The organism is Peribacillus sp. Bi96 (genome assembly GCF_918698115.1).
In the GTDB taxonomy this organism is placed as follows: domain Bacteria; phylum Bacillota; class Bacilli; order Bacillales; family DSM-1321; genus Peribacillus.
In genome coordinates this window covers 1-57,671 of record NZ_CAKKLV010000012.1, presented here as the reverse complement: position 1 = coordinate 57,671, position 57,671 = coordinate 1, and the positions used below count along the sequence as shown (strand labels likewise).

The 57,671-nt window shown below is 41.2% G+C and carries 55 protein-coding genes, 1 rRNA gene and 1 riboswitch (1 of these 57 running past the window's edge); of the genes, 34 read left to right on the top strand and 22 right to left on the bottom strand.

Features of this window, described 5'->3' with window-relative positions; genetic code table 11:
- On the top strand, positions 1 to 4,242 hold the 3' portion of the coding sequence (locus tag LQ203_RS15615; protein WP_230159294.1) for a hypothetical protein. 93 nt of this gene lie to the left of the window's left edge; only the last 4,242 of its 4,335 coding nucleotides appear in the window; its start codon lies off the left edge, out of view; it ends in the stop codon at positions 4,240 to 4,242.
- Between the two features lie 436 nt (positions 4,243 to 4,678).
- Here LQ203_RS15615 and LQ203_RS15610 read toward each other — a convergent pair whose 3' ends face one another.
- The gene (locus LQ203_RS15610; RefSeq protein ID WP_230159293.1) at positions 4,679 to 5,605 is read right to left on the bottom strand and encodes a hypothetical protein; all 927 of its coding nucleotides are present in this window, start codon (positions 5,603 to 5,605) and stop codon (positions 4,679 to 4,681) included.
- A gap of 768 nt (positions 5,606 to 6,373) precedes the next feature.
- On the opposite strand from LQ203_RS15610, the gene LQ203_RS15605 reads away from it, so the two are divergent.
- The 7 genes from LQ203_RS15605 (at position 6,374) to LQ203_RS15575 (ending at position 13,631) form a co-directional block, all read left to right on the top strand.
- The gene (locus LQ203_RS15605; protein ID WP_230159292.1) at positions 6,374 to 7,057 is read left to right on the top strand and encodes a PA14 domain-containing protein; all 684 of its coding nucleotides are present in this window, start codon (positions 6,374 to 6,376) and stop codon (positions 7,055 to 7,057) included.
- A 20-nt stretch (positions 7,058 to 7,077) separates the two neighbouring features.
- The gene (locus tag LQ203_RS15600; RefSeq protein WP_230159291.1) at positions 7,078 to 9,321 is read left to right on the top strand and encodes a family 43 glycosylhydrolase; all 2,244 of its coding nucleotides are present in this window, start codon (positions 7,078 to 7,080) and stop codon (positions 9,319 to 9,321) included.
- Between the two features lie 220 nt (positions 9,322 to 9,541).
- Entirely contained in the window at positions 9,542 to 9,772 is a 231-nt protein-coding gene (locus LQ203_RS15595) for an excisionase family DNA-binding protein (protein WP_230159290.1), read from the top strand.
- Between the two features lie 208 nt (positions 9,773 to 9,980).
- The gene (locus LQ203_RS15590; protein ID WP_230159289.1) at positions 9,981 to 11,000 is read left to right on the top strand and encodes an AI-2E family transporter; all 1,020 of its coding nucleotides are present in this window, start codon (positions 9,981 to 9,983) and stop codon (positions 10,998 to 11,000) included.
- Positions 11,001 to 11,341: 341 nt separating this feature from the next.
- On the top strand, positions 11,342 to 12,172 hold the full coding sequence (locus LQ203_RS15585; protein ID WP_230159288.1) for a basic amino acid ABC transporter substrate-binding protein: 831 nt from the start codon (positions 11,342 to 11,344) through the stop codon (positions 12,170 to 12,172).
- Between the two features lie 83 nt (positions 12,173 to 12,255).
- Positions 12,256 to 12,912, top strand: a complete 657-nt coding sequence (locus LQ203_RS15580) for an amino acid ABC transporter permease (protein ID WP_230159287.1) — start codon at positions 12,256 to 12,258, stop codon at positions 12,910 to 12,912.
- A complete protein-coding gene (locus LQ203_RS15575; RefSeq protein WP_230159286.1) occupies positions 12,909 to 13,631 on the top strand; it encodes an amino acid ABC transporter ATP-binding protein in 723 nt (240 codons plus the stop codon). Before LQ203_RS15580 ends, LQ203_RS15575 begins: the two co-directional genes overlap by 4 nt.
- A 62-nt stretch (positions 13,632 to 13,693) precedes the next feature.
- On the opposite strand, the gene LQ203_RS15570 is transcribed toward LQ203_RS15575, so the two are convergent.
- From LQ203_RS15570 to LQ203_RS15560, 3 genes are all read right to left on the bottom strand, one after another.
- A complete protein-coding gene (locus tag LQ203_RS15570; protein ID WP_230159285.1) occupies positions 13,694 to 14,065 on the bottom strand; it encodes a hypothetical protein in 372 nt (123 codons plus the stop codon).
- 153 nt (positions 14,066 to 14,218) lie between these two features.
- Positions 14,219 to 15,103: a LysR family transcriptional regulator gene (locus LQ203_RS15565; protein ID WP_230159377.1), complete on the bottom strand. Its 885-nt coding sequence runs from the start codon at positions 15,101 to 15,103 to the stop codon at positions 14,219 to 14,221.
- 181 nt (positions 15,104 to 15,284) lie between these two features.
- Positions 15,285 to 15,710, bottom strand: coding sequence for a universal stress protein (locus tag LQ203_RS15560; protein WP_230159284.1), 426 nt, complete (start codon positions 15,708 to 15,710; stop codon positions 15,285 to 15,287).
- 164 nt (positions 15,711 to 15,874) lie between these two features.
- On the opposite strand from LQ203_RS15560, the gene LQ203_RS15555 reads away from it, so the two are divergent.
- From LQ203_RS15555 to LQ203_RS15535, 5 genes are all read left to right on the top strand, one after another.
- On the top strand, positions 15,875 to 16,294 hold the full coding sequence (locus LQ203_RS15555; RefSeq protein WP_230159283.1) for a MerR family DNA-binding transcriptional regulator: 420 nt from the start codon (positions 15,875 to 15,877) through the stop codon (positions 16,292 to 16,294).
- Between the two features lie 51 nt (positions 16,295 to 16,345).
- Positions 16,346 to 17,113: a 3-hydroxyacyl-CoA dehydrogenase gene (locus LQ203_RS15550; RefSeq protein WP_230159282.1), complete on the top strand. Its 768-nt coding sequence runs from the start codon at positions 16,346 to 16,348 to the stop codon at positions 17,111 to 17,113.
- A gap of 108 nt (positions 17,114 to 17,221) precedes the next feature.
- Positions 17,222 to 18,367: an acyl-CoA dehydrogenase family protein gene (locus LQ203_RS15545; RefSeq protein ID WP_230159281.1), complete on the top strand. Its 1,146-nt coding sequence runs from the start codon at positions 17,222 to 17,224 to the stop codon at positions 18,365 to 18,367.
- Between the two features lie 30 nt (positions 18,368 to 18,397).
- Positions 18,398 to 19,549: a thiolase family protein gene (locus LQ203_RS15540; RefSeq protein ID WP_230159280.1), complete on the top strand. Its 1,152-nt coding sequence runs from the start codon at positions 18,398 to 18,400 to the stop codon at positions 19,547 to 19,549.
- Positions 19,550 to 19,683: 134 nt separating this feature from the next.
- The gene (locus LQ203_RS15535) at positions 19,684 to 21,264 is read left to right on the top strand and encodes a fatty acid--CoA ligase (RefSeq protein WP_230159279.1); all 1,581 of its coding nucleotides are present in this window, start codon (positions 19,684 to 19,686) and stop codon (positions 21,262 to 21,264) included.
- Positions 21,265 to 21,705: 441 nt separating this feature from the next.
- Here LQ203_RS15535 and LQ203_RS15530 read toward each other — a convergent pair whose 3' ends face one another.
- The 3 genes from LQ203_RS15530 to LQ203_RS15520 all read right to left on the bottom strand — a co-directional run bounded on the left by LQ203_RS15530 (position 21,706) and on the right by LQ203_RS15520 (position 23,099).
- Positions 21,706 to 21,891, bottom strand: a complete 186-nt coding sequence (locus tag LQ203_RS15530; protein ID WP_230159278.1) for a YfhD family protein — start codon at positions 21,889 to 21,891, stop codon at positions 21,706 to 21,708.
- A gap of 111 nt (positions 21,892 to 22,002) precedes the next feature.
- Positions 22,003 to 22,125 (bottom strand): YfhE family protein, encoded by a 123-nt coding sequence (locus tag LQ203_RS15525; protein WP_230159277.1) that lies wholly within the window; start codon positions 22,123 to 22,125, stop codon positions 22,003 to 22,005.
- Positions 22,126 to 22,178: 53 nt separating this feature from the next.
- Entirely contained in the window at positions 22,179 to 23,099 is a 921-nt protein-coding gene (locus LQ203_RS15520; RefSeq protein WP_230159276.1) for a TIGR01777 family oxidoreductase, read from the bottom strand.
- 126 nt (positions 23,100 to 23,225) lie between these two features.
- Here LQ203_RS15520 and recX point away from each other — a divergent pair, with 126 nt between their 5' ends.
- Complete coding sequence (gene recX, locus LQ203_RS15515; RefSeq protein WP_230159275.1) at positions 23,226 to 24,023, top strand: recombination regulator RecX; 798 nt, start codon at positions 23,226 to 23,228, stop codon at positions 24,021 to 24,023.
- Positions 24,024 to 24,096: 73 nt separating this feature from the next.
- A complete protein-coding gene (locus LQ203_RS15510) occupies positions 24,097 to 24,408 on the top strand; it encodes a YfhH family protein (RefSeq protein WP_207439844.1) in 312 nt (103 codons plus the stop codon).
- A 35-nt stretch (positions 24,409 to 24,443) separates the two neighbouring features.
- Here the strand turns inward: LQ203_RS15510 and LQ203_RS15505 are convergent, their stop codons facing one another.
- Positions 24,444 to 24,599: a small, acid-soluble spore protein K gene (locus tag LQ203_RS15505; protein ID WP_098370608.1), complete on the bottom strand. Its 156-nt coding sequence runs from the start codon at positions 24,597 to 24,599 to the stop codon at positions 24,444 to 24,446.
- Positions 24,600 to 24,712: 113 nt separating this feature from the next.
- Between LQ203_RS15505 and LQ203_RS15500 the strand changes: the two genes are divergently transcribed.
- Complete coding sequence (locus tag LQ203_RS15500; RefSeq protein WP_230159274.1) at positions 24,713 to 24,979, top strand: YfhJ family protein; 267 nt, start codon at positions 24,713 to 24,715, stop codon at positions 24,977 to 24,979.
- Positions 24,980 to 25,044: 65 nt separating this feature from the next.
- On the opposite strand, the gene LQ203_RS15495 is transcribed toward LQ203_RS15500, so the two are convergent.
- On the bottom strand, positions 25,045 to 26,022 hold the full coding sequence (locus LQ203_RS15495) for a metal-dependent hydrolase (protein ID WP_230159273.1): 978 nt from the start codon (positions 26,020 to 26,022) through the stop codon (positions 25,045 to 25,047).
- A gap of 206 nt (positions 26,023 to 26,228) precedes the next feature.
- On the opposite strand from LQ203_RS15495, the gene mutY reads away from it, so the two are divergent.
- The gene (gene mutY, locus LQ203_RS15490; RefSeq protein ID WP_230159272.1) at positions 26,229 to 27,347 is read left to right on the top strand and encodes an A/G-specific adenine glycosylase; all 1,119 of its coding nucleotides are present in this window, start codon (positions 26,229 to 26,231) and stop codon (positions 27,345 to 27,347) included.
- A 72-nt stretch (positions 27,348 to 27,419) separates the two neighbouring features.
- Positions 27,420 to 27,689: a hypothetical protein gene (locus tag LQ203_RS15485; protein ID WP_230159271.1), complete on the top strand. Its 270-nt coding sequence runs from the start codon at positions 27,420 to 27,422 to the stop codon at positions 27,687 to 27,689.
- Positions 27,690 to 27,846: 157 nt separating this feature from the next.
- On the opposite strand, the gene LQ203_RS15480 is transcribed toward LQ203_RS15485, so the two are convergent.
- Positions 27,847 to 28,071, bottom strand: a complete 225-nt coding sequence (locus LQ203_RS15480) for a hypothetical protein (protein WP_230159270.1) — start codon at positions 28,069 to 28,071, stop codon at positions 27,847 to 27,849.
- A gap of 68 nt (positions 28,072 to 28,139) precedes the next feature.
- Between LQ203_RS15480 and fabL the strand changes: the two genes are divergently transcribed.
- The 5 genes from fabL to LQ203_RS15455 all read left to right on the top strand — a co-directional run bounded on the left by fabL (position 28,140) and on the right by LQ203_RS15455 (position 32,359).
- The gene (gene fabL, locus LQ203_RS15475) at positions 28,140 to 28,889 is read left to right on the top strand and encodes an enoyl-[acyl-carrier-protein] reductase FabL (RefSeq protein ID WP_230159269.1); all 750 of its coding nucleotides are present in this window, start codon (positions 28,140 to 28,142) and stop codon (positions 28,887 to 28,889) included.
- A gap of 81 nt (positions 28,890 to 28,970) precedes the next feature.
- Positions 28,971 to 29,234, top strand: a complete 264-nt coding sequence (locus tag LQ203_RS15470; RefSeq protein ID WP_230159268.1) for a gamma-type small acid-soluble spore protein — start codon at positions 28,971 to 28,973, stop codon at positions 29,232 to 29,234.
- A gap of 171 nt (positions 29,235 to 29,405) precedes the next feature.
- Complete coding sequence (locus LQ203_RS15465; RefSeq protein WP_230159267.1) at positions 29,406 to 29,660, top strand: YgaB family protein; 255 nt, start codon at positions 29,406 to 29,408, stop codon at positions 29,658 to 29,660.
- A gap of 235 nt (positions 29,661 to 29,895) precedes the next feature.
- Complete coding sequence (locus tag LQ203_RS15460; protein ID WP_230159266.1) at positions 29,896 to 30,429, top strand: DUF402 domain-containing protein; 534 nt, start codon at positions 29,896 to 29,898, stop codon at positions 30,427 to 30,429.
- Between the two features lie 181 nt (positions 30,430 to 30,610).
- Positions 30,611 to 32,359 (top strand): ABC transporter ATP-binding protein, encoded by a 1,749-nt coding sequence (locus tag LQ203_RS15455; protein WP_230159265.1) that lies wholly within the window; start codon positions 30,611 to 30,613, stop codon positions 32,357 to 32,359.
- A 91-nt stretch (positions 32,360 to 32,450) separates the two neighbouring features.
- Here LQ203_RS15455 and LQ203_RS15450 read toward each other — a convergent pair whose 3' ends face one another.
- The 5 genes from LQ203_RS15450 to LQ203_RS15430 form a co-directional block, all read right to left on the bottom strand.
- A complete protein-coding gene (locus tag LQ203_RS15450; RefSeq protein ID WP_230159264.1) occupies positions 32,451 to 33,371 on the bottom strand; it encodes a DMT family transporter in 921 nt (306 codons plus the stop codon).
- Positions 33,372 to 33,653: 282 nt separating this feature from the next.
- Positions 33,654 to 34,001, bottom strand: a complete 348-nt coding sequence (locus tag LQ203_RS15445) for a hypothetical protein (protein WP_230159263.1) — start codon at positions 33,999 to 34,001, stop codon at positions 33,654 to 33,656.
- Between the two features lie 13 nt (positions 34,002 to 34,014).
- Positions 34,015 to 34,545 carry an NAD(P)H-dependent oxidoreductase gene (locus tag LQ203_RS15440; RefSeq protein ID WP_230159262.1) on the bottom strand — a complete coding sequence of 177 codons (531 nt, stop codon included), beginning with the start codon at positions 34,543 to 34,545 and terminating at the stop codon, positions 34,015 to 34,017.
- Positions 34,546 to 34,563: 18 nt separating this feature from the next.
- Positions 34,564 to 36,183: a DHA2 family efflux MFS transporter permease subunit gene (locus LQ203_RS15435; RefSeq protein ID WP_230159261.1), complete on the bottom strand. Its 1,620-nt coding sequence runs from the start codon at positions 36,181 to 36,183 to the stop codon at positions 34,564 to 34,566.
- A gap of 39 nt (positions 36,184 to 36,222) precedes the next feature.
- Positions 36,223 to 36,861: an HlyD family efflux transporter periplasmic adaptor subunit gene (locus LQ203_RS15430; protein WP_230159260.1), complete on the bottom strand. Its 639-nt coding sequence runs from the start codon at positions 36,859 to 36,861 to the stop codon at positions 36,223 to 36,225.
- Positions 36,862 to 37,193: 332 nt separating this feature from the next.
- Between LQ203_RS15430 and LQ203_RS15425 the strand changes: the two genes are divergently transcribed.
- Positions 37,194 to 37,652, top strand: coding sequence for a MarR family transcriptional regulator (locus LQ203_RS15425; RefSeq protein WP_230159259.1), 459 nt, complete (start codon positions 37,194 to 37,196; stop codon positions 37,650 to 37,652).
- A 58-nt stretch (positions 37,653 to 37,710) separates the two neighbouring features.
- Here the strand turns inward: LQ203_RS15425 and LQ203_RS15420 are convergent, their stop codons facing one another.
- From LQ203_RS15420 to LQ203_RS15405, 4 genes are all read right to left on the bottom strand, one after another.
- A complete protein-coding gene (locus tag LQ203_RS15420) occupies positions 37,711 to 38,802 on the bottom strand; it encodes an aromatic acid exporter family protein (protein ID WP_230159258.1) in 1,092 nt (363 codons plus the stop codon).
- 332 nt (positions 38,803 to 39,134) lie between these two features.
- A complete protein-coding gene (locus tag LQ203_RS15415; protein WP_230159257.1) occupies positions 39,135 to 43,607 on the bottom strand; it encodes a glutamate synthase-related protein in 4,473 nt (1,490 codons plus the stop codon).
- A gap of 344 nt (positions 43,608 to 43,951) precedes the next feature.
- Positions 43,952 to 45,241 carry a glutamate-1-semialdehyde 2,1-aminomutase gene (locus LQ203_RS15410; RefSeq protein ID WP_230159256.1) on the bottom strand — a complete coding sequence of 430 codons (1,290 nt, stop codon included), beginning with the start codon at positions 45,239 to 45,241 and terminating at the stop codon, positions 43,952 to 43,954.
- 143 nt (positions 45,242 to 45,384) lie between these two features.
- A complete protein-coding gene (locus tag LQ203_RS15405) occupies positions 45,385 to 45,705 on the bottom strand; it encodes a hypothetical protein (RefSeq protein ID WP_230159255.1) in 321 nt (106 codons plus the stop codon).
- Between the two features lie 150 nt (positions 45,706 to 45,855).
- On the opposite strand from LQ203_RS15405, the gene LQ203_RS15400 reads away from it, so the two are divergent.
- From LQ203_RS15400 to LQ203_RS15390, 3 genes are read left to right on the top strand one after another with little or no spacing between them, the layout of a single operon-like run.
- Complete coding sequence (locus tag LQ203_RS15400; RefSeq protein WP_230159254.1) at positions 45,856 to 46,863, top strand: ATP-binding cassette domain-containing protein; 1,008 nt, start codon at positions 45,856 to 45,858, stop codon at positions 46,861 to 46,863.
- Positions 46,864 to 46,911: 48 nt separating this feature from the next.
- Positions 46,912 to 47,703: an ABC-2 family transporter protein gene (locus LQ203_RS15395; RefSeq protein WP_230159253.1), complete on the top strand. Its 792-nt coding sequence runs from the start codon at positions 46,912 to 46,914 to the stop codon at positions 47,701 to 47,703.
- Positions 47,704 to 47,707: 4 nt separating this feature from the next.
- Entirely contained in the window at positions 47,708 to 48,493 is a 786-nt protein-coding gene (locus LQ203_RS15390) for an ABC-2 family transporter protein (RefSeq protein WP_230159252.1), read from the top strand.
- Between the two features lie 42 nt (positions 48,494 to 48,535).
- On the opposite strand, the gene LQ203_RS15385 is transcribed toward LQ203_RS15390, so the two are convergent.
- Together LQ203_RS15385 and metE are read right to left on the bottom strand one after the other, a co-directional pair.
- Positions 48,536 to 49,012 (bottom strand): acyl-CoA thioesterase, encoded by a 477-nt coding sequence (locus LQ203_RS15385; protein WP_230159251.1) that lies wholly within the window; start codon positions 49,010 to 49,012, stop codon positions 48,536 to 48,538.
- Positions 49,009 to 51,315: a 5-methyltetrahydropteroyltriglutamate--homocysteine S-methyltransferase gene (gene metE / locus LQ203_RS15380; protein ID WP_230159250.1), complete on the bottom strand. Its 2,307-nt coding sequence runs from the start codon at positions 51,313 to 51,315 to the stop codon at positions 49,009 to 49,011. Before metE ends, LQ203_RS15385 begins: the two co-directional genes overlap by 4 nt.
- Before the next feature lie 153 nt (positions 51,316 to 51,468).
- Positions 51,469 to 51,660: riboswitch (cobalamin riboswitch) on the bottom strand.
- Between the two features lie 247 nt (positions 51,661 to 51,907).
- On the opposite strand from metE, the gene LQ203_RS15375 reads away from it, so the two are divergent.
- The 5 genes from LQ203_RS15375 to perR all read left to right on the top strand — a co-directional run bounded on the left by LQ203_RS15375 (position 51,908) and on the right by perR (position 55,690).
- Positions 51,908 to 52,327 (top strand): potassium channel family protein, encoded by a 420-nt coding sequence (locus tag LQ203_RS15375; protein WP_230159249.1) that lies wholly within the window; start codon positions 51,908 to 51,910, stop codon positions 52,325 to 52,327.
- A 62-nt stretch (positions 52,328 to 52,389) separates the two neighbouring features.
- Positions 52,390 to 52,860 carry a thioredoxin-dependent thiol peroxidase gene (bcp, locus tag LQ203_RS15370; protein WP_230159248.1) on the top strand — a complete coding sequence of 157 codons (471 nt, stop codon included), beginning with the start codon at positions 52,390 to 52,392 and terminating at the stop codon, positions 52,858 to 52,860.
- A gap of 11 nt (positions 52,861 to 52,871) precedes the next feature.
- Positions 52,872 to 53,981 carry an aminopeptidase gene (locus LQ203_RS15365; protein WP_230159247.1) on the top strand — a complete coding sequence of 370 codons (1,110 nt, stop codon included), beginning with the start codon at positions 52,872 to 52,874 and terminating at the stop codon, positions 53,979 to 53,981.
- A 148-nt stretch (positions 53,982 to 54,129) separates the two neighbouring features.
- On the top strand, positions 54,130 to 55,092 hold the full coding sequence (locus tag LQ203_RS15360) for a D-2-hydroxyacid dehydrogenase (RefSeq protein ID WP_230159246.1): 963 nt from the start codon (positions 54,130 to 54,132) through the stop codon (positions 55,090 to 55,092).
- Between the two features lie 160 nt (positions 55,093 to 55,252).
- Entirely contained in the window at positions 55,253 to 55,690 is a 438-nt protein-coding gene (gene perR, locus LQ203_RS15355) for a peroxide-responsive transcriptional repressor PerR (RefSeq protein ID WP_290370594.1), read from the top strand.
- Positions 55,691 to 55,786: 96 nt separating this feature from the next.
- Here perR and LQ203_RS15350 read toward each other — a convergent pair whose 3' ends face one another.
- The gene (locus LQ203_RS15350; RefSeq protein WP_230159244.1) at positions 55,787 to 56,140 is read right to left on the bottom strand and encodes a YgzB family protein; all 354 of its coding nucleotides are present in this window, start codon (positions 56,138 to 56,140) and stop codon (positions 55,787 to 55,789) included.
- Positions 56,141 to 56,315: 175 nt separating this feature from the next.
- On the opposite strand from LQ203_RS15350, the gene LQ203_RS15345 reads away from it, so the two are divergent.
- Together LQ203_RS15345 and LQ203_RS15340 are read left to right on the top strand one after the other, a co-directional pair.
- Positions 56,316 to 57,179, top strand: a complete 864-nt coding sequence (locus tag LQ203_RS15345) for a nucleotidyltransferase-like protein (RefSeq protein WP_230159376.1) — start codon at positions 56,316 to 56,318, stop codon at positions 57,177 to 57,179.
- Between the two features lie 290 nt (positions 57,180 to 57,469).
- A 16S ribosomal RNA gene (locus LQ203_RS15340) occupies positions 57,470 to 57,671 on the top strand; the annotation flags it as partial.

The window sequence follows — 57,671 nt, the reverse complement described above, 5'->3', positions numbered from 1 at the left end:
CATAAATCAGAATATATCCGGATTAGCAGGGCATACGATCGGCATTTCCTATTAGTGATCTATAAACAAAAGCGCTTGGAGCATGAAAAAAAGAAATCCAATCAAAGACCTGACCCCATCATGGGTGAAAGTTTCGTGAAGAGGGATCAAGATAGCCTGATTGAAGAAGAAGGCTCATTAGAATTACAGGAATCTGCTGGATTGAACCAATCAAAAATGAAAGATGAGAAGATCGGTTATGACCTTAAGGAATTGGTTTCGGAGGAAAGTCCTGAACCAGTCATGGCGAATGGCACAGAAAGGAAAAAGGTTATTCAACAGCAACAGCAGGTAATCAAGCGGGAGCAACCGGTAAAACCGGCAAAGCCGAAGAAAACACCTGAGCAAATCAGGGAACGGAATATCTCTGTCGTCCTGCTCACCGGGGTCATATTACTTCTGTTCGGTGGGTTGATTTTGGCTACCACTTCATGGGGGGATTTGAATGCAATCCTGAAAGTTATCTTCATTGGAATGGTATCCGTCATTTTCACGGGAATGGCCTTCATCGCTTCGAAGCTGAAAATTCAACAGACGGCTTTTGCGTTCCTGACATTAGCGGGATTATTTATTCCGATAACGATTTTATCAGCATCATATTATCAGATCTTTGGAGAGTATCTTTCACTTCATGGTGGGGGGCGGGGGCTGCTGGGGTTCCTTGGAGGATTACTCTGCTTAGCCATATATGTTAAGATTGCTGACTACTTTAAGTCGAAAATATTCATTTTCATTTCCATATTTACGTTTGGCATTACCTGCTATTTCGGCTTAGCCTTTTTGACGCCGACTATCGAGTGGATGTTTTTGGCGATTGGCGCCCTTAACATCATCTTATTATGGAATGTTGAGCAATTGAAAAATCAAAAAGCATTAACACTATTCAAACCAATCATTTTTCAATTCATCCAGTTTAAGATCATTGTGGAAGCCTTTGTGATTTTGACGTTATTTGCAAGTAACCTTGCTTATTCACTAACGTTGATTGTCTTTGCTGCTTTGTTTTTGATTTTTGCCGTTAAATTCCAAAAGAAATATTATGAAATGGCTTTTAGCGCCATTTTTACGTATGGTTATATACATTTTGTTTTTAATTCTATTTTAAGCGAGTACTCGGTCATTGCTTTTGCACTTGTACCCATCATTTTTACGGCTCTATCGAAATATTTGGCTAAAGTGAAAATGACTAAGCTTTCCAAGAACTTCATGTTTACCAGTTTGATTGAGAGTGGAATTGTCTTCTTATATATAAACGCGATGGTGTATCAGGAAAACTATGCGCAACTATTCATTGCGCTCATGATCGTTTCCGCACAGCTTGTTTATGCTTCCCTTCAATCGAGAAATCAAAGCTTCACCTACCCGGCCGTTGGTGTTTTCAATTTAGCGTTCGTCTATCTTTTCTTTGCCTTAGCATTCTCTTTGTCTACCGTTTTGAATCTGATTTTTATTATTCAGGTCATTCAATATCTTGGATTGTATTTATATAATCGTCATCCAAGGTACAGCTTGTTCAAGAGTAGTATCTTACTTATCTCCCCAATGATCATGCTCGTAATCCTAGCAAGTAAATTTAGCGAAATGGATTGGCTTGCAGTTAGTGTTGCCCTCGTCATGATCTCTGGGCTTTTCTTTATCACATATTTAAAAGACGATACAAAGCACATGAAGGAAAACGCCGTTTATGGATTTCCCATCACTTTTGTCTTGGCTTTGGTTGCATTCTATCCATATTTGATGGAGAGTGCCGGCTGGGTCCGTTCAAATATCCCAGTCAGTATCTATTTAATGGCGGTTTCACTGATTTCCATCATTGCGGCTTACACCGTAAAAAAGGGATTTCATACATTCTTTCCTGTTTTTTGTTATAGTGGACAGATTCTTTCTCTCCTTTCCTTTATATGGATTCCGTTCGATTCGCTGAATCCATTGGGGGCAAGCGGGGTTTTGGCCCTAGTTTCTGCAATAAACGGTTGGTCCGTCCATGTGCATCGGAAGCACATATTTTGGGTGCCTGTCGTGATTACAAGTGCTGGCCTATATGCTTCACTCTATGATGTTTTTGATTTTGGTTCAATGGTGATGAAAATTACGTTCGTGTTGTTCGGCCCTTTTATCTTTTTCCTTTTAGGAGAAGTGCTAGGGAAATATTCGAAAAATGGGAAACTGTACTTCCTTTACGCCAGCCATCTAGCCAATTTACTGGCGATCCCTATTGGGTATTTGCTTATTGTCCAAACGAAAAGTTCGCCGTTTTTATATGTTGCACAGCTGATGATTTATATGTTCAGTGCTATAAGTTCACGTGCGAAGTGGGAAAAATACGTATTTACCTATCTAGGTTTTTCCGTGCTTTTCCTACAGGTCCATTTATTTTTGGCAAACATGGAGCAAATAGTATTCATCACATCATTATGCATGATGATAACAGCAGGAATCATCACATTTTTGTGGGCTGCATCCAATAAGAATTGGAAAGGCATCATGGAGTATTACCTTATTCCATTCATTCATTTGGCGATTACTATATCCATATTGGAAACGGCAATCCGGGATTTTCCGCTAAACCGGGAAGCGGTCTGGGTAGGGCTGCTGACAGTACAGTTCTTGTTTGCTTGGTATCTGCTCATGAAAAGGAATTGGCGGAACTACGCTGTGGTTCCTTTAAGCCTGGCGTTCATTTTCTACAATATGTATGTAAATACATTACCTCTGGTTATGGCGTTTATCGTATTGTTTGTATGCACGGCTGTGATGGTGTTCGCTAGCCGTCGCTATTTCAAGGGTTTGGTCAAACAAGAGGGAACAATGAGATTCATTGATTATTATCGGATATACGGCCTGTTATATATATGTACCATGAATCTGGAAGTGTTTATGAGGGATAGGGGTTTTGGGATATTGGGGATTTTAGTTTCCCTACTGTTACCGAGCTACTTCATCCTGATGAGACGCTTCACGATTCAGGAGAAAGAAAGAAACATTTACTCAGGAATAGCGGTTATCATCGGCCTTTTCCCGTTTATGAATATCAAAGACTATGCCCATACGCTTCCGATCTTCACGAGTTTGGCTGTTCTTTTTGTCTGTATGGCAGGAATGTTGTTGCTAAGTATGGTTTATTCCAACGGGTCGTTCAAGAAAAACGAAGAAGGGAGAAGCTTCGATCCGTTTAGAATCTATGGTTTATTCTTTTTGATCGACATGAATGTGGAGATTTTTAATGATACCAAGCATCAGTTACTTCAGGTTTTTGTATCGCTCTTGTTAACGGCTTATTTCATATTACTGAGAACCTTAACAAAGGAGCGGCAAGCAAGGAGAATCTATGCTAATATTGCTGCTCTAGTCAGTTTGTATCCTTTCTTAAGCATCGTGGTCTATGCCGGGAACCTATCGGTTGTAATGGGGGTGATGGTTCTTTTCATTTGCATGCTAGTGATGCTGCTTTTAAGCCGTCGTTATTTCGATGGACTATTTAAAAAGGAAGATCAGGGTATAACGGTCGATTCCTACAGGATATATGGTCTGCTACTTTTACTGGCCATGAATATGAATGTTTTGACGGTGGAGCCTGCACATTTCATTCTGGAAATCATCGCAGCCCTTCTAATACCAACATATTTCATCCTGATGAGAAGCATGACATCAGGAATGGTAGAAAGAAAAATCCATTTGGCTGCAGCGATATTGTTCAGTCTATATCCGTATTGGGTCATCATCAACCAAATCACGATACCTGCTGTCCTTGAGGAGGAGGCTGATATTCTGCCGCTGTTCATCGTCAGCACCATTCTGCTGAAGAAAGTCTATGTTAAAGGTAAAATCACGCAATATATTGAGATTGGCATCGTCTTTCTCTTGTTTTTGGTCTTGATCATTGATGCAATGGCAAGCAATACCTTATATGATGCGCTCATTATCGGCACAGTGTCTTTGGCGGCCATGCTCTTTGGATTCATGCTGAAATATAAATCCTATTTCATCGCTGGAACTGGCACCATTTTGTTCAATGTTTATAGTAACACCAATTCGATGTGGAGCGAGATGCCATGGTGGCTGTATTTAATCATCGGCGGAGGGCTGCTTATCGGAATTGCCTCTTTCTTTGAATGGAAAAAACAAAAAGATAACCGGACATCGAAGGAGGTTCTTGAGAAAAATAAACAAAGAATCAAGGATTGGTTCAATCGCTGGAATTAATGAAGCAGGAAAATTGGGCAAAATAAAAACGCTTGGGTATCCAAGCGTTTCAGACTGTAGGCAAACTCGTTAATAATCGGGCTTGAATACAGTTTTTTTTTGTTGCGTCCCACTCCAGGTACTCGCTTTTCTTGGGCGGTCAGCCCTCGGCGACCATGGCTCCTGCGGGGTCTCCCATGGACGCGCTCTTCCCGCAGGAGTCTCGCACACCCATTCCATTCTTGTTTTGAAATTTAGATGGAACTCCTTTTGTCTACAAACTTAGAGCACTTAAAAGCTCTCTTTCTCTTCTTCTATTTTTTTATTTCCTCTGGCCAATCATGAATTTCTATTTCCCAATTTGCATATACAAAAACTGGTCTGAATTTTCGTAACTCATTATCATCCATCGCATCAAATTGAAACGCTTGGGCATTCCAAGCGTTTCTTGTGGAGCTCAAGACGAGCAAGAACTGCATGAAGAACAGCTAGATGAGGAATCAGAACTGCTGTCATGGGAACTGCTATGGTCACCATGACCGACATGGCCGGATCCAGAGGAAACTGTGTTCGATTCATTTCCGAAAATATCTTTAAATTCGCTGTCAAAATCATCGGTGCTTGCATAAGTGAAATAGGCAGGAGCTGCGTAGTCCGTCTGATCGTACGTTTTCCGCCAATTCAATTCTGTCATGGGGCGATTTTCTTTAAATTGGGAAGTGAAAGATTCAAAGGTCCGTTCCGCTTGTATACTTGTCGGTTTCCGCATATATTTCTCTTTTAACTGCTCAAGCTCCAACGTTTCAAAATCGCGGAGAAGCGTTTGCCCTTTATCATGTTTGAAAAACTTGCCCCATTTTTGAAGGGAAGGGGAGTCCACCGTAAATAGCTGAACATAGTAAAAGTCAAAAAGAGTGCGCTCTTCGGGTTTGAAAGCGGGTTCTGAATGAGGATGGTGCTGAATGGTCCTGCCAATGAAAGCCTGGCAAAACTCATCATATTCCTGTCTATAATTCAGCATGATATGCCACAGCTCATCAATGCCTGAATTAAACATTTCAACTTTTCCAAACACGGCAGCCATAATCAAGTAGCGTTTCAATTCACGCCAAGTCTGATTGACCTTTATCTGCGATTCCCTGGGATGCTTCTGCCGGAATTCAGTATTGACCTTTTCCATATAATCGAAATCCAGTGCTTTGTTAAGCTTTTCAATCAATTCTTCTGAAACGATTTCCGTTGCTTGCAAATCTAAAGTTTCCGCATGAAATTTACGGAATTCATGTTGATAGCGTTCTAATTTAGCCGGCTCACTTTGCCGCTTCACTAAAGTGACCAGAAAGATAGCAAAAATTGCTGCAAGAATGACATAAAAGAAGGTCATTTTGTCCACTCCTCTTAATCTATGGATAGATTACTTTAACATTATCTTACATGTTATTGGGAGGGATTGTAAGATATTACTGTGATTTATCAGCCATATGGTGTGTAGGCAGAACATGCTCTTTGCTTGAAGGCAGCTTAAAATCTTCGTTTGAAATGTTGGGCATATAAAGTATTTGTAAACTGATTGTCCTGTCTCCTTATCCTTTAAGAATCGCATAGGAAACAGTAAGTCCCCTAAAAAAGATGCCTTATATTAGGATAGAATTTGTAAGATGATCTTGGGGAAAAGTTGCTAAAAAGGACAATACATTAAAATAAAACTGAAAATTACAAAAAGACATGTTTTATTATAAATACATTTTTTATTAAAATCTGTATGATGAAGAAAGTCAGATACTTTAACAGGTTTTTAGCATGGGTAAATGACCGGAAGTGAGTTTGTAAATGGTGCATTTCGTTTTTCTATGGTCATTAAAATTATGGGAGGGGTAGTAAATTGGACGAAAAAAATCTAATGGGTTCATTGTTAAAGAACTTGTTTGCCTAGTTTTTTCAATTGCAAATATTACACCAGGGTCATCATGATCATCTCTATTGAACGGATGACAACAAGATATACAGGTTTGCCTAGGAAAATGTGGCACCAAGAAATGAAAGTATCTTCAGTGTATCCCTGTCAATAGATAACAAGAAAAGCGTGAAATCAAGTATCCACTTCCCTAATTGGGGATAAAAAAAGCTGAATTGGCATATAGGAGGAATCATTATGAACAGGGTGTTAGGAATACTCTTGGCAATCATCCTTTTTGCAAGCATCATTAACCTACCCATGAACGTTCGGGCTGCAGATCCGACTATGGATGGTCACGGATTGCTGGGTGAATTCTTTAAAGTTGAAAAAAACCCTGATAATCGAAATGATATTAGTGTATTTAAGTTCGATGATAAACGAGGTGAAAGAGCCGTTGCAAATTTAAATGGTGATTCTTTTATCGACATTTTTAATGAATTTTCAGGAACACCCGATTTTAATACTGCTCGTTTTACAGGTACAATAGTACCGGAATTTACAGAAGACTATACCTTCTCCATGGAGGGCGATGATGGATTCAGACTCTGGATTAACGGTGAATTGATTATAGATTTTTGGAAGCAAGAGTGGGAAAAAGAACAAGTAAGTACTCCCGTTTCTTTGGAAGCAGGAAAACATTATGATATTAAAGTTGAATATTTACAAGGATGGGGCGGTTCTTGGCTTCGTATGAAATGGGAAAGTGCAAGTCAGGTTAAAGAAGTCGTTCCAGAATCTGCACTTTTCCTGCCGATAGAGAAACTTATTACTATGAAAAAAGCTGAATTGACAGCAGAAATTCAAAAGATAGATTATTTATTGAAAAACTTTACGGACAAAGTAACAATAAAGTTTATGTATCCAAATCGCGTACCCTGACAGACCAGGGGGAAAAGGTAATGGTATTTGATTCCCAAGGAACACAAACTCGTATTTTTGCTCCAGAAATCTTCTTCTTTGATGGCAAATGGTATATTTATTACTGTGCTGACTTAAAAGAATATGATTACAAACATATGGGGACGGTTTTGGAATCGGTTACCGATGATCCCCAAGGGGAATATGTGGATAAAGGCGCCTTATATCTAGGTGAAAATGGCGATTATAAACAAGCAAAAGACTTAACGGTATTTGACTATAATGGACAACTATATGCTGTATGGGGTACCTTGGGTTCCGGAGAGCCAATCGGACCGGCAATTGCTCCAATGGATAACCCTTATACGATTTCAGCAGATCGCTCTTTCTTACCAGGCGGCGGCGGGGAGGGTCCTCGTGTATTACAAAAAGATGGAAAAGTATTTATCACAATGTCAGAAGGTAACTTTGCAGGAAATGATTATCGTTTATCTTATTTTACGAATACAGATGGGGATATCTTAAACCAGGATTCTTGGACGCGTACAAATGATGTTTTTGTATCTACCAGTGATGTATCTGGTCCTGCCAGAGCAGGCTTTGTAAAATCGGCAGATGGTTTGGAAGATTGGATGATTTATCATTCACGAGTATATCAAGATACTGGGATTAATGGGTGGCGTCAAGTAAGCATTAAGAAATTTGGGTGGAATGAAGATGGTACACCTAATTTTGGCCAACCTGTTTCTCCCTATGAATGGCAGGAATTGCCTTCAGGTGATTTAGGGCAAGGTGATATGTATCAAGGGGAAGATGCCATTCACTATGGTGATATTAAAATAGACAATAGCCATGCAAATTATCAAGGAACTGGTTATATTAACTTGCCAGAAAAACCAGGTGCTGAAGCAAGTTTTGTCGTTAATGCAGAAAAAGCAGGTGACTATATCGTAGGCGTGAGATATGCATATGGTGTACAAGTGGAAGGAGAATCTACAGATAGACCTCAGACACAATTGCCTGCAAGAGCAAAAATCAATGTATATGTAAATGGTATGCATGTAAAAACAATTACACCGGATAAAACGGCAATCAGCTGGGATGAATGGTTTACTGCCTCTGAACGTTTGGGCTTAAAGAAAGGTAAAAACGTAATTAGTTATCGAATTGATAATGGCAGTATTGGTAATGTGAATTTGGACCATTTAACTTTGTATAAGGCAGATATTCCAAATCCAATTGCACCAACCGTACCTGCAACGAAATTAACCATGAACTCAAATGCAATCGTGAATGTAGGAGAAACGTTTCAATTCAATGCAACTGTAAAGCCAGCTAATTATACAAATAAAATCAATTGGAACTCTGACAATACAGATGTTGCAGTTGTAAATTCGAAAGGTATGGTAACTGGAAAAGCAGTAGGAACCGTTACTATTAAAGCAACTATCGATGGTCATGAAGTATCAAGTGTTGTAACTGTTCAAAAACCATCGAATGGTACTTCCCTGGAAATCACGGCCAAAGATGGAACTGCGAAAATTCGTACAAAGGGTGGAACGCTTCAATTAGCAGCAAAAGTACTCCCAGTTAATGCGATTGATAAGTCAGTAACATGGTCGATCGAAAGGGGAGGAGAAGTCGCTAGTGTTTCGAAAACAGGCCTAGTAACTGCAAAAGAAAAGGGAACTGTAGTTGTAAAAGCCACACTGGTAAGTAACCCTGAAATAAATGATACCTATACAATAAAGGTTGTAGGACTAGATTCCGTTGCCTTAAAGACCAAGCGATCGAAACTGCTCCGAACCGAGACGACAGACTTAAATATCAGCGGAAAATATAGTAATGGGAAAGCAGCAGATTTAAGCGGAGCAACTATCAAGTATGTGAGCAGCAACAAGAAAGTAATTTCGATAAAGGATGGAGTCATCACTGCTCATGATCCAGGAAAGGCGATCGTCTATGTAAAAGTTAGTTTGAATGGTTATATCGTTACATCGAACCCTTTGAAGATAGTGGTCACGACTAGTATTGAATCCATTGAAAAACTTGTTGGTACGTATGCAGGTGATGGTGCAATCGATCGTCGATTAGCAGGCCAATTAAGCAAGCATCTAGACCAAGCCAAACATCAACTGGATAAAGGCAACGACAAGCAAGCAGTCAAGGAAATGAAAGACTTCCTGAAACTTTTAAACAAAAAGGCAAATGATAAATATATTGACGATGATGTGAAGGCAAATCTAAATGCTGATGCGAATGCTTTACTAGAAACATGGGAATAAAATTTGTATCATAGATAGATTGATGAGTGTGTTCCAAAAGTTTACTTTTGGAACACGCTCTTTGTTTTTATAAAGGTAAAGTCATATCTTATCAGTTCAGGAAGTTACCAATTAAGCTGGTATCATACATGCTTAGCAGGGAAAGGTGAATAAGTCGCTGAGGTCAAGCACTTCAAATTATGCCTCTAATCTAGTATAGTTAAGCAAAAGGGGTGAAGGCATGTACTTGACAGTAAAAGAGACTGCGGAATATTTATCGATGCCGGAATCTTATATAAAAAGTTTGATCGTTCAGAATAAAATTCGCACCGTTCATGACGGTGAGCAGCATTTGATTTTTAAAGAGCAGTTTAATACTCATCTTGAGCAAATGGAGAAATATAAAAAGCAATTAGCGGATTATTATAACGAACCCATTCCAGAAGATATCGATGTAAAGGATGAAGATTAGCATCTGCCAATTGGCAGATGCTTTTTTCATATACGAATGAACGTGGATGCTAAGAAGGTATTAACTAACGTCCGCATCATAGTGCTTAATGATCATTCAAATAAATTTGTTGTCAATGGAAGGTATTTGTAGTAGAAACCTACAATTCCGTGTAAAATAAAAAGTAGAAGGAATTATCACGGCAGAATGGTAGTTAGGAGATAGGTAAGTGGTAAAAGAGTATTTACAAAGTGAAGGTTTTTCAAGGTTAATTACATTGATTGTGTTAGTCCTCTTATTAATAAGCATCGGAAGTATGGTTAATATTGTGTTGTTCACATTTGTTTTCACTTTCCTAATGGGAAGGCTGGAGCAATTTATCATGATTCGGCTGAACAAAGTGATGCATATCAACTCTAAAGTTGTTATAAGCTTTTTATACGTAATCGTCATTTCTTGTTTAGCCATTGTTCTTTACAAATATTTACCGGTCATTACGCTGCAATTCACGGAATTAGTCACACAGATTGTTTTCTTCTTTCAACATCCACCAGATAGTAGGGTCATTCAATATGCCATTGGTTTAATAAACGAGCAGGAATCGCCGCTCGATCTTCAAACACAGATGAATACACTCTACCTTTATCTATCCGATTTCGGTAAACTGGCATTTCAAATTTTCATTTCCATGTTGCTTAGTCTATTTTTCTTATTGGAAAAGGATAAAATCATTCGCTTCACTTCTAAATTCAAGCGGGCCAAATTTAAATCTTTTTTCTTAAACTTAGGCCACTTTGGCATTATATTCATCAATTCATTCGGAAAAGTGATAGAGGTACAGTTCTTAATAGCCCTTACAAATGCCGTCCTATCAGTAGCTTTTTTATGGATACTTGGGTTCCCACAGTTACTGGGTCTAGGGATCATGATTTTCTTTCTGGGTTTAATCCCGGTTGCAGGGGTCATCATCTCCCTTGTTCCACTTAGCATGATTGCCTATAGTATCGGCGGCATGCCAAAAGTGATTGCTGTGTTAATTATGATTGTTGTGATCCATGCACTTGAAAGCTATATTTTAAATCCGAAATTCATGTCGGCAAAAACAAATCTTCCAACGTTTTTCACCTTTATCATTTTACTGTTCTCCGAGCATTTCCTTGGGATATGGGGCTTGATCATCGGGATACCGATCTTCATCTTCCTGTTGGATATGTTAGATATTGAAGAGGGGAATAAGGAAGTCACATAAAGATTAGTTAAGCAGCGGCCCCTTTAGCGGGGCCGCTGCTTATTTTTTGTTCCATTAAACCTTTGGAAAGTTGCCACCATCTGTTTTTAATATAATATCGATTAATTCTATCAAGAGGTGAAATTCTATAGATTTACTTGTTAGAGCATGCTTGCGTTTTTGATTTACCAAGTTAATTGAGTAAAATTTTATTTTACTAAAGTTATTTGACGACTTTTTATTGCATAAAAAAACAAAAAAACGTATAATATTTTTAAATGAAAATACTGAATGTTCTCTAAAATTAGATTTATCTGTTTTTTTAAAAAATGAGAGTTTACGAGAGAGAAGAGGGGATTAATTTGAAAAAGGTTTCTTTTTTAATGTTTGCAATGATAGCTTCTTTGTTACTCGTCATGACAGGTTGCGGGAAGGATAAAGAAGTCTCGACAACTGGTAAAGAAAGTAAAGAAGAAGGATCAGATGGAAAAACACTCAGGATCGTAACGGACGCGAATTATGCTCCATTTGAATTTCTTGAAGGCGATAAGATTGTAGGATTCGATGTTGATTTCATCAAAGCTGTTGCAAAAGAAGCCGGTTATGATGTTAAATTGGAAAGCGTTGGATGGGATCCGATTTTTGTGGAAATCGAATCTAAAAGAGCGGATGTCGCAATATCTGCCATTACGGTGAATGACGAAAGAAGACAAACGTATGATTTCTCGGTTCCATATTTCTTATCCACAAACAAGATTCTCGTTCCTGAGAAAAGTGATATAAAATCAGGAAATGAATTGAAAGGTAAGGTCATTGCCGTTCAGACTGGCACAACTGGACAGGAAGCGGTAGAGAAACTGATAGGCAAGAATCACAAAGACATCAAAAAATTCGAAAATAATAACCTGGCCATTCAGGAATTATTACAGGGTGGAGCTGCAGCGGTCGTAGCCGATAATACGGTTGTTGAGGAATATGTGAAAAATAACCCCGATCAAAAACTGAAAGTCGTCGAAGATAGCAAAAGTTTCAATGAGGAGTTCTATGGTCTAATGTTCCCTAAAGGCAGTGAATTGAAATCGGAGTTCGATAAAGCCGTGAATGCCATTTATGAAAATGGGAAATATGCAGAAATTTATAAAGAATGGTTTGGTACTGATCCGGATATCGAAACATTGAAAGCACAACAATAAAATAAAACAAGTGGATAGTAAAAGATTGCGTGACTTTACGTTTGAAGTTACGCAGTTTTTTTGGCCTTTAGGAGGGGAACGGAATGAGTTTTCGCTGGGATATTATTTTTGAATATGCTCCTTTCTTATTAAAAGGAACATTGCTTACTATAGGGCTGTCGGTTTCCTCCATCCTCATCGGAACCTTTTTGGGGTTATTGATAGGCTTAGGGAAAATCATAAGGAACAAAGTGCTTGCATTTCCATTTTATTGTTATGTCACGGTTTTTCGCGGAACTCCGCTTTTAGTCCAAATCTTTTTAATTCATTTTGGAGTGGTGCCCTTTTTTACCGGGGAAACGAATGCAGTAGCCGCCGGGGTCATTGCGTTATCTTTAAATGCAGCGGCATATATTGCGGAAATATTCCGTGCGGGCATCCAATCCATCGATAAAGGACAAACGGAAGGGTCCCGTTCTTTGGGAATGACCCATGCTCAAACCATGATTCATGTTGTATTACCTCAAGCTTTCAAAAGAATGATCCCGCCGCTAGGAAATGAATTCATCGTATTATTAAAAGATTCCTCCTTATTGTGTGTCATTGCAGCCCCGGAATTAATGTATTGGGGAAAAGCGATGGGGAGTCAGTATTTTAAAGTGTGGGAGCCATATTTGGCGTGTGCCTTCATCTATTTATTCCTGACACTCATTTTAAGTTTCGTATTAAATAGACTCGAAAGAAGGTTGAAAACAGAATGATCAAGGTCGAGAATCTAAAGAAGTCATTCGGGAATAACGAAGTATTGAAAAATATCAATGCAATCGTTTCCCCTCAGGAAGTAGTCGTGGTAATTGGTCCTTCTGGGTCGGGTAAATCTACCTTCCTCAGGTGTATCAATCAACTAGAAACCATAACGGGTGGTCATATTTACATAGAAGGACTTGATACGACAGACAAGAAGGTCAATATCAATAAAGTCCGAACGGAAGTTGGCATGGTATTTCAGCATTTCAACTTATTTCCCCATAAGACTGTACTTGAGAATATTATGCTTGCGCCATTAAAAGTGAGAAAGGTTTCCAAAGAACAGGCATCCCAAAAAGGCATGGAATTGCTTAAGAAAGTGGGGCTTGCCGAGAAAGCGAAAGCATATCCGGATTCACTATCCGGGGGACAAAAGCAACGCGTGGCAATTGCTAGGGCGTTAGCGATGGAACCTAAAATCATGTTGTTCGACGAGCCAACTTCCGCTCTAGATCCAGAAATGGTCGGTGAAGTGCTTGAGGTTATGAAGCAGTTGGCTAAGGAAGGTATGACCATGGTCGTGGTGACCCATGAGATGGGATTTGCAAAGGAAGTTGGGGATCGTGTGATTTTCATGGACGAAGGTTATATTATTGAAGAGAATATCCCCAGTGAGATTTTTGATAATCCGCAGCAGGAAAGAACCAAAGCCTTTTTGAGCAAAGTACTTTAATTTTGCATGAAAGAAAAAAACCTTCCGTCAATGGAGGTTTTTTTTAGGAACATATCAGGGCTTCATTTAATATATGAAGAGCCTGAAAGCGATTCAGGGCTTTTACCGAGCACAAGCATACTGATTTTTGCATATCCAATATTTTTATTTTGGGAGACGGCCTGGAGTAAGACCGGGATATTCGGATCATCCTTTAACTTTTGAACTTCCTCTATATATAAGTGGATAACGGAGGGCATAACGAATTCAGGGGTGTATTCGTTAGGGTTTTCATCCATGATCAATGTGCCCATAAATTGATATTTAAATTGAAAAGCTCGTGTTAAGGCAACGACATGGAGTAATTTATTAAATAGTTCGGGGTATGAAAATTTAATTTTCTCCAAAGCTGCTTTGGTTGCCTGTAACTCAACAACACTAGATAAAGTGATCATACATATTTCCTTTCTAAAAATAAGGATCCATTAGCATTTACCGTCCTTTTTGCTCATACCAAGTCTAACCCCGCCTTTTGGTATTGTAAAATGGATAGATGTTATCATGTTCATAACCTACATCTATGATAGTGCTTACACCAACAGAAGGAATCACTTTTTATGAGTCAACGCTTCCTTCATATATTTCAGCCATTCCTTTGCAGCACATGAAAGGTAATGCTCCTTACTCCAAATGAGTCCCAAATTCCAACTAATGGAGGGGTTTTTAACCTTGATGGACCTCACTCGTTCATTGTGACGGCATAAACTTTCTGGTAAAAGAGCAATGCCAAGTTTACAATAAACCATCTCCTCAATAAAATCCCAGCGTGAGCTTTCCGTAATGATATGTGGAGAAAAACCAGCTTGATTACAGGATGAAATGATCAAGTCTCTTAGAACGTAATCTTTATTGAATAAGATGAAAGACTCATTTTCCAGGGCAGACAACTCGATTTCTTCCAGACAAGCATGCGGATGGGAGGGATGCACAATCAAGTTGATATCTTCTTCTAAAAAGGCAAAATGATGAAAAATTGTAGTATTGGTAGGCAGGACTATTACGCCTATATCAATTAGGTCATTTTGGACGGATTCTTCAATCTTTTTTGAACCATCCTCCATTAATTGAAAGGTTATATTGGGATAGTCCTCATGAAAATGACTAAGAATTCGGGGGAAGAAAGAAGCGTCGATGATTGGCGGCAATCCGATGCGTATATGTCCCTTTTGCAAACCTAATAAATTGTCCATTTCCGTTTCTAAATTGTGAAAGGCCTTATCTATCAATTTTGCCTGCTCTAAGACAACCCTGCCTGCATCGGTTAGGATCAATTGCTTACGTGAACGATCAAAAAGTTCAACACCTAGTTCGGTTTCCAAATTTTTAATCATCTTGCTGATGGTCGGCTGGGTAATGAACAAATGATCGGCTGCCCGAGTAAAGCTATTAAAATTGGTTACCTCTATAAAGTATTGCAAATGCTTAATATCCATCGCTTCACCTGTTATCCTCATTAAAATTACTTTTATTTTACCTGTAAACAGAAGCGTTTGTAAAACATGAGAAGTTTTGATTGAATGTACCTTATGTTTTAGACGAGCTTAAAGAAGCTGACTCCAAAGGGGAACACAGCTTCTTTAAATTGGCAGGCGATAATATGACTTGACGTTCATTCTATTTAACTAATAAGACAGGCACAGGAGAATGTTGGACGATGTAGTGGCTCACGCTCCCAAGGAATTCCTTGAAACCACTCAATCCGCGACTGCCCATAATGATAAGGTCGCAATTCTGGGATTTAACATGATCCAATAAAGTCGTGATGGCTGAACCCTCTACGACAAATGTTTGGGATGCATTCGGGATTTCGGACAATAGTGCTTCCGCTTTTTTAATCACTTCATTGCCATATTTGAGCATGGATTCTTCAATCTCCTGAAAAGCATTACCATATATATTCGGTTTGATTGGAAGTGTAACAGCGTGAAGCACCTGGATTTCAATAGCTGGATCCTGCTTCGCCAATTCCATTGCTTTTTCTAAAGATTTAAGTGCCAATTCAGATTCATCATAAGCAACTAATATTTTTGAACAGAACATGATTTTATCCTTCCCTTCTTTTATAGATTATACCCTTAGTATATCATTTTGAATCTTTCATATAGTTTCATATATTAGAAATTTTGTGAATAATCATTGAAGTTTACGTTCACGTCAATGTTAAGATATAGGTAATTAATCCCTTTGCAAAGTGTGGTTTTAACATGTATACCATTTCTGAGTTAGCAAAAGAATTCGAATTGACAACTAGGACTCTCCGGTATTATGAGGAGCTGGGGATGCTTAGGCCAAAGCGTACTGAATCAGGAAATAGAGTTTATGGAAAGAAAGAATACGCACAACTCAAAATCATCATGCGCGGTAAGAAGTATGGGTTTTCATTAGTGGAAATAAAGGAAATCGTTCTGTTATTCGATAAGGATAGGACAGGCATTAAGCAATTGGAAAAAACGATTGATACAGCAGGACAGAAATTAAACGAAATTAATGAGCGCATTAAAGAACTGGATGGATTGAAGCAGGATTTTGAACAGATGATCAAAGGCTTTACTGATGCCCTTCATGATTTGAAGGCAAACGATAAGACAGCAAGCAGAGAAATTAATATTGAAAATAGGTTTTGATGATAGTGAAGGATGAATATATATACTAGACGAAACAAATGAGGTGAGGATTTGGATATTAAAGAAACCATAGCAGTAGTGACAGGTGGGGCTTCAGGTCTCGGAGCGGCGACGGTAAGAAATATCATTAATAAAGGTGGAAAAGCTATCATATTTGACCTCTCGGAAGAAAAAGGGGCTAAAATGGCCCATGAATTGGGAAATTCAGTTCTGTTTGTCAAAACGGATGTAACAAGTGAAGATAGTGTAAGGGAAGGGCTGAAAAAAGGAATTGAAAGATTCGGGAGCATCAATGCAGTCATCAACTGTGCGGGTGTTGCGATTGCAGAGAAGGTCATAGGGAGAAAAGGTACACATGAATTGAAAGCGTTCTCAAAGGTTGTAGCAATCAATTTGGTCGGTACATTCAACGTGATTCGTCTTGCAGCTGAAAAAATGGTCGAGAACGAACCGAACCATGAGGGGGAGCGTGGGGTCATGATCAATACAGCTTCCGTAGCTGCCTTTGAAGGACAAATCGGACAGGCCGCATATAGTGCCTCCAAGGGAGGAATAGTCGGGATGACCCTGCCGATTGCGAGGGAGCTTGCCACCAAAGGGATACGTGTCGTATCGATTGCACCGGGTTTATTCCACACTCCGATGTTCGATTCATTGCCTGAAGAAGCGAGGCTGTCATTAGGTAAAACCGTGCCATTTCCATCAAGGCTCGGGTATCCCGAAGAGTACGCGAAACTGACGGAAAGCATCATTACGAATCCAATGCTGAACGGGGAAACGATCAGGCTGGATGGCGCCATTCGGATGTCACCAAGATAAGAGTCCATTCCATTCGGGAAAGATTATGAGATCGATAAAGTTCATGAATAAGAGGCGTCCCATCAATGGGGAGGCGATATGACAAAGCATGCAGAGGAGATAAAACAGATGAAACATCCATATCTTAGTGAAGAACATGAGATATTCCGTAAGTCATTCCGAAAGTTTTTAGAGAAAGAAGCGGTTCCACACTATGAACGATGGGAGGAAGAACGGATCATTCCCCGTTCATTTTGGGTGAAGATGGGGGAGCAGGGCTTTTTATGTCCAGACCTTGAAGAAGAGTATGGGGGCTCCGGGGTAGATTGGGGCTTTGCGGTCATAATTAATGAAGAATTAGAAAGAGTGGGTTCTGGTTTCATAGGTTTTGGGCTTCACAGTGACATTACTGTTCCGTATATTGCCGCTTACGGAAATGAGTTGCAGAAACAGCGCTGGCTTCCAAAATGTACGTCAGGGGAAAGCATTACAGCCATCGCCATGACAGAGCCTGGAACAGGTTCGGATTTGGCCAACATTAAAACGACTGCGATTTTGGATGGAGATCACTACATATTAAATGGCCAAAAGACATTCATTACAAATGGAATACACGCGGATCTAGTTATCGTGGCTTGCAAAACGGATCCAAGTGCAGTTCCGAAGCATAAAGGCGTAAGCTTAGTCGTGGTTGAAAGGGATACACCCGGATTTTCCAGGGGAAGAAAACTGAAGAAGCTTGGTTTACACAGTCAGGATACAGCAGAACTCATTTTTGAGGATTGTCGTGTTCCAAAGGAAAATCTGCTTGGTGAAGAAGGCAAGGGTTTTACCTATTTAATGGAGAAATTGCAGCAGGAACGCCTTGTCGTAGCGATTTGTGCCCAAACGGCATCTGAGGATATGCTTGCCGATACGATTGAATACGTGAAAAGCAGGGAAGCGTTCGGAAAATCCGTGAGTCAATTTCAAAATACACAATTCAAAATTGCCGAAATGGCAACTGAAATCAAAATGGGGCGTGTGTTCCTTGATCAATTGATCTCCATGCATATGGCGGGTGAACAGGTCGTTACAGACGTGTCGATGGCAAAATGGCGTTTGACGGAGACTGCGAGAAAAATATCCATTGAATGTATGCAGCTACACGGCGGATATGGATATATGGAAGAATACAAGATTGCCAGAAGGTATCGGGATGTACCAGTGGCAAGCATCTATGCGGGAACAAATGAAATCATGAAGAAAATCATCGCTAAGAACCTTGGGCTTTAATAAAAACAGGATGAGAAGGGGAGAGAGTATATGCGTGAAGTGGTTATCGTTGAAGGCATTCGCACTCCAGTCGGAAGAAGGAACGGTGTCTTGAAAGACATTCGCCCAGATGATCTAGCCGGGGAAGTATTGAGGAAGCTGATCGAAAAGGCGGGCATTGATCCTGCTCTTGTCGATGATGTCATTTTAGGGTGTGTTTCACAGTCTGGGGAACAGGCCGGTGATATAGCACGCGTTGCTGCACTGATTGCCGGTTATCCGATTGAAGTGCCGGGAACGACGATTGATCGTCAATGCGGGTCAAGTCAGCAGGCTGTACATTTCGCTTCCCAAGCCATTTTGTCAGGGGACATGGATGTGGTCGTGGCAGGGGGAGTGGAAAACATGTCCCGGGTCCCTATGGGGTCAAATTATCAAGGAGCTGTAACAAGTCAGAAGTATTTAGACAACTATGAGGTGATCAACCAAGGTTTATCAGCAGAAAGAATCGCGGACAAGTGGGGAATCACACGTGAGGAATGTGATCAGTTTTCCGTCGAAAGTCACGCTAAAGCAATTCGTGCTCAAAAAGAAGGCCATTTCAACCGTGAAATGATCTCATTAACGGGTACCGATAAAGAAGGAAATCATATGGAAGTTACAGAAGATCAAGGGCCAAGGGCTGGAACTACGCTTGAAGTACTCGCAGGGTTGAAAACGGTTTTTCAAGAAGACGGTTTAATTCATGCCGGGAACTCAAGCCAGATCAGTGATGGTGCCGCCGCCTTATTATTGATGGAGCGCAGAAAAGCGGAAGAACTTGGATTGAAACCGCGATTTAAAGTGCATACACGGGTTGTTGTTGGGTCAGATCCCACCCTGATGCTGACGGGCCCGATTCCCGCCACTCATAAAGCTTTGGAAAAAGCAGGACTTTCCATTGATGATATTGATATCTTTGAAGTGAATGAGGCTTTCGCTCCTGTACCGATTGCCTGGCTAAAAGAAACGGGGGCAGATCCTAAGAAGCTTAATCCAAATGGCGGGGCGATTGCTTTAGGGCATCCTCTTGGCGGCAGTGGTGCCCGAATAATGGTGTCAATGATTCATGAGTTAGAAAGAACTGGCGGCCGCTATGGGCTGCAAACAATGTGTGAGGGCCACGGCATGGCGAATGCCACCATCATTGAAAGATTGGACTGAAAAGGGACTGTCTGGTTATGAACATTTGTAATTCGCACGAAAGTAAAAGCTGAAAAAGGATAAAGACCTTACCATCGGCAGGCTGACGTGAACTCATTCCGTTGATGGTGGGTTTACTTGAGGAGGATAATGATATGTCAGTAACGATTAAAAATATCTTTGATCAGACGGTTCAGAAATTCCCCATTAAAGAAGCTATCTACGACGTGAGAAGAAATATCCGCTATACGTATATTCAGTGGAATGACCAGGTGAATAGACTGGCGGCGGCCCTTCAAGCGGAAGGAGTGCGAAAAGGGGACAGGGTCTCTACCTACCTTTACAACAATGAAGAGCTTGCCACCGCATTTTTTGCCTGTGCAAAAATCGGCGCAATCTTCAATCCAATCAACTTCCGCTTAATGGCAGAAGAGCTGGCCTTCATCTTAAGTGACGCAGCCCCAAAGGTCGTTTTATTCGAACAGGAGTTGGAATCGAATATTGCCGATGTTGAAAAGCGATTCCCAGAAATGGCTTTCTGGTATATTGATGATCATGTGCCTGGATATGCCAAAGGCTACCGCCAAAAAATGGCTAGTGTCTCATCACAGCCCGCTGAGGTGGACGTTCACGAGGATGATGTTTATGCCATCATGTATACGAGCGGGACAACCGGACGTCCAAAAGGTGTCATTCACCTTCATAAAGATATGGTCAAACAATCTGAGATATTAATTGAGGCAATGAAGTATGATCGTTCAGATATCGGTTTGATTACTGCACCGATGTTTCATTGTGCAGAACTGCACTGTTCCTTTTTACCTCGCGTACAGGTTGGTGCCACGAATGTCTTACTGCATCAGTTTAATCCTAAAAAGGTAATGGAACTAATTGAATCCGAGGGAATCACCAAGTTATTTGCTGCACCTACGATGTGGAACATGCTCATTCAAGAAAACCTGGATGAGTATAAATTCCAAAGTTTGAAACTAGGGCTTTATGGAGCGGCTCCAATGGCGCCAACACTTGTACGTGCATGTCAGGAGAAACTGGGCATCCAGTTCATCCAAGCATACGGAATGACGGAAATGGGTCCAGCCATCACTCTCCTATTGGAAGATGATCAAATTAGAAAAGCGGGGTCTGCCGGCAAAGCATGCTCCAATCATGACATCATCATTGCCCGTCCCAATGACGAAGGGCCAGCGGATCCCGAGGATAAGCTGGAGCCTGGTGAAACAGGGGAAATTCTTGTGAAAGGTCCATGTATCATGAAAGGTTACTTTCAAAAAGATGCAGAGACGGAAAAAGCGCTTTACAAAGGCTGGTACCATTCTGGTGATATCGGTTTTCTGGATGAAGATGGATATCTGTGGGTCAAGGACCGAGTGGACGACATGATTATCTCCGGAGGAGAAAATGTGTATCCGCGTGAAGTCGAAGACACTCTTTATGAGCATCAAGGCATTCTCGACTGTGCAGTGCTTGGTCAGCCCGATGATAAATGGGGGGAACTGGTAACAGCATTCATCGTAGCTAAAGATAAAGCATTGAGGGAAAGCGATTTAGAAGCCTGGTGTAAGAACAGTAATACACTGGCTAATTATAAACGTCCAAGAAAATATATCTTCTGTGATGAGTTGCCTCGGAACGCAAGTGGTAAGATTCAAAAATTCTTGCTTCGTAAACAGTTGGAAGGAATGGCTGATGACAAAAGTTTGTGGAACTTCCTTTAATGGCGAGGGTATAGGTTTGACTTTATATTGACTGGTTGGTTAATTGTTTGGCATACAACATTACCGAGAACCCATTCTATTGAGGGGGGAAGGTAAGTAAGGGCAATCATTCAATTCACCAAAAATCCGTAAAAAGGGATATCACAGCAGCTGGTCACAATTGATGCTTTAGTAAATTGGGAATAATAATCCTATCGAATCAAACAGGGAAAGTGAAAAGTTATCCACAACATAAGTATAGCGTAATCAGCGGCATACATCCTTTATCCACATAATCCACAGGGTTATCCAGAAATAACATTATTTTCATGTTAGTAAGGCGAGTAATTGTACCTACTCCTTGTCAGTATTTTCAGAATATATCCACAATATACACAGGGGTGTGGATAAACGTTGTGTATAAGAAGATAATTGGGGCTGTTTTACAGCCCCTTTGTTTATTTATTGGCGGCGATTATGAGCACGGCGGTCTGCCGCATTTGCCCGGGCTTGTGCCTCGATGTCTTCCTGGTCAGCCAGTTCGGAAGAATATTCAACGTCAAGCCCGTCACTTTTCAGGTTTTTAGGAACTTGCGGAAGTTTTTGTTTGTTTTTGTCACGATTATGATGTATGTTATTACGTCCCATTTTAGCGCCCCCTAGAATAAAAATAAATAAGCTAGAGATGATTACACTTATCATCTCTAGCTTATTTTGTGTTGAATGGTTGATCAAAATGTACGGGAAAAAACTCCAAACTTAACGTCGGGATTTCTTCTCGCTAAATCCTCCAGCTCGATCTGCACTTTTAAATTCCCGAGCATAAAGAATCGCTTGGGTGCTCGTTAAGTTACTTTTTTCTTTTTCGTGTTTTTTGGACAATTAGATCATCTCCATTTCACTTAATATCCCTATTTTTTCCTAAAAGGGTACTTTCATACGTGATAATCTCCTTTTAAGATATTTTGTAAAGCATCTTTAAGGGTTGGAAAAGAAAACGTGAACCCTTCCTCTTTAAGTTTAATGGGCAGGACATTTTGTCCTTCAAGTACAAGTATACTCATTTCCCCCATCATGGTCTTGAGGATGAAGGGAGGTACAGAAAACCAATGGGGTCGGTGCAATACAGCACCTATCGTTTTACCGAATGTATCCATCGGAACGGGGGTTGGTGCCGTAAAATTGACTGGGCCTTCGATTCTTGAATCGTTCATGCAAAAGACGATTGCACGGACCACGTCGTGAATATGAATCCAGGAAAGCCACTGATTCCCTTTGCCCATCTTTCCTCCGCCAAAAAGTTTATAAGGAAGGGCCACCATTGGCAATGCTCCTTCTTTTTCTCCCAGAATCACACCAAATCTTGTAAGGACGACCCGTTTACTGTATGGGCTGGATTTAGACGCTTCCTTTTCCCATAGCTTAACAGTACGGCTCAAGAAATCATCACCGATGGATTCAGAGGTTTCAGTAAAGGTTTCATGGTCCGAAATACCGTAATATCCGATTGCACTTGCATTGATGATGACAGACACTTTATCGGGCAGTGCGGAAAGGATCCGGTTCATCTCTTTGGAAGCTTCGACCCTGCTTTCGACAATCCGCCGTTTTCGTTCAGGAGTCCAACGCCCGCTGCTTAATGATTCACCAGCAAGATTTATGAAAACATCGAGTCCCGCCAAATGGAGTTCCGGCTTAGCGTCCTCGATCAACCAGCCGATATATGTCAAATTTTCCTGTTTGTTAAATTTTTCGGGATGACGTGTCAAAATATATATATCATGATTTTCTTTTGATAATTCATCAATAAGGGCTGTGCCGACAAAACCGCTTCCACCAGCAATGGCTATTTTCATGAAAACCACTTCCTTTCCCTATCTTTCCTTCACTTTAACATGCCCATGTGCTTTTTTCATTTTTAGACATGCTATATATAGAAATGGTACACGTAAAGGGGTAAAGTAGGGGTGGGGGTGGATTTTATGCCAAACATAACAAAAATAACAACTCAAAAAAAACGTAAAGATCGTTATAACATTTTCGTTGATGAAAAATATGCTTTCAGTGTGGACGAAGAAGTGCTATTGAAATTTCATTTGAAAAAGGGTACGGCACTTGATGACCTGCTATTAGCTGAAATACAATTCCATGATGAAATCCAAAAAGCATTTACCGATGCACTTAATTATTTATCATACCGAATGCGTTCGGAATCGGAAATTCGCCTTTATTTAAGAAAGAAGGACGCGGAAGAGCCGATCATAAAGGAAGCGATACATAAGCTATACAGCTTTAATTATTTAGATGACCTTGAATTTGCCAAAGCTTACGTACGTACCCATGTGAACGGAGGCAATAAAGGGCCCACTACCCTGAAGCTCGAGCTGAAGGAAAAGGGGATACAAGAAAAATTGGTTGTCGAGGCACTAAAGGAATACCCCTACGATATTCAAATTGAGCATGCAAGAAAACTTGCTGGAAAATCTGTCAAAAAGGAAAAAAACATTTCGGAGCGGGCATTAAGGCAGAAGCTTGAACAAACTTTGTTACGAAAAGGTTTCCCAAGAGATGTCATTCTTGAAGCACTTGAAGATGTGACAGTTGAGAAGGATGAGGATGAACAATGGGATTCGCTATGCCATCATGCTGAAAAAATGCAACGCCGCTACAAAAATCATGAAGGCTTCGAATATGAACATAAGATGAAGCAAGCATTATACCGAAAAGGTTTTCCAATAGAATTAATTGAGCGTTATCTTTCCAATCCCGACAGTGATTAAGTACATCGATAGCCAAATCACAAAATTTTGTTTAATATAGAAGTAAATTAATTCTTCATTTAAGGAGCCATATATGAGCGACATAAGATACAGCAAGTTATCTGCCTATGAATTACAACAGGAAATTGCAGCGTTGACGGAAAAGGCGAGAAAAGCTGAGCAATTGGGAATGGTTAATGAATTTTCTGTATTGGAACGAAAAGTGACGATGGCCAAGGCCTATCTGTTAAATCCGGATGACTTCAAAAAAGGTGAAATTTATCAAATAGATGGAGATCCCGGTGTCTATTTCAAAATTGATTATATGAATGGCGTATTTGCCTGGGGTTACCGCTTAGGCGGAAGCGGAAAGGAAGAGGCACTGCCCATTTCGATGTTGAAATAAAAAGGAACCGAGGAAAGCCCCGATTCCACCTGAAGTTAATTCGATCGCTCGTTTGATGCTTTCATTCGTTCTTGAGGGTGTGTATTAATACTGCCATCTGCACGCTTTGAAGCATATCTTGCCTTTGCACGAGGCTCGCCATGAAATTTATTGTTGTTTTGGTTGGGGAATCCTTTTTGTTTATTTCGCAAGTTTTTCTCCTCCAAGCATCAGATTAAAGAAAGAAGCGTTTCCGCTTATCACTAGTATGGGTAAGGAACAGTATAGTTCAGTCTGTAAAAATATTGGCAATGAGGTGGTTCTAATGAATGATTACCATGAAAGATTAACCAAGATACTGCTTGAGAAAAATGAGCACATCACGTATGAGCAAGCCTTGACTTGGGTGGAATTATTATGGGAAGATTTCGAAGCGACCTATGCAAAAGCTGGACATGAGTATGCCGGGGAAGAAATGACATCACGTGTAGTAAGGACCTGGATTGATAATTATGGTGAACAATTCCACGAGTTCATTGCAAAAAATCCTAAATATCAACATTTATTAAATCAGCAGAATCGATTGCATTAAAAAAGCTGGTTCCAGAGGGGTTTCCCTGGAATCAGCCTTTTTTCGATGTATGCGAATGTATGCGACTACAATATGATATTCAATTTCTTCTGCAGTTTCGCTTCGCTAAAGATCCATCCTGTATATGAATTCAAGATATTCAAATCGTTGTCTAAATGGACGACTGCCACGAATGGGTAGTACCCATTGCTGCGGTATCTTAAATCGATAAAACGTACTTCATAATATTCTTTTATTTGTTCGATTTCAAAGCGGTAAACCGGAGAAAAGGACAGAAAGGCTGCCAAGTTGATATCCTTCTTGGCGACTTCGAGAATTTCACTTTCAGGCAATGGCACTCGATCAAACGTATCAAGAATGGTCACACGCCCATTATCGGCTCGTGCCACATAATAATTCTTTTCGGTAATCACGGCAATTTTCCAGCGGTGAAAACGCATGGTCGGTGATAAAAGGATTTTCCTTGCTCCCGGGATTTGCTGCTTAACGGCTCGTTTAATAAAAGCCTGTTCCCTGAATCGAGAGATATAATAGATGACGAGTATTCCGTAAATCGAGAGAAATAAATAGCCTGGGGGAAATCCATAGCCCCATAATATCAGTCCGGCAACATGTATTCCAAAAATGAACGGGTCAAATGTATTGATGACCCCTAAAGCTACCCATTTTGACGAAATCGGCCTAAGGGCCTGAGTCCCATAAGCATTGAATATATCCACGAATACATGGAGGAATACAGCTATAAAGGTCCAGAGCCAAAGATGAAGGTAATTTGCTTCAGGTATGATGGCAAAAAGAGCTCCGCTGATAATCAAGGGCCAAAGTAAAACAGCGGGAATGGAATGCGTGATTCCACGGTGGTTTCGTATATATACAGCGTTATTCCTTAATTTTAGAACGGTGTCAATGTCTGGAGCTTGTGATCCCAATATTGTACCTGCTATGACTGCACTTGCAGTGATCGGGCTCTGCGCAATGACAGGATCTAATGTGGCAAGACCTCCAAGAGCAATTCCCATGACAAAGTGAGTACCTGTATCCAAAAATCTAACCTCCCTGCCACAATTTAAAAAAATGGTCTTCTTTAATCATACCGTATTTATATATTAACCATCAAATGAATATAATTTGATTTATTTTTGTGACCCATTACAATAAAAATGGATGTGAACATATTACTTAAAAAAGAATGCCTTATAATAGGTATTCCCATTTTTGATAAGAGTGTAACATTTTTGGAGGAACTGATTTGAAAGAAATAATGATCCCGACAATAGAAAAAATAAAAATTGAAGAATTTCAACAAGATTTAGTTTCCTGGTTTCAAAAAGAACAAAGACAATTGCCATGGAGGGAAAATAAGGACCCGTATCGTGTTTGGGTTTCTGAAATCATGCTTCAGCAAACGAGAGTGGATACGGTGATTCCTTATTTCAACAGGTTTGTGGAATGGTTCCCCACACTTGAGGATTTTGCCAATGCCGATGAAGAGAAAATCTTAAAAGCATGGGAAGGCCTTGGGTATTATTCGCGTGTAAGGAATCTTCAAAGTGCCGTTCAGGAAGTGAAGGCATCTTATAATGGGATCGTGCCGGATGATCCCGAGGAAATCTCCAAATTGAAAGGGGTTGGACCTTATACGGCTGGTGCTATCCTAAGCATCGCCTATGGCAAGCCGGAGCCAGCTGTCGATGGAAACGTCATGCGTGTATTATCGCGGATATTGATGATATATGAAGACATTGCAAAGCCAAAGACGAGAAAAACATTTGAGGCTGCTGTCAGAAAGCTGATCGATCATGAACATACTTCTGCCTTTAATCAAGCCCTGATGGAACTGGGGGCATTAATCTGCACACCTGGTAAGCCAGCCTGCCTGCTATGTCCCGTTCAAAGGCATTGTCTTGCATTCGAAGCAGGGGTTCAATCAGAACTTCCTGTTAAAATCCAAAAGAAAAAAACGCGGGATGTACCCATTGTGGCTGCCGTTTTAACAAATGAAAAGGGTGAAGTTTTAATTCACAAGCGGGCATCTGAAGGATTGCTGGCTAACCTTTGGGAATATCCGAACTTCGAGAACCATTCATCCCTTTTGCATAAGCGGGAATTCTTCGAGAGTCGTTTTCAGGAAATGTACGGTGTCAAACCGGAAATCACGGAATCTCTTGTGAGAATTGAACATGTTTTCTCACATCTTGTTTGGAAAGTGGACACGTATACGGGAATGGTCAATGAAAAGATCAGTGAAGAGACGTTAAGAGAACACCAGCTCAAGTGGGTTAGTGAAGAAGAGATGGAGGAGTTCGCATTTCCGGTTTCCCACCAAAAGATGATGAAAGCCTACAAAGAAAAAGCACGTATTGAATAAATGCTTTTTTTGTTTACCTTTATGAAAACACGTTTTGGTATATGGTAATATAAGGTTATTGGAGGTGGGGAAATGAAGGTGGTCATTCAAGCATTCATCGGTTCTATCATCATACACGCTTTATATATGGGCAGTGCGATTCTGGTAGGTGCTGTAAAAACAACCCTGTATAAACCAGACGTAGTAAATGCTTGGGAACAAGTAGGGGCATTACAGAATGAAACTGCATTCGGTAAGGTGATGTCACCTTCCGTTTATTCGTTGACATTCCTTTGGACAGCCCTGATTTGTGGAATCGTAATTCTATCGTACAAAAAAATCGTGATTTTAAAACAAAAATGATTGGAAAGCGAGTGTCTGGAGTGAAAATGCAACATTTGAATTTTACACCCCTCAAAAAAACTGTAGTCAAACTCCATTTTCATCGAGAGTTTGACTACAGTCTGCGAGGATATCCGCTAAGATATCCTCTTCTTTTTGTTGAAATTCAATAATGAAATCAATCGTAAATGGTATTCGTACCATGAGTATAATCGGCTTCCTGTCTGCTAAGTCCGCCTCTATTTTCAATTTCTTTGACGATTTCACTATGGATACTCTGTCCTTCTTGGTTTAAATAAGGTACCATTTGTTGAAGGGAGTGATGAAAATAGGCAAGTTCACTATTTTCCCAATCCGATTTTTTCATCATCGACAACTCTGTCATATCACGTCCAACATACATAACAGTAACACTCCTTAAAAAAATGATTTTTAAAACTCGGTGTTTACTCAGAAAGGATGAATAAACGAATGGAACAAAAAGTGGCGCTCGTTACAGGTAGTAGCAAAGGTTTAGGAAGAAGCACGGCAATAAAACTTGCAGAGGAAGGTTACGACCTCGTTATTAATTATGCCCGGAGCAAGTCGAAAGCATTAGAAGTGGCAGCCGAAATTGAAGCATTGGGGCGTAAAGCTCTGGTAGTGAAGGCGAATGTCGGTGACGTCGCGAAAGTGAAAACCATGTTTGAGGAAATCGATGCCTTTTATGGACGTTTGGATATCTTCATTAATAATGCGGCATCAGGAGTACAGCGCCCATTGATGGAGCTTGAAGAATCCCATTGGAACTGGACAATGGATATCAATACGAAAGCGCTCCTTTTCTGTGCACAGGAAGCGGCGAAACTAATGGAGAGGAACGGCGGAGGGAAAATCGTCAGCATCAGTTCACTTGGATCCATTCGCTATTTGAAAAATTATACAGCTGTGGGTGTTTCCAAAGCTGCGCTTGAAGCTCTGACAAGATATTTAGCGGTCGAACTGGCTGCGAAAAACATTTGTGTCAATGCCGTTTCAGGCGGTGTGATCGATACGGATGCCCTAAAGTCTTTCCCGAATCGGGATGAAATGCTTGCTGAGGCGGCAGAACAGACTCCTGCTGGGCGGATGGTCGAAGTGGAGGATATGGTGAGCACCATTCTGTTTTTAATTTCCGATGGGGCAAGTATGATTCGTGGACAAACCGTTATAGTTGATGGAGGCATTTCATTACTTGTTTAATATAACTGGAAAAATTTAAATGTTTTTAGTTGGATAACACTTCCGGATAATGGTTATCTTATTATCGTGGAGGTGATATCAATGGCTAAAAACAATAATAAATCACAAGCAGGTACTAACGCTCAACAAGTGAGACAACAAAACGCGCAATCTCAACAAGGTCAAGGCCAATACGGCACTGAGTTTGCTTCTGAAACAAACGTTCAACAAGTGAAGCAACAAAACGCTCAATCTCAGCAAAATAAGGGCCAAGGCCAATACGGCACTGAGTTTGCTTCTGAAACTAACGTTCAACAAGTGAAGCAACAAAACCAAAAATCTCAAAGCAATAAAAGCCAAGGCTAATTGCCATAACAAAACGAAAGGCGTCCTTCTTTTGAAGGATGCCTTTCGTTTTTTTGCTTCCTTTGAATTCGACAAATGTTTCATCGTGTTTACATTTTATGTCAAAGGAGATATCAGAATAAAATAGAATATACATACTATAGAAAAAATACAGATTAGGAAGGTGCATTCATGGAGGAATTTAACCGGCTAATAAACAACCAGTTGAAAACGATGGATAAGCTTTTACTTTTACAATCCGAAATCGAGAGATGCCAGGATATAGAGAAGCAACTCCTTGCCCTGCAAGAAGAGAGTGAAGCAGTCACCATTCAGGAAGAGATTCAACTCAAGAAGCAGGAATTGAAAAGTATCCATGATATGTTCGAGAGGCAAACGGAAGAAGTGATCCGTTATTTTCAGCAAGAACAGGCTGCAATACAATAAATAATTGGCTAATTTCTAAGATAAAATGGGTGGATGGGTCAGACTTTTTCGACTTATTTACACATTTGCACTGGGAGATTAGCCACTTTTGTTTTAAATTCATGAATAAATCGCTATAATATAGGAATATAGGGTAAATGGAAAAAAGTATATATTTTTAAATACACACAATAACTGCAAACGGAATAGGGCACAGTACGCTGTCAGGGTGTCTATAGAAAGTAGGGAGAGATAAATGGGGATTGTTCCTGCCGAAGGAGGAAAAATCCAAATCCATAGCTATAAACATAATGGACATATCCATCGTATCTGGGAAGAGACAACCGTTTTAAAAGGGACCCAAAATCTGATGATAGCGGCAAATGACCGTACTATGGTGACGGAATCAGATGGAAGGACCTGGATTACAAGAGAGCCGGCGATTTGCTATTTTCATTCAAAGTATTGGTTTAATGTTATCGGTATGTTAAGAGAGGACGGGGTTTATTATTATTGCAATATCAGTTCTCCGTTCACATATGATTCCGGAGCATTAAAATACATTGATTATGACCTGGACATTAAAGTATTCCCAGATATGACGTTTAATTTGCTGGATGAGGATGAATATGAAAGGCATCGGAAAGAAATGAATTACCCTGATGCCATCGATTCAATATTGAAACAGAACGTAGACTATTTAATTTATATGATACGCCAGCGAAAAGGACCATTCTCCGCAGAGTTTATTGATAGTTGGTATGAACGCTTTTTAACCTATCGAAGATAAGAAAGGCCTGCTGCTTAATTAGCAGGCTTTTTCTATTGCGTACTGAATCATTTTAAATCGTTTTGATAGTTATTCTTCGAAAAGGAAAATATAATTGAAAAGTGCATCTAAGGATTCCAATTGAACATTACTGGACTTTTTTTAGCATTGTGATTTATTGCAGGAGAAATGGAGGAATTCCGTGGAGAGCGTTAAGAGATATTTACAATTCGTCAAGCCGTATAAATGGCAGATAATCGGGACGGTTTTAATTGGAATGTTAAAGTTCGCGATACCGCTTTTGCTTCCATTGCTTAGTAAATATATCGTGGATGACATTATCGGGAATGGTGACCTGTCCAAAGCTGTGAAGTCCGAACGCCTTTTTTGGGTAATGGGCATCATGCTGTTCATTTTTGTTGCGGTGAGACCGCCTATTGAGTATTACCGCCAGTATTTCGCACAATGGACAGGAACGAAGATCTTATATGATATCCGAAATGATTTATTTACTCATATACAGAAACTGAGCTTTAAATATTATTCCAACACAAGAGTGGGCGAGGTCATCTCAAGGATGATTACGGATGTGGAACAAACGAAGAACTTTGTCATCACGGGTTTGATGAATCTTTGGCTGGATATCGCAACGATTATTATAGTGATAGCCATCATGTTTACGATGGACGTGAAATTAACCATTGTTTCCATCATCATGCTTCCATTTTATACATTTTCGATCAAGCATTTCTTTGGCAAGCTCAGAACCTATACAAGGGTCCGGTCACAGGCGTTGGCGGACGTACAGAGTCACCTTCATGAACGGGTTTCAGGGATGTCGGTCATCAAAAGCTTTGCGATAGAAGATCGGGAACAGGAATTGTTTGCGAAGCAGAACAAGAATTTCCTGGATAAGGCCCTGAAGCATACGAGTTGGAATGCCAAGTCATTTGCTGTCGTCAATACGATTACGGATATTGCCCCGCTGCTCGTGATCGGATTTGCCGGTTATCAGGTTATTCATGAACAAATGTCGCTTGGAACGATGGTTGCTTTCGTCGGTTTCATTGACCGGCTATATAACCCCCTCAGACGATTAGTTAACTCATCGACCACAATGACGCAGACATTGGCGTCCATGGACAGGGTTTTTGAATTTGTGGATGAGAAGTATGATATCGATGACGAGCCTGGTGCGAAAGAGCTGAAGCATGTAGACGGACGAATTACGTTTCAGGATGTTTCGTTTGCATATGATGAGAAAGAGGCACCTGTTTTAAAGCATATTAACCTGGATGTTTTGCCGGGAGAAACCATTGCACTTGTTGGAATGAGCGGCGGAGGAAAATCCTCGATCGTCAGTTTAATTTCCCGTTTCTATGATGTGACCGAGGGAAGGGTATTATTGGATGGGACGGATATCCGTAAATATCAAGTCCGCAGCCTAAGGGATAAAATCGGGATGGTCCTGCAGGATAATATCTTATTTAGTGAATCGGTTAAGGCCAACATCCTTATGGGACGGCCTGATGCAAGTGATGAGGAAGTATTTAAAGCGGCAAAAGCGGCGAATGCCCATGACTTCATTATGGGTTTGAAAGAGGGGTATGAAACAAAAGTAGGAGAACGGGGAGTGAAACTATCCGGAGGGCAAAAGCAACGGGTTGCCATTGCGAGGGTATTTTTGAAAAATCCGCCTATCCTCGTGCTGGATGAAGCCACATCCGCATTGGATTTAGAGAGTGAACATTATATCCAGGAGGCGCTTGATATTTTGGCCAAAAACCGGACCACCATCATTGTGGCCCACCGGTTATCAACCATTACCCATGCCGATCGGATTGTTCATATCGATAATGGGGAAATTACCGAAATGGGTACACATGAAGAACTTATGAAAAAACAAGGGCATTACTACAACCTATTTCAAGTGCAACAATTGGATTCCTAAGGGAAAACCTACCTATGAAATATACACAGAAAAGACCATTCCTCTAATCGGGAATGGTCTTTCTTATTCTTTTACGATCTAGTGCGTCCAGTTATGAAATTCTTTTTTCATGAAATGCTTTTTCTTTATCAGGAAGGAATTGCGAAAGATACTTCATTCCCTCCGGCAAGGCGATGCCTACGATGATCAAGCACATCCCGAACCATTGCAGTGACGTAACTTGTTCATTCAAGAAGATGACGGATACGACCATCGCTGACGGCAATTCCGCTGCACATAGTATCGTTCCAAGCCCTACACCCACTTTCGGCAAACTGACGGCAAAGAAAAAGAAAGGAACAAGAACACCTAACGTCCCGAGCAACAAACCGTAGTACCAGAGGTTCGTTTGGACAAGGTTCGTAACAAGTGTGACGGGGTTTGTCGTGAACACAGCAGTCAGCATCGCACCAGTTGCAATGTAAAACAACCGTTTCATGGAAGATTCCCCAACTGCGAATTGAGAGTTGCAAAACATATAAAGAGCAAAAAGCAACGCAGATAATAATCCGAACAGTACACCTTTTAGGCTTAATGCAGAGAGAGGCTGACCAAAAATCGCCCCTGCAAATAATGTACCGATGAAGAGAACGAAAATGGCCATGAGTTTATTTTTATCCGGGCGCCTTTTATTTAAGAAACTTTCGATAAGGACGCCTATCCAGGTAAATTGAAATAAAAATACAACGGCAATCGAAGCGGGAAGTTCTGATACGGAAACGGCATAGGCCTTTCCTACGAAAGTGGACATCATGCCTGTTATTAAAAGTAATCCGGCACTTTTCCATGAAACTTTATATTTAAACGAAAATAGAAATAAAACGGAAACAATCAGCCAGCCGACAAGGTATTGACTGCCGACCAGTTCACCAGAAGAATGGCCATCCATAAATCCAAACTTGATCATGGTGGATAATGTGCCATATGAGATCGAACCAATTAACACCATTATGGAATACTTCAAAAGTTGCATGTTTTTCCCCCCTATAAAAATAAAAATCGCCACCTGCCGAATAGGCAAGTGACGAACGAAAAAAGGAAATCCTTTTAAAATTCCGTCTCTCAACAAAAGCTGAGTTTAAAAAAATGTTTGTGTTGCATTTCCTTAGCTTAAAGTCTTTCTGAATCATTGTCAACCAAAAAAATAAGTAAAACGGTCTCGTGATCGTTAAGCAAAGGCGGCAATGATCCCTTTCATGGCATAAAAACAAAAATCCCCCCAAAAGGCAAATATGCCAATGAGGGGAGCTGGATTTCAATCGCGATTCTGTTGGAAATCTTCCAATGAACCACGGTATTCTTTGTCTTTCATTTTGCTAAGATTAGGCTTTTTTTCTACAGTTGGCTCATCGTTTGGCTTTTGATTGTGAAGCTTGGAAAGCGCCAAACGATAATCCTGATCTTTCATTTTCAATTCATCATTGTCTGTCGGGACGATGATTTCGGTAACTGAATCATCATTTGAAGAGGGAGCGGACTCTTCAAATGAGTTCGCTTCCTCGACAACCGGCTTATCTTCAGGTGATAAGGCTTTGACATTGAATGTGATTAAGCACGTAACCGCTAAAATGGCAACGATGATAATTAGAATGATGATGCCCATTGAATCAAGCCTCCTAGAGCTCGTTTATGAATGAACGGGTGACATGGGCTACCCGTTTTCCTAATGCTTCTCCAAGCTGCAGGTCATTTTTGGTGATGTTGTCATCCACACCGGGCGGGCAGCTTATCCCTACACCATAGTAGGATCCATACAAGGCGTTTTCAGGGACAGTGCCGGGTAAGCCGACAATGATCATGCCTTGATGAAGCATAGGGGTGATTAAGTTCAACATGGTTGCCTCGAGCCCTCCATGTACGGTGGCCGTCGTACAGAACACAGCCCCCACTTTATTAATTAGTGCACCTTCTGCCCATAGATATCCAAGTTTATCAATCCAAGTCTTCAAACTAGAACTGATCGTGCCGAAATGGCCCGGACAGCCCCAAATGATTGCATCCATATCCTGAAGCTTATAAACATCAGCCTCGTTTACATGGTCAATGAGAACCTCGGCGCCAGGAACCTCAGCGGCTCCTTGTGCTATTGATTCGGCAAGTGCCTTCGTATGATTGCCTTCACTATCGTATACAACATAGATCTTCATTCTAATTCCCCCATTTAATTAAACCGATTTTTTTACAGGTGAAGGCAGCAAAGGTACATCCAATTTTTCTTGTTTAACTTGTTTGATGGCTTTGTCCTTCCGAACGTCACGTAAAAACAGTGAGAGAACGATACCGACAATTGCGAAACCAGTTGCCCAGAAAAATGCATCATTGATTCCCATTACATTTGCTTGCCCCTGGATTTGGGACGAAATCAGTGACATTGCAGTTTCCTGTGCCTGCTCACTAGTTTGATTCATTGAACTCATGATGGATTGAACGATTGATTGGAAGTTCTGAACAAAACCGGGATCACTCGTACTCATTTCCGTTCCTAAAGCCGTTCCATGGTATGAAGCACGGGTTGTATAAATGGTCGTCACGAAGCTCGTACCGATGGCCCCGGTTACTTGTTTCAGCGTATTGCTCATCGCCGTACCATGTGTATTCAAATGCCTCGGAAGCTGATTCATCCCAGCTGTCATGATCGGCATCATCAGTAAAGCCATTCCAAGTGAACGGATGGCATAGATGATGACCAAAGTCGAATAGGTCGTTTCTGTAGTCAATTTAGCGAATTCGAAGGTTGTAATAGCAGTGATCGCTAAACCAATCAAGGCTAATGGACGAGGTCCGATTTTGTCGAATAAGGCTCCAGAGACGGGTGACATCACCATCATCACTAGGGCACCAGGTAACATCAATAGACCGGATTGAACAGGTGTGAATCCTCTTAGTGTCTGTAAATAAATAGGCAATAAGAAAATCCCTGTAAACATGGCAACTGTAACAATGGCCGAAATGATATTCGATAATACGAACATATCATATTTAAATACACGGAAGTCGAGCATCGGTGTATCCGATTTTAGCTGTTGAACCACAAATAGGGTGAGGAGGATAAGCCCTACGATGATGGTTCCCAGAACGATGATATCCGTCCAGCCTTTGGAACCTGCTTCACTGACACCGTATAGTAGTGAAGCAACACCTATCAAGGATAAAGAGGCGCCCATCAAATCCAATTTGATTTTCTTTGGTTCTGCTACATTCCGCATATTAAAAAAGGCAAGTGTCATGATAATCAAGCCTAATGGCACCATTGCGTAGAACATGACCCGCCAGCTATATTCCTGAATGACCCAACCTGATAAAGTCGGTCCGATGGCAGGAGCAAACATGATGGCCAGCCCAAAGATCCCCATTCCTTTCCCGCGCATTTCAGGTGGAAAGATAAAAAGAATGATCGTCATGACCAATGGCTGCAAGATCCCGCCGCCAGCAGCCTGAATCAATCGACCTGTAAGGATGACGGGGAAATTTGGTGAGATGCCGCAGATGAAGGTCCCAACCGTGAATAGAAACATGGCAGTAAGGAATAACATCCGCGTGCCAAACCGTTCTATTAAAAAAGCGGAAAGTGGAATCAAAGCTCCATTTACGAGCATGAATCCAGTTGATAACCATTGAATCGTAGTCGCAGCTACATTAAATTCAGCCATCATCCTTGGCATGGCGACACTGAGCAAGGTTTGATTCAAAATGACCATGAACAAACCTAGCATTAAGATAATTAACATGGGGGCAAACTGTTTCATTCCCTTGTTTTCGTTTACTGAGATTGTTTGAGAAGCCATTTAAGGAAAGCCTCCTTTCTGTATAACTGTGTAGCCGGTTTATTTTGTTGAAATTTTCACTTCTGCGTTCATTCCAGGCAGAACTTTATCGGATGGTGCTTTAATGGAAATTTTAACTGGAACTTTTTGCGTGACTTTTGTATAGTTTCCGCTGCTGTTTTGATTGCCCATTACTGAAAAGACAGACGTTGTGGCATAACCGATTTGTTCTAATGTTCCTTCAAAAACGGTATCGGGATCTCCATCGATGATAATATCGACACTGTCACCTTTTTCAATATTCTTCAATTTATTTTCTTCAATATTAGCCGTTATGGATAGATCACCCATATTGATGGTCTGGGCAAGAGTTTGACCCGCTTGTACAAGTTGTTCATCATGCACTTGTGTTTTAACGATTGTACCTTGTGCTGCTGTTTTTACAGCTTCTTTTCCGTCTAAAGAAGTTACGTTAGCCACTTTATCATTCTTGTTGACACTGTCGCCTTCGTGTAAGTCCCAATCTGATAATTTACCGGCAGCAGGGGCAACGATGGTATATAGATCTCCTGTCACTTTTGCTTCATCCGTTTTAATGAAATTCGAGCTTTCATAATAGTAATAACCCCCACCGGCTACTACCGCTAATATAATAACCAAACCAATGACATTAATTAAAACTAAACGTCCTCTATTCACTTGTTTCGCCTCCAAAAAATATTGATGATAGATTCTTGTAACCCTTTAAAATGCTGCATTGTTTTTTTAAAAGACACCAGCCTCCTATATCCAATGTTTATTTGTTAATTTAAATAAATATTAACTTTTGTAAGTATTAATATTATAAGTAAAGAGTTTAACAGTTTAATTAATCTTTGTCATGTAATTTATTCGGAAAATTAGAGGGAAATAAATACATATAAATGGTTAAAAAATGAATTTTTTTAAGTTTTAAGAATATATGGCAAGTAAATTTGACAATGGAATGTCATTTAATTAAATTTAAGAGGTAGGATTGTCCTATATAAGGAGTGAGAAGGCTGGATTTTAAATGGGAACTAACCAATAGTATAGAAATGCAGATTTTTAGGATTAGGAAGAAACTTAGGGCTATCGTAGCAAAAAATCTTCAGCCTTATGGTCTTACGTCGCCACAGTTTTTCATTTTATTGATATTAAAAAAAGAGGGTTCGATTAAATCGACCAAGCTGGCTGATTTCTTAACCGTAAAGCCAAGTGCGATTACCGTATTTGTAGATAAGTTAGTCGAAATGGATTATGTGAAACGGCAGCCCTCCGAAAAGGATCGCAGGGTCATCAACCTTGAATTGAAAGAGGCCGGGGAAGAGATATTGGGGAGGGTCCTTGCGGAGCATAACCAATTGATGGGCAAGAGCTTCAATTCATTCTCAGAAGAAGAGCTGCAGGATCTTTTGAAGAAATTGGAGATACTTGAAAAGGCGGCAGATCAACACCTTTTGGATGATTGAAAGAGTGGCATCCTCTAAATAGAGACGAAAAAAGACGGTCCCCCTGGAACCGTCTTTTCTAATCTTCTTCATACTGTACGGAGATTTCGTTGTCATCCTTATGGAAGGACTGGAAGCTGACAATCAGCTTTTCAAGATGTTCCAATTGTTCGTCATACTCAATGACTGAAGAAATCATTGGTACGAGGCGGGCAGAGAGGTGGCCTAGATTATCATGCATTTCGTCCACTTGATTTTGCTGTTCGAAAAAGAGGGCAAGCAGCTCTTTACGACTTAAACAATCTTGATCCCAATCTTCAATTTCCTCGATTGATTTTATTTTTTCAATATGGAGTAATATCAATTGTTCATGCTTACGGATTAAGGAATCAAGCTGATGTAAGATACTCCGTTGGAAATCTTCAGGCATTTGATAAATCTCGTTCTCGAATTTATGGATTCTTTTCAAGGTTTCGAACGCTTTTTTTGTTGTAATGATCATCTGCCGGTAAACGACAAGCTTTCTTGCTTTAGCTCCGCTGTTTTTCTTGAAATATTCCCGTTCCTCTTTGTACATGGAATAGATATGCTCCAAATCGTATAACTCCGACTTTAGACGGCTGATGTCTTTTTTCAATAAAGTGTGTTCGGTAGCATGTCTTGTACTTATTCTGATCCATTTTAAGATATCTTCCGTCACATCTGTAATGCGTGTATAAAGTTTTGCTTCATACTTAGGCGGAATGAAAACTAGATTCACGATAAAAGAAGAAATGATTCCAAGTAAAACGGATGAGAGACGTACAAAGGCAAAATTCAGGAATTCTCCTTCCTGGCTTTCCATGATGGCAATGACCGTCACGATGGAAAGGACAATCGTTTTATCCATTTTTAATTTTAAATTGATGGTTATGACAACCATTACGGCAAGGCCGATAATAAAAATATCATTTCCGAACAGCAAGACGAAGGAGACAGCAACCAACGCGCCAATGATATTTCCTTGTATTTGCTCCAACACCGTTTGGTATGAACGATAAATGGTCGGCTGTATTGCAAAAATTGCAGCAATCCCAGAAAGGACAGGAGCAGGAAGGTTAAGCAGTTCCGAAAGATAAAGCGCTAAAACAATTGCTATTCCTGTTTTGAGAATGCGGGCACCAAACTTCATATATAGGTTAATCCTTTCTTTGTTATTTAATGGTTCAGGATAAGAAAAGGCTCTATTTATATATAGCCTATTCTTAAAGTTGTATTCTAACTTATTTGTTAGTACTTTACACTAAAATGTGATGATGTAAACAAAAAGTAATATACAGGATTTTCCTTTGAGATACAATAGGTAAATTCAAGTTTAATATATAAAGAATATATGGGCAATTTCATGATGGTTTTAAGCTGTGGTTTTCCGTGAGTCTAAGACTATCCAAGAGGTATAAGATTGGAAAAAACTGATGCTCGAATTGAAGAGCATCAGTTTTTAAATGAAATATGTTTGCTGTATCACTCCGTGGATACAGCAGGATCAGCTTGCTCTTTAACTGGAACGACCTGAAGGAAGTGCTTTTCAGGATTTTGAAGAAGAGCCTCTAAAGAGGTTGCTTCGTCTGTTTGGCCATGATCTTTCAAGAGGGCCGTGTATTTTCCAAGAAGTTCGGCCACGTCCTGCAGGCCTTTTGCAGATAAGGTCTCAATGGAGATCTTTGCCCCTTTCGCTACCCGTTTCTTAATAACTTCTTTGGTTAATCCAGCTTCAGGCTGTTGTCGTAAATAAACGACACCGCCGGTCATTCCTGCGCAAATCCATGGACCCGGATCACCTAGAACCAAACCTCTTCCGTTTGTCATGTATTCAAAAGCGAATCCCTTAATGTTGGAGGTTACCGCTATATTCCCGGTTTCCTTTTCAGGAAGGGGCTGTTTCAATAGTCCTCCAATGATCATATCGGCTCCGGAAAGCCGGATTCCCGCCCTGGCATCGGCATCACCTTGGGCAATGAGAAGACCGTGCTGTGCACCATATCCAAAGCCCTTACCGACGGATCCATTGTAGAACTTCCCGTCTTTTCCGGGAGATTTAAAGATGGCGATATTACCGCCAATCGATGTTTTGCCAATTCCATCCTGGGCGCCGCCATTCACGCTGATCGAAATACCCTCCGTATTGTATGCTCCAAGTCCATTACCCGGGATAGAGCCATCCTCGTAGGAGAGGTGAACGGGGGGAAGCTTTTTGTAAGACCCGTCAAGTCTGCCCCTGACGCGGTGACAGGATACCCTGCTGCCGAGTACGCGCTGCTCGGACGTGATCGAGCTATAGCTGCGAGATTGCTGCAGCTCATCTACATGCGAATCCAGATATTCAGCGCCAACAGCAATCTGCATGGAGCCCTCATTCAAATATGCCGCCGTTTCTTTATGGGAGAAAGGTGATATATCCAGATTTTTTAATAAATAGGTTAAATCCAATGATTGTTGACCTTTAACTTGCTGGAGCAAATCAGAGCGTCCGACAATGTCTTGGGGATTCTTCACTCCAAGAGATCCTGTCAGCATTTTTAGTTCTTTGGCAAATGCACTGAACATATTCGTTAAACCTTGAACGGCTAAATCAAATTTTCGTGGAACAAAACGGCGCAGCCCGTGTTCTTTCGCTTGTGCTTCCGATTCGATTTGAGTGGCGATGCCGACATGGCACGTATCAAGGTGACACCCGCGGCACGTTGTACAGCCGACGGCAATCATCGAAAGGGTTCCAAAGCCTACACGGTTTGCCCCAAGCAACATTAATTTCAATATATCCATTGAGCTTTTTAACCCACCGTCAGCCCAAATTTCAACGTTTTGGCGAATGCCCGACTCAAGCAGCGCATTATGGGCGGCTTTCACACCAATCTCAACTGGGAGACCGACATGTGCGAGTGCATGAATCCTGGCCGCGCCTGTTCCACCATCAAAACCAGAGAGCGTAATGATATCTGCCCCTGCTTTGGCTACGCCGACCGCAATTGTACCAATGTTTGGAACGACCGGTACTTTGACGGCAACTTTTGCCTTGTCGTTTGCCGTTTTTAACTCATGAATCATTTGGGCCAAATCTTCAATTGAATAAATGTCATGGTTATTGGAAGGGGAGATCAAGTCGGAACCGATTGTTGCATTCCGTGCTTCTGCGATTTTCGCTGTGACCTTGGAACCGGGAAGGTGACCGCCCTCACCAGGTTTTGCCCCTTGCCCGATCTTAATTTCCAATAGATTTGAAGAGTTCAAGAGTTCTGCATTGACACCGAAACGGCCGGAAGCGATTTGCTGTCCACGGGATTTTGGGTACTTGCCCAGCATATCCTTGATTTCTCCACCTTCACCATTCATGCTGATCATGCCTAAACGCTCGGCAGCCTCTGCGTAAGCCCGGAAAGCAATCTCATTTTGCGAGCCAAAGGACATGGAGGCTATGACGAACGGCAGTTCCTGTTCGCCGATTGAAAGACTGACTTCTTCAGAAGGGATGGAAGTATCTGAAGTTTTTAATGATGTTAAATGGCGGATCGCCGTAGGATTTGATTCTTCCTGTTCGGTAATCTTTTCGCGATAAGCGTCGTAGTCCCCGGTTGAAGCTACTTCCCCGATCGACTTCCAAATCCTTGGAAACAAATGGAACGTTTTTCCCATCCGTTCTTTTTCATTGCCATAATCCTCAGCACGCTGAATGGCATCAGCCTTGATACTATCAAAATTGTAGTCTAGATCATTTGAACCAAAGAAGTTAGCCACATTTAAATATTTCGCGATTTCCTCATGTAACCCGATGCTTGAGAAAAGTCTTCCATAACCGCGCAGCTCATGGATGCCGATGGTGGAGATAACCTTTTCAAGGCCTTTCGTCAAGGAGTTATATAGATTGGTAACCCCCTTAAGATCATCTGAAGATAAGGAAAGGAACATATAATATGGGCTGATCAAGTTGGCCCCTAGCCCATAAGAGACGATGATATCATGCAGTGACCTTAGCGACGCAGAACGTAAAAGGATGGAACAATCCCGACGCTTGCCTGTATCGACCAATGCTTGATCGACCGCTGAAGTAACAAGGTGGGGGTCAAGCCAAAGGTTGCCGTTTTGATGGGCAAGGGCATCATCAAGAACGAGCAGTGTTTTTCCTTCGTCCACTGCATGGACCGCTTCATCCGTAATCCTGGTTAAGGCATCCGTGATGCTTTCATCCTCTTTGAAGGTGCTTGAAATGAAATGTACGAGTTTTTGATCTTGGTTATATTTAATGAATTGATCATAGCTTGGCTGTGAAACGGTGGATGAGCATTCATAGCCCGTTATTCCTTCAATTAATAAGGGAGTTAGCAGCTCCGTAACTTTTCCGGCCTTATTCGCTTCGAATAGGGAAGGCCGTCTGCCAATGATGGTTCTTGTTGAGAAATGCTCGGTTTCCCGATCCCGGTCGATTGCAGGGTTAGTTACAACGGCCACACTTTCCTTAATGAAATCTGCAATGTTGGTCCGTTGTGGATTAAGTGCTGCCAGTGGCGCATCATGACCAAGTGAACGAATGGGCTCAGCACCTTTTTCGGCCATCTGTTCTACCAATTGAACGTGCTCCCTTTCCCAGCCAAAGGCTTTATACTGACCATTATGAATGGCTTGAGTGTTAGTCATGGTGACCACCTTTTCAAAAACTTGCGGCTGCAAGCGGACGCGGTCATTGGAAAGGACGAAACGATTATTGAAGAGTTCGAAAACTTTATCCTGGTAATCCTTGTAGGTGTACATTTCAATACGGTCGCCGTTCCATTTCAAACCTACTTTTTCCCCTGGACCCATCGGTTTTGGATCTCCGGTATATTCACTGGAAGGGATGATTCCTGGTTCAGAAGTGAACATATAGGATGATTCCGTTTCAATATTCCATAAAGGACGCAGGCCTAAAGAGTCGACAGAGAACACGGCTTCATCACCGAAACGGGAGATGATCCCCGCTGGACCTTGTGCAAAATGCCCCCATGCTTCCCGTAAATACGTATATAAGTCTTGTAAGTGATCCGGATATTCCTTGATTTCATTAATGATTGGCGGGAACATCAGGTCGACAGCTTCAAATAAAGAGTAGCTATGACGGCAGATGAATGTTTCGATCGTTTTGTTTAAATCCTGTGAGTCGCTTCCGTCTTTAGCGATGGGAACTCCGATCATTTTCGCTTCATCACGCAATTTGGCAATCGTATTGATTTCCCCATTATGACCAAGTACACTGAAAGGCTGGACCCGGAAGAAGCTTGATAGAGTATTAGTTGAAAAACGATTATGTCCCAGTGTCATGGTGGATGCAGCTAAAGGGTCTGCAAGATCAAGATAATAGGCAGGAAGCGTATCCCCCGCCCCCATTACTTTGTAGACAGCATGATGCTGGCTTAAAGAAGCAACATGGATAAAATCACTTTTTTCGATGTCGGAAGTCAGCTCAAAAAGAACGTTCGAAAGTTCCTGGTCGCTTTCGATGGTGGAAGAACAGGCAAATTGCCAGAACACCGGGTCTTCTTGAATGGCAATCGGTCCCAATGCTTCAGAACGGTAAGCTTTATCCGTTTCGAAAACCAAGGAAAGACCATGTTGAAGCAACTTCTCTTTGACCTCGATTTTTAAGTCGTTCGCTTCTGTTTTTTTGCTTAAAAATAAGTGCCCGACAATGAAGGAGCCCTGATCGACGATGGTTGAATCGATATTTATCGCTTCAAGCTTCTTTTTCCAAAGAGCTCGTGGAATATCAATATGGATGCCCGCGCCGTCACCCTCGCCGTTGATGAAGCCACAGCGATGGTTCATTTTAACCAGGGCGTCGATACAGGCAAAGATGTTTTCGTTTGTAGGGATTTTCTTTTTCTCGATGCAGGAAACGATTCCGCAGGCATCATGTTCTTCTTTGTAAAATTCTTTGAATGTAGCAGGTGTCCATTGTTGGGTCATATGAGTGGCTTGAATAAGGTTACCCTTATTTTCTGCCTTTCACCTCCTGTAGCATTTGATTTTAATGACGGAAATATTAGTAAACCCGAACAATAAGTCCAAGTTCTTGATAGATTGAAAGAAATTGATTAATTGTATATAAATGTATCCATATCATATCATTTAAATATTCAGAAATCAATTTTTTATACAATGGTTTGGATGCTGGAATGGATGGGATTTTCGAGGAAAAAGGCTTCAAAGGCCAATTATAACGATATATTACATGGGAATTAAGAACCCCCCAAGAATCATGTATATCCTGGGGGTGTATAAATATTGCATAATTATTCTATTTTTATTTCTTAAATCAGGTTTTTGAATGCATGTTCAACCGCTTTTAGAGTATACGCGATATCATCATCCGTGTGAGCTATTGTCAAGAACCAGGCTTCGTATTTCGAAGGTGCCAAATTGATGCCCTGGTTGAGCATGAGTTTGAAGAACTTCGCAAACATTTCGCCATCGGTATTTTCCGCCTGCTCATAGTTTTCAATCGTTTCTGTCGTGAAATAAATCGTCAATGCCCCTTTAAGGCGGTTGATGGTGATTGGGACATTATATTGGCTAGCCGCTTTCAGGATGCCTTCTTCAAGGATTTTTCCTAATCGATCAAGCTCATCGTACAGACCCTCTTCTTTAAGTACCTCTAAGCAAGCTATGCCGGAAAGCATGGAAGCAGGATTTCCAGCCATCGTACCTGCTTGATAGGCTGGACCAAGCGGTGCGACAGTTTCCATGATCTCTTTTTTGCCGCCATAGGCACCGATTGGAAGTCCACCGCCGATGATTTTTCCAAGGGCTGTCAAATCGGGTTGAATTCCCAAGAAGTCCTGTGCCCCTCCGTACATGAAGCGGAAAGCTGTGATGACTTCGTCGAAAATGACGAGTGATCCGGCTTCGTGAGATAAAGATATGACTTCTTCCAGGAAGCCAGGTCGTGGTTCGACGATTCCAAAGTTGCCGACGATCGGTTCAACCAGTACGCCTGCAATTTCGTTGCCCCACTTATTCAATGCTTCTTTAAACGGTTCGATATCATTGAAAGGTACCGTGATCACTTCTTGTGCGATACTTTTTGGGACGCCAGCAGAATCCGGTGTACCTAGTGTGGCCGGGCCGGAACCTGCAGCGACAAGAACAAGGTCGGAGTGACCATGGTAACAGCCGGCAAACTTGATGATCTTGTCGCGTCCAGTGTAAGCGCGTGCCACACGGATGGTGGACATGACAGACTCAGTTCCTGAATTGGTGAAGCGAACTTTATCAAGGGAAGGCATTGCTTCTTTCAACATTTTGGCAAATTTGACTTCGTGTTTTGTCGGTGTGCCGTATAAAACGCCCGTTTCTGCCGCTTTTACGATGGCCTCCGTAATATGTGGATGTGCATGCCCTGTTATGATCGGTCCATATGCAGCTAAATAGTCGATATATTTATTGCCATCAACATCCCAGAAATAAGCGCCTTTGGCATGATCCATGACAACTGGTGAACCGCCGCCTACTGCTTTGTAAGAGCGGGATGGGCTGTTCACCCCACCGACGATATGTTCCAGTGCCTCTTTATGTAAAAGCTCCGAATTACTAAAATCCAATCTTAAAACCTCCTAAAAATACAAACATATTCTTCTTAATCATAGCACTTTTTCGTCCGGAAATCCGGGGCAAAAGCCTAGGTAATGTGATCAGGTCCTTAATGAAACGTTGCGGCCTTAGAAACCGCAGGATTCCTGATCCTTTATTTTGTTTGGGAAATAGAGTCAGATCCCAAAACCCCGGTTATGAAAGTAAGAATGGCCAAGATGGTGGCAGGGTTTTCGATATCGAAGGTTTGGCGGTTTATTTCTCCCTCGGTTTGGTAATAGATAAGTTGGCCGGTGCCTTTTTCTTCATTAATATGAAGGTGGAAACTTATGGGGGTGCTTTCTATCGATCCAGAGGAATCCCTTTTGATGACCTGGCATAATAATTCACCATATTCATCTTCGTAAAGGAAGTCATATTGAAGGCCGAGGACGACCTTTTCGATTTGGGAAAGTAATAATTTTTTAATATTCATAGCATAATAGTCTCCTTTGTATGTGTATTCGTACTCGTCTGGATTCCCCCTTTAAAATGGTACACGAAATCCAGGCATTTTTATTGTCTAAAAAGCTGAGGTTGGATAAACTAATGCATTAGGACAAGAGATTACGGAGGATTTAACAGGATGAGTGATGCAATTCAAGTGAAACAGCTGCGGAAGGAATTTAAGTCGGCATCAAGCCGTTCAGGGTTAAAGGGTGCCTTCCGGGATTTACTAACAAGAAATTATAAAATCGTCCCTGCCGTCAATGATATCAATTTTACTGTAAAAAAAGGTGAGATGGTAGCTTATATCGGGGAAAATGGAGCAGGGAAATCGACCACGATCAAAATGCTGACGGGCATTTTGGAACCAACAGCAGGTGAAATCACGGTAAATGGCATGAACCCACATAAAGAAAGAGAAAAGTTCACGCAGACAATCGGGGTCGTATTTGGTCAGCGGTCACAGCTTTGGTGGGATATTGCCGTTCAAGAATCCTTCAGACTGCTAAAAAAAGTCTATAAAGTAACGGATGAACAATATAGCGATCATATGGAACATGTCATCAAGACGCTCGATATCGGTCCTTTGCTTGACAAGCCAGTGCGTAAACTCTCGCTTGGGCAGCGAATGCGCTGCGAACTTGCGGCAGCATTGATCCACAATCCGCCTTTGCTGTTCCTGGATGAGCCGACAATAGGCCTTGACGTACTCGTGAAGATGAAGATTCGTGAGTTCCTGAAAGAAATCAATGAGAAATACAATACGACAATCCTTTTGACCACCCATGATTTAGGTGACATCGAGGCATTGTGTGAGCGTGTAATCATGCTTGATGAAGGACAAATCATTTATGATGGGGAATTGCAGAGTTTAAAAGATAACTGGGCTGAGGAAAAACAGATCCATTTTCAATTTATCGAGCCGGTTGCCTTACAGGAATTGCGATCCTTACCGCTCCCATTTGACGCAAACTGGGTTTATGATGAGAAAAATCAAACGTACATTGCTTTGTTGAAGGAAGAAAGTGATCATATTTCACAGCTTGTTTCAGCTGTCGTATCGCATTTTAAAATAAAGGACATCAAAATTCATGAAACGTCCATCGAAGAGATTGTTCGAAATATTTACGAAGAAGGCACTGTCTGACTCTCTTATCATTAAGAAACAACGTGTCTATCAAGAAGGGAGAGGGCCATGGGGAAGTATTTAGCGATGATCCGCATGCGTTTTTTGATGATGCTTGCGTATCGAACGGATTATTATACAGGCATTTTAATTTATAGCATTAATATCGGTGCTTATTATTTCTTATGGAATGCGATATATGGAGAAAAAAGCTCCATTGAAGGACTTTCAAGTATGCAGATGACCACTTATGTCGCGGTTGCTTGGATGGCACGTGCTTTTTATTTCAATAATATTGACCGCGAAATTGCCAATGAGATAAAGGACGGCAAGGTCGCCATTGAAATGATCAGGCCTTATAACTATTTAGGCATGAAAACGATGCAAGGACTTGGGGAAGGGATATTCCGTTTCTTCTTCTTTTCGATTCCGGGCATGCTGCTGGTGGCTTTCATTTTTCCTATCGAATTGCCGCATGAGCCGGCAACGTGGGGGATATTCGCCATTTCCTTGCTGTTCAGCTTCATCATCAATACACAAATTAACTTATTGACGGGAATCACTACTTTTTTCTTATATAATAATGCTGGGTTGATTCGGGCTAAAAGGGTCATCATCGATTTATTTTCCGGTCTGTTGCTGCCCATCAGTTTCTACCCGATATGGGCGCAGGAAGTGATGAAATACTTGCCATTTCAGGGGATCAGTTATGTACCAAGCATGATTTTTACGAATGGGTACAGTTCAGGCGAAATTGGCATGGCACTATTACAGCAGTTAATTTGGGTTATCATTCTCATTATACCGATTCAGCTTTTATGGATAGTCGCGAAAAAACAGCTGATTGTTCAAGGGGGTTGATGGGATGTTTTATGTATCGATGTTTTTTCAATATGTGAGTCAGTATATGAAAACAAGATTGCAGTATAGAGCCGATTTCTTCATGGAAATCCTATCTGACCTGCTGAATCAGGTCGTGAATCTGGTATTTATCTTAGTCGTTTTTGGACATACACAATTTTTAAGCGGTTGGAGCCGTGAAGAAATCATATTCATATATGGATTCTTCCTTATTCCATTCGCCCTTTTTTCAGCCTTTTTCAATATCTGGGATTTCAATGATCGCTATATCGTCAAAGGGGAGATGGACCGGATATTAACAAGGCCGATTCATAGCTTGTTTCAAGTCATATTAGAAAGAATCGAGCTTGAAGCGTTATTTGGTGTTGTGACCGGTTTGATCATTATATTCTATTCAGGGGTTAAATTGGATCTGGAGCTTGCGTGGTATGATCCGATTCTTTTCATCATTTTTGCAATAGGAGGGGCTCTTGCTTATGCAGCCATTTTCGTTGCAATAGCAAGCATCGGGTTCTGGTCTGATGCGAAAACTTCCATCATGCCCATGATGTACAATATCGGGAACTACGGACGCTATCCTGTTGATATTTATAATAAGGTCATTCGTTTTGTCCTTACATGGGTGCTGCCATTCGCGTTTGTTGGCGTGTATCCTGCATCTTATTTCCTTAGAAAAGAAGAGTGGTATGCATATGCATTTGCCACACCTGTAATCGGGGTTGCCTTTTTCATGATATCCGTTTTCATATGGAATCAGGGAGTGAAGAGATACCGCGGTGCGGGGAACTAAAAGAAACCCCTTCAACAGCATTCCTGTTGAAGGGGTCTTTGTTTAGTTCCGTTTTTTCTTTCTTTCAATATATCTTGCTTGTGCTTGAACATATTGCTGTTTTTCCTCTTCTGATTCGGGAATGACCTGAGGTACGTTTGTCGGCCTGCCATCTTCATCGATGGCCAACATCGTTAAAAAGGCGCGTGCCGTAAGCTGTTTTTCACCTGTTAATAGGTTCTCACGCTCCACTTTGACGAATACCTCCATTGATGTGCGATGAGCACAGGTGACATAAGCTTCAAGGTTGATAGCATCCCCTGTCTTGATGGGGGCCAAAAAATCAAAAGAGTCGCTTGAAGCAGTCACAACGGGTTTTCGACAATGGCGCATAGCTGAAATGCAGGCTATTTTATCAACATAGGCCATTACTTTCCCGCCAAAGATGGTATTGTGATGATTTGTATCCGGTGGAAAAACAAGGTCGGTTAAAAAAGTCCGTGACTGCTTTGTTGGGTGGGCAGCGTTCTTCTCAATCATTTGCCTGTTGTTTTAGCTAAAAGGTTTTCACGGACGATTTTTGCTGCTTCGACCATGTTTTTCAGGGAAGCGACGGTTTCCGGGATCCCCCTCGTTTTCAGGCCGCAGTCGGGATTGATCCAAAACTGGTCTTTATCCAATACTTTGATGCCCCGTTCAATCATATCAACCATTTCTTCCACTGCCGGCACACGCGGGCTGTGAATATCATACACACCCAGGCCAATACCTTTTTCATACGTTTTTTCCTCGAATGCGGAAGCAAGCTCCCCATGGCTACGGGATGTTTCGATGGAAATGACATCGGCATCGAGGGAGGAGATGACATCCATGAAGCTGTTGAAGTCGCAATAGCACATATGTGTGTGGATTTGGGTTGTATCCTCCACGCTTGAAGTGGATATCAAGAACGAATTAACTGCCCAGTTTAAATACTCATCGCGATCGCTTTTTTTCAATGGCAGACCTTCTCTAAGTGCAGGCTCATCAACTTGGATCATTTTGATTCCAGCTGATTCCAATGCAATGACTTCTTTTTCCAAAGCAAGTGCCAGCTGGTAGCAAACATTCTCCCTGGAAATATCATCACGGACAAATGACCAGTTCAAAATCGTAACAGGACCAGTAAGCATTCCCTTTACCGTCTTCTTCGTCAGTGTTTGTGCGTATACACTTTCCCTGACTGTCATCGGTTCGATAAAATGGACGTCGCCGTAGATGACTGGTGGTTTCACACAGCGGGATCCATAGGATTGTACCCAGCCCTTTTCTAGAAAGACGAATCCTCCTAACTTATGACCGAAATATTCAACCATATCCGTCCGTTCGAATTCCCCGTGAACGAGAACATCCAAACCGATTTCTTCTTGGATTTCGATCCACCTGCCGATTTCTTCGTTTACGAATGTTTCATATTGCGAAGCGGTCCATTCTCCTCTTTTGAATTTCCCGCGTGCTTGTTTAACTTCAACTGTCTGCGGAAAGCTGCCGATCGTAGTGGAAGGAAGAAAAGGCAATTTGAAAAAGTCCTGTTGTTTTTGATAACGCTCTTTAAATGGAAGCTGACGTCCTGTGGTCTTGGTTTTAACCTTTTCGACATTGGATTGTACACTTTTATGATTTCGTGCATTTGAACTTGCTAACGTTTGAACCGCTAATTTATTGGCGTCCACTTTTTCGGCGATAGCATCTAGACCTTGGTTATTTCCTTTGACCAAGAGTGTGATTTCTTTAAGCTTCTCATCAGCGAAAGCAAGGGCCTCTTTCACTTCTTTGGCAATCAGAGTCTCATTGCGGACGGTCACTGGGACATGAAGCAGGGAACAAGAGGGCTGAAGCCAGATCTGGTCTTCGGCTACTTTTTTCTTAAGCGTCTCGATCAATTGGATTTTTTTCGTTAAATCAGAAAGCCAAATGTTTTTTCCGTCAATCACACCTGCACCAAGCACTTTGTTCTTCGGGAAGCCGAATTCTTCAAGATTACTAAGATTCTTCCCTTTGTCATGTACAAAATCAAGACCGATCCCCTGAACTTGTAATTCAATGACCTCTTGGTAGTGTTCCACGGCATCAAAGTATGTTTGAAGCATGATGTTCAGGTTTGGTGCTGCTTCATTCAGTTTTTCGTAGAGGTATGCAACTGTTTGCATATCATCTTTGGAAATTGATGAAACAATGGAAGGTTCATCGATTTGCACCCATTTCACTCCTTCTTGCTCCAACTCTTGCAGGATTTGCGTGTATAGGGGAAGCAAACTCAGGATGATGCCAGGAATATCTTCTTTGTTGAAGCCTTTGGAAAGGGAGATGAAGGTATAAGGTCCAATTAACACGGGCTTCGTTTCAATCCCTAGCTTTTCCTTGGCTTCCCGGTATGCAGCAAGTGGTTTGTTTTCTGTTAAGTTCAGCTGTGCCCGTTTTAATTCCGGGACGATATAGTGATAGTTCGTATTGAACCATTTCGTCATTTCTGAAGCGACTTCATCCTTGTTACCACGGGCCATGGAGTAATAAACGGAAAGGGGAACGGCGCCGCCTTCATAAGCGGAATAACGTTCAGGAACAAGACCGAACATGACCGACATATCGAGCATTTGATCATATAAAGTGAAGTCATTGACAGGAATGATATCAATGCCTTGATCTTTCTGTTTTTGCAAATTGCCCAACCGGATGGCTTCTAGTTGTGCCGTAAATTCCGTTTCAACGATTTTCCCGGACCAGTAAGCTTCCAATGTGCGTTTCCATTCACGATCTTCACCGATTCGCGGGTACCCTAAACTACTACTTTTCAATATTCTCATCCTCCTGCATTCTTTTAATTTGATGGAAAACAACAAAAAAAGCACCCCTAACCGTCAAAAAGAGAAAGTTAGAAATGCTTAGAATAAAGAGGTATGCAAAATACCCCTTTCAATTATAAGGTCCCTAACACCTCCCTATCTCCCGTAGGTTAAAACAGTGTTGTTGAAACAGGCAGGTCTCCTGACTTAGGGAATATCATTAGCTCCAGCCTTCCCAATCCTTAAGATCAGTGGCATATGGATGGCGCTAACATTCCCATTACAGTGGCGGGACCGTGCCGGAATTACACCGGGCTTCCCTTTTAATCCTAATGAAAATTAGGAACCTATTTCCACATATGAAATTTCATAAAACCTGCTCGATAAGCTGACTGCAGGCACTAAACTTTTATAAAATAAAAACTATTATAAAAATTTAGACAATCTTAACATATCCGACCTTAATGGTCAACAAGGAAAAAGCTCCCGACCCCTGACGAACCCGTAGTGGCTGTGGGAGTGGTAAGTATGAAGTCAGTCCCTAATAAAGAATATATTGTTTGGACAGGGAGTATGTATAAAGGAAGTGGCGTTTTGAAATGGGGCGTGGGGAATGACATTCTACATCTTGATTGCAGGAATCATTTTTTGCATGGTGATGAGCATTCGGACGTTATTTCTTGTTGAGTCAGGAGGAAAGAAGTTTTCCTTGGAGGATTTGCTGTGGCTTGGCAATTTATATGCGACAATATTAGTTGGATTTGCACTGATTTATTTATTATACGAGCTTCAGAATCATTCGGTGATTCTTGATATGGGCAATCGTTTGGATGGGACTTTCTATGAACAGCTGAAGACTTCTTTTTATTTTAGTGCGATGACGATGTTTTCTGTAGGGTATGGAGATATAGCCCCAATAGGCATGGGCAGGATGATAGCTACGATTCAGGCCTTCATCGGGTACACGCTCCCGGCAGCGTTTGTGATTCGGACGGTAATCGACTTGGATCAGAAAGATAGGAAGGATAAATGAAAGTTGTGTTTCTTTCGATTATTGGGTACTCTTACCATAATGAAAGAAATGGAGGGTTCAAAATGACTGTTAATATTGGCGAAAAAGCACCTGATTTTCAACTCACTGCAAACAATGGAGAATTGGTTTCCTTATCGGATTTTAAGGGCAAATACATTGTTTTATATTTTTACCCAAAAGATATGACACCAGGCTGCACGACGGAGGCCTGTGATTTCCGGGACCATAATAAGCAGTTTGAGGAACTGAACGCCGTCATCATAGGGATCAGTCCAGACCCGGCAACACGTCATGAAAAATTCATTGAAAAGCATGGATTGCCTTTTTTGCTGCTAGCTGATGAAAATCATGAAGCTGCTGAATCATTTGATGTGTGGCAATTGAAAAAGAACTTCGGAAAGGAATACATGGGCATTGAACGTTCAACTTTTCTGATTGATAAGGAAGGTAAGATCGTCAAAGAATGGCGTAAGGTAAAGGTCAAAGGCCACGTTGAAGAAGCTCTTGAAACGCTTCGCGACCTCGAAAAATAAGGGACAGGCAGATGAAGGATGAGCGAATAACGAAGCTTGCTGCCATGCTGATTCATCATTCGATACGATTACAGCCAAAAGAGAGAATCCTCATACGGGGCCATATTAACACGAAACCATTATTGAAAGAGCTGATTGATGAAACATACAGAGTCGGTGCTTATCCATATGTAGAACTAGAAGACGATGAGATAAGCCGGCATTTGTTGCTAGGGAATGTGAAGGAACAACTTGACACCTCTTCTGAATGGGCTTTGAAGAAGTATACCGATATCGATGCGGTCATCATCATCACCGGTGAAGAAAACGATGGGGAAATGACTGATGTCCCCGTTGAGAGGCACCGTCTTCAAGGGGAGGCCATGAATTCTTCCACTCTTTTTTATGTAAACAACCGACGTTGGGTTTTACTTAATTATCCTACCAACGCATCAGCGCAAAAAGCCGGAATGAGCTTTAGCAGGTACGAAGACTTCCTTTTGAACGTATGCACAATGGATTACGGGAAAATGGAGGAGGCACTGAAACCATTAAAGCAATTGATGGAACGCACTGACAAAGTCAGGATCATTTCACCAGGGACGGATTTGACGTTTTCCATTAAAGGTATGCCGGCTATCATATGTGCGGGAAAGAAGAATTTACCCGACGGGGAAGTATTTACGGCACCTCTAAAGGAGAGTGTCAATGGAAGGATAACTTTCAATACACCCACAACCTATGAAGGAATCACCTTTAGTGGCATAGAATTAACCTTCCGAAAGGGAAAAATCATGAAAGCCATTTCCAATCGACATTCTAAAATGCATGAAATTCTCGATATTGATGAAGGGTCCCGTTTTATCGGGGAGTTCGCGATTGGAATCAATCCATACATATTGGAGCCTATGGACGATACATTGTTCGATGAGAAAATAAGCGGAAGCCTGCACTTGGCTCTAGGACTTGCCTATGATGAAGCGGATAATGGAAATCGTTCATCGATACATTGGGATATGGTCTTGATCCAGCGGCCTGAATATGGCGGTGGTGACATCTACTTTGATGACGTCCTGATCAGAAGGGATGGCGTTTTCATTTTGCCGGAACTACGTGCTTTAAATCCAAATTTATTAAAATAAAGCCTTTTTTAATAAGGGTGAGGCTTTTGTCCAACTCAAAAAGAGGACACTTGAATATGCTTTATTAAGGGAATACCTCCTCAGAGAAAGTTGCGCGGGACATACAGAGCCCGTGTTTTTTTATGTTAATTAATAGGGAGAGATGAATATGTTAATACTTTCAACGATCATTCCGAACGAAAGCATCCAAACGAAGATGAAGGACGCTTTTTCAGATTTGAACTTCATTTATCAAGAAAAATGGACAGATGAGCCACAATGGACAGATGAGCCACTTAGTGAAGCGGAAATCTTGATTACATACGGAGAGGATTTAACGGAAGAAGTCATCGGGAAAGCGACGAACTTGAAATGGATCATGGTCATGAGTGCAGGGATGGAATTAATGCCTTTCAAAGCGATAGAGGATCGCGGGATTTTGGTGACGAACGCAAGAGGCATTCATAAAATACCGATGGCCGAATATACGATAGGGATGCTTTTACAATATGAAAAGAAAATGAAACTGCTTATGAAAAATGAAGGGGAAGAACTGTGGGATAGAAAGATTGAAGTAGGGGAATTGAATGGGAAAAAGATGCTTATTCTCGGTGCCGGTGCAATTGGCGGAGAAGTGGCTCGTTTGGGTAAGGCTTTTAGGATGACGATAATGGGGGTGAATCGGAGTGGAAAACCGGTGGAGTCCATCGATCGCCTTTACACCCTTGACCATTTATTAGAGGCCTTGCCGGAAGCAGATTACATCATATCCGTTTTACCTAGTACCGTGGAGACAAAGGATCTTTTGCAAAAGGAACACTTTAAAGCGATGAAAGACTCCGCCGTCTTCGTGAATATTGGCCGCGGTGATCTGGTTAACGAAGAAGTGCTGATTGAAGCTTTGGAAACAAAGGAACTGGCACATGCCATCTTGGATGTATTTGATCCGGAGCCTTTAGGAAAAGGGCATCCGTTTTGGAGGATGGAGAATGTTACAGTAACACCGCATCTTTCGAGTAAAAGCGGTGAATATTTACCGAGAACCTTTGCAATTTTCGAAAAAAACATGCTTGAATACTTGAAAGCTGGAAAAGACTTCATCAATGTTATCGACTTATCGAGGGGATACTAAACTCCATACAAAAATGGGAAAGATTCAATGGTTTTGAATAAACTAAAAAAGAATGGTAAAACACTTGAATTATTGACAAAATCCACTTACAAAAGGTACACTATTTATAAATATTATAATGTAAGAATTCATACTTAATGAGAAAAAGAGGTGGATGACGGTGTCTGAAGTTCAGTTAAAAGAAGCGTTGGAATCCCTTAAAGATACCGGTGTAAGAATAACTCCTCAACGCCATGCGATACTTGAATATTTGATAAGTTCCATGTCCCACCCTACCGCTGATGATATATATAAAGCGCTGGAAGGCAAGTTTCCAAATATGAGTGTAGCGACCGTTTATAATAATCTACGCGTTTTTCGTGAGGTAGGTTTGGTAAAAGAACTAACGTATGGTGATTCTTCAGCAAGGTTTGATTTTGTGACCACGAACCATTATCATGTAATCTGCCAAACCTGTGGAAAGATTGTGGATTTCGATTATCCTGCATTGGATGAAGTCGAGCATTTCGCAGCACAAGTCACCGGTTTCAATGTTAGTCACCATCGGATGGAAATCTACGGCGACTGCACGGATTGTGCGAAAAAAGAAACGCATTAAAAAAAGTTCCTCCATTTGGTTGGAACTTTTTTTCATGTTATAAAGTAATGATATAATTAAAAGCTAAGTGATGGGGTGGTAATCTAGCTCGTACCTTTAGTCTTGTAGGCTTTTGCGGTTATATTTTTCGTTGAATTCTTCGCCTTCCAACTTTTTGTCAAGGGTCAATGGTTCTTCGCAATGCATGCAAATATCCACACGCCCTAATATTTTTGTGGGTTTGCCACAGTTAGGACAGACAACCTGGATCGATTTTGTAGATAGCATCCCAATCCAAAAATAAACCCCGGTGCTGGCGATTATGAATAAGAGACCAAGCCCCATGAAAAGCGTCATGACAATAGGATGTGTTTTGAAGAAAAGCCCTAGATACATTACGATAAAGCCAATGAATATCAAACTCAAAGCAAATGTACGTATTTTATTGATTTTGCTAGAATATTTAGCCATGGATTGTCCCTCCTAAAATATAACTTTAACTATAACATAAACTAAGGATGGAACAAAAAAGAAATAAAGGATACAAATTACTTTTGAATTGAATGGACCTTGGGTAAATGAAAAAGGCAGGATTTTGAAGAGTTTTGTCGAAAGTTAAAAAAAAAAGGTTTTGGAGGAATTTATGATGGAAGATATCCTTCGCCCGATTTATCAAGAGCGAGCAAGTTTAAAATCTACACTTGGAATCTTGTTAATAGAAAAAAGAGATGATAAAAGTCCCGTTACCGATACATTTGACTACATCCTTTTTGTGATTGTAGACGAAGCGGAAGAGGCCGTGTTTTTAAAACATTACACTTACCAGGATAAAAAAGCTGCCTTACATATTGTAAAGGAAGATCAGTTAAAAGAATGGCTTCTATTAGGAACCAATCGCAAAGTGGTTGACTGGATTTATAATGGAAAGGTCCTTTTTGACCGAAATGAATATTTGGACCGTTTGAAAACCGAAATCCGGGAATTCCCCTTCTATGGAAGGAAGTTAAAGATGGGGATGGAGTTCGCAAAGTTAATTCGCAGGTACATGGATGGGAAAAGCTTTTTTGAAAAGGGGCATCATCTTGATGCATACAACCATATCGTTCATTCCCTGCATCATTTGGCCCGTTTGGAAATAATAGAACAAGGTTTTTATCCGGAGGTTACGGTCTGGAACCAAGTGAAGCATATGGAACCTGAAATCTACAAGCTTTATAAAGAGTTGATCAGCAGTGAGGAAACTCTCGAAAAAAGATTGGAGCTTCTTTTCCTTGCAAGTGAATTCCTTATTTATTCAAGGACGAATGCCGGTTCACAGCATCTGGTTGAAATAATGGGGAAGAAAGAAGATCCGTGGACGATCGCGGAGCTTATGGAGCATCCGGAACTTAAGTTTTATTCGGTCGATCTAGGTGTTCTACTGGAATATTTGATAGAGAAAAAGGTAATCGATGTCGTCAAAGTGGAGACAAAAGGACACGAGGTTTATCATCGGTTTTATCGTATATAAAAAAACTTTTAAAAAAAGCATTATTATTGTTGACCAATAATAATATAGGTGTTATATTAATACATGTCGCTGCGGGACATCAGCTTTCGCAGCTTCATCAAAACAAAGAAAACAAAAGAAAATAAAAAAACATGTTGACAACGCAGTTGATAACATGATAAGATGTAAAAGTCGCTTGCGAGGTAAACGACAACGAAATTGCTCTTTGAAAACTGAACAAAACAAAGCGCCAACGTTAAATTTTAAGTGAGCACACACTATCAAAAAAGCAAATGAGCAAGTCAAACATTTCTTCGGAGAGTTTGATCCTGGCTCAGGATGAACGCTGGCGGCGTGCCTAATACATGCAAGTCGAGCGAATCGATGGGAGCTTGCTCCCTGAGATTAGCGGCGGACGGGTGAGTAACACGTGGGCAACCTGCCTATAAGACTGGGATAACTTCGGGAAACCGGAGCTAATACCGGATACGTTCTTTTCTCGCATGAGAGAAG

Bases quoted from the DNA above. Each gene is read 5' to 3' on its own strand.
- LQ203_RS15610 (WP_230159293.1), bottom strand. From the start codon at position 5,605: ATGACCTTCTTTTATGTCATTCTTGCAGCAATTTTTGCTATCTTTCTG.
- LQ203_RS15605 (WP_230159292.1), top strand. From the start codon at position 6,374: ATGAACAGGGTGTTAGGAATACTCTTGGCAATCATCCTTTTTGCAAGC.
- LQ203_RS15600 (WP_230159291.1), top strand. From the start codon at position 7,078: ATGGTATTTGATTCCCAAGGAACACAAACTCGTATTTTTGCTCCAGAA.
- LQ203_RS15595 (WP_230159290.1), top strand. From the start codon at position 9,542: ATGTACTTGACAGTAAAAGAGACTGCGGAATATTTATCGATGCCGGAA.
- LQ203_RS15580 (WP_230159287.1), top strand. From the start codon at position 12,256: ATGAGTTTTCGCTGGGATATTATTTTTGAATATGCTCCTTTCTTATTA.
- LQ203_RS15575 (WP_230159286.1), top strand. From the start codon at position 12,909: ATGATCAAGGTCGAGAATCTAAAGAAGTCATTCGGGAATAACGAAGTA.
- LQ203_RS15570 (WP_230159285.1), bottom strand. From the start codon at position 14,065: ATGATCACTTTATCTAGTGTTGTTGAGTTACAGGCAACCAAAGCAGCT.
- LQ203_RS15565 (WP_230159377.1), bottom strand. From the start codon at position 15,103: ATGGATATTAAGCATTTGCAATACTTTATAGAGGTAACCAATTTTAAT.
- LQ203_RS15560 (WP_230159284.1), bottom strand. From the start codon at position 15,710: ATGTTCTGTTCAAAAATATTAGTTGCTTATGATGAATCTGAATTGGCA.
- LQ203_RS15555 (WP_230159283.1), top strand. From the start codon at position 15,875: ATGTATACCATTTCTGAGTTAGCAAAAGAATTCGAATTGACAACTAGG.
- LQ203_RS15545 (WP_230159281.1), top strand. From the start codon at position 17,222: ATGAAACATCCATATCTTAGTGAAGAACATGAGATATTCCGTAAGTCA.
- LQ203_RS15540 (WP_230159280.1), top strand. From the start codon at position 18,398: ATGCGTGAAGTGGTTATCGTTGAAGGCATTCGCACTCCAGTCGGAAGA.
- LQ203_RS15535 (WP_230159279.1), top strand. From the start codon at position 19,684: ATGTCAGTAACGATTAAAAATATCTTTGATCAGACGGTTCAGAAATTC.
- LQ203_RS15530 (WP_230159278.1), bottom strand. From the start codon at position 21,891: ATGGGACGTAATAACATACATCATAATCGTGACAAAAACAAACAAAAA.
- LQ203_RS15520 (WP_230159276.1), bottom strand. From the start codon at position 23,099: ATGAAAATAGCCATTGCTGGTGGAAGCGGTTTTGTCGGCACAGCCCTT.
- recX (WP_230159275.1), top strand. From the start codon at position 23,226: ATGCCAAACATAACAAAAATAACAACTCAAAAAAAACGTAAAGATCGT.
- LQ203_RS15510 (WP_207439844.1), top strand. From the start codon at position 24,097: ATGAGCGACATAAGATACAGCAAGTTATCTGCCTATGAATTACAACAG.
- LQ203_RS15500 (WP_230159274.1), top strand. From the start codon at position 24,713: ATGAATGATTACCATGAAAGATTAACCAAGATACTGCTTGAGAAAAAT.
- LQ203_RS15485 (WP_230159271.1), top strand. From the start codon at position 27,420: ATGAAGGTGGTCATTCAAGCATTCATCGGTTCTATCATCATACACGCT.
- LQ203_RS15480 (WP_230159270.1), bottom strand. From the start codon at position 28,071: ATGTATGTTGGACGTGATATGACAGAGTTGTCGATGATGAAAAAATCG.
- fabL (WP_230159269.1), top strand. From the start codon at position 28,140: ATGGAACAAAAAGTGGCGCTCGTTACAGGTAGTAGCAAAGGTTTAGGA.
- LQ203_RS15470 (WP_230159268.1), top strand. From the start codon at position 28,971: ATGGCTAAAAACAATAATAAATCACAAGCAGGTACTAACGCTCAACAA.
- LQ203_RS15465 (WP_230159267.1), top strand. From the start codon at position 29,406: ATGGAGGAATTTAACCGGCTAATAAACAACCAGTTGAAAACGATGGAT.
- LQ203_RS15460 (WP_230159266.1), top strand. From the start codon at position 29,896: ATGGGGATTGTTCCTGCCGAAGGAGGAAAAATCCAAATCCATAGCTAT.
- LQ203_RS15450 (WP_230159264.1), bottom strand. From the start codon at position 33,371: ATGCAACTTTTGAAGTATTCCATAATGGTGTTAATTGGTTCGATCTCA.
- LQ203_RS15445 (WP_230159263.1), bottom strand. From the start codon at position 34,001: ATGGGCATCATCATTCTAATTATCATCGTTGCCATTTTAGCGGTTACG.
- LQ203_RS15440 (WP_230159262.1), bottom strand. From the start codon at position 34,545: ATGAAGATCTATGTTGTATACGATAGTGAAGGCAATCATACGAAGGCA.
- LQ203_RS15435 (WP_230159261.1), bottom strand. From the start codon at position 36,183: ATGGCTTCTCAAACAATCTCAGTAAACGAAAACAAGGGAATGAAACAG.
- LQ203_RS15420 (WP_230159258.1), bottom strand. From the start codon at position 38,802: ATGAAGTTTGGTGCCCGCATTCTCAAAACAGGAATAGCAATTGTTTTA.
- LQ203_RS15415 (WP_230159257.1), bottom strand. From the start codon at position 43,607: ATGACCCAACAATGGACACCTGCTACATTCAAAGAATTTTACAAAGAA.
- LQ203_RS15405 (WP_230159255.1), bottom strand. From the start codon at position 45,705: ATGAATATTAAAAAATTATTACTTTCCCAAATCGAAAAGGTCGTCCTC.
- LQ203_RS15400 (WP_230159254.1), top strand. From the start codon at position 45,856: ATGAGTGATGCAATTCAAGTGAAACAGCTGCGGAAGGAATTTAAGTCG.
- LQ203_RS15395 (WP_230159253.1), top strand. From the start codon at position 46,912: ATGGGGAAGTATTTAGCGATGATCCGCATGCGTTTTTTGATGATGCTT.
- LQ203_RS15390 (WP_230159252.1), top strand. From the start codon at position 47,708: ATGTTTTATGTATCGATGTTTTTTCAATATGTGAGTCAGTATATGAAA.
- LQ203_RS15385 (WP_230159251.1), bottom strand. From the start codon at position 49,012: ATGATTGAGAAGAACGCTGCCCACCCAACAAAGCAGTCACGGACTTTT.
- metE (WP_230159250.1), bottom strand. From the start codon at position 51,315: ATGAGAATATTGAAAAGTAGTAGTTTAGGGTACCCGCGAATCGGTGAA.
- LQ203_RS15375 (WP_230159249.1), top strand. From the start codon at position 51,908: ATGACATTCTACATCTTGATTGCAGGAATCATTTTTTGCATGGTGATG.
- bcp (WP_230159248.1), top strand. From the start codon at position 52,390: ATGACTGTTAATATTGGCGAAAAAGCACCTGATTTTCAACTCACTGCA.
- LQ203_RS15365 (WP_230159247.1), top strand. From the start codon at position 52,872: ATGAAGGATGAGCGAATAACGAAGCTTGCTGCCATGCTGATTCATCAT.
- LQ203_RS15360 (WP_230159246.1), top strand. From the start codon at position 54,130: ATGTTAATACTTTCAACGATCATTCCGAACGAAAGCATCCAAACGAAG.
- LQ203_RS15350 (WP_230159244.1), bottom strand. From the start codon at position 56,140: ATGGCTAAATATTCTAGCAAAATCAATAAAATACGTACATTTGCTTTG.
- LQ203_RS15345 (WP_230159376.1), top strand. From the start codon at position 56,316: ATGGAAGATATCCTTCGCCCGATTTATCAAGAGCGAGCAAGTTTAAAA.